Below are 56,673 nucleotides of genomic sequence, written 5' to 3'. Positions count from 1 at the left end.
GGGCCGGCTGCATCGGGTTGTCGCAGGCGAATGCCGCCATTGCCGACAACCGTACGTTGCTGCGCGCCCTGCAATACGCGGGCACCTTCGGGCTGACCGTGTGGCTGCGCGCGCAGGATGCCACGCTGGCGGCAGGCGGCGTGGCCGCGAGCGGTGCTGTGGCTTCGCGCCTCGGACTGGCGGGCATTCCGGTGGCGGCGGAGACCATCGCGCTGCACACCATTCTCGAACTCGTGCGCGTGACGGGCACGCGCGTGCACCTTTGCCGTCTGTCGTCTGCGGCAGGGCTTGCGCTCGTGAGAGCGGCCAAGACGGAAGGATTGCCGGTGACGTGTGACGTCGCCGCGCATCATCTCCATCTCACGGACATGGACATTGGGTACTTTGACGCCCAGTACCGGCTCGATCCCCCGTTGCGCTCTCAACGCGATCGTGAAGCGATGCGCGACGCCGCGCGTGACGGTACGATTGACGCCATCTGCTCGGACCACACGCCGCTCGCACCCGATGCGCGTCTCGTGCCCTTCGCCGAAGCACAGCCGGGGGCGACGGGGCTCGAATTGCTGCTGTCGCTCGTGCTGAAGTGGGCCGGCGAGTCGCGCGTGCCGCTGGTCGACGCGCTCGCACGTGTAACGCACGCGCCAGGCCAGCGTCTGGCGGCAGTCGCACCGGGCGCCGGCCGTTTGTCACCCGGTCATCCGGCAGATGTTTGCGTGTTTGCGCCGTCGGCGCACTGGACCGTGGCCGCGCAGCATCTGCGCAGCGCCGGTCACAACACCCCGTTTCTGGGATACGAGTTACCGGGCCAGGTACGGCTCACGCTGGTCGGTGGCCGCGTGGCGTACGAAGCCCCTGCCGTCTAGGATGCGATTGCCGTGCTGTTGATCAAAAAACTTCGTCTGGGCCTGCATCTCGCGCGCGGTATGTTGACCGCAGCGACGCTTTTTCCCTTCCTCTCGCAACCGCAGAAGAATCGCCGCATTCGCGCGTGGTCGCAGAAGTTGCTGAAGTTGTGCGGCATGCGTCTCGAAGTCGAACAGCATGCGCCGGTGCCCGAGGGCGGCGTGATGCTGCTGTGCAATCACGTGTCGTGGATCGACATCTTCGCGCTCAATGCGTGGCAGCCGGTACGCTTCGTGGCCAAGGCCGAGATCCGGCATTGGCCGCTGGTGGGCTGGTTGTGCGTGCAGACGCGCACGATCTTCCTGCAACGCGAACGCCGTGCCGACGCGCGTCGCATCATGCACTACCTGTCGGATTGCCTGCGTGACGGCGACGTCATCACTGTCTTCCCGGAAGGCACGACCACGGACGGACGCAGCCTGTTGCCGTTTCACGCCAATCTGCTGCAAGCGCCGGTGTCCACGGGCAAGCCGGTGCAGCCGCTGTGCCTGTTTTACGCCGACGCCGCTAGCGGACGCCACACGATGGCCCCCGCGTATATCGGGGAGATGAGCCTGATCGAGTCCATCGACATGATTCTGCGGGCGCCGCCCATGACGGTGCGTCTGTCGGTGGGCGAGCCACAGCATCCGCAGGAGGGCCAACATCGCCGCGAGTTCACACTGGGCGCGCAGCAAGCCGTGGGTGAGGCGTTGCAGGGGTTCTTGCCCGAAGCGGTGTTGCCGGAGAACGGCTTGGTCGGCTCGCGGTCCCCGGCGGTGGGGGACGAAGCGGACGACACCGCGCAGGCGGTTCAGGTCTGAGTCAGCGGTTCGTCGGATCACCGACGCCTTGCTACGCGATTAGACGCGATTCGACGCAACACGAAAAAACGGCGCCTGCATGGCGCCGTATTCGTTGACTGGATGATATTCACCGGGCGTAACGTCCGGCGGCGGGAAAAATCGGAAAGCCCCGCAAGCGCCAGCGATCACTCGCCTTTGCGCTTCGTTCCTTTTTCCGATTTGTCGGCTCTCTCCGCCTTCGCGACCTTCTCCAGTTTCTCCAGCTTGCGCGCCGCTTTCCCGAACTTATCCAGCTTCTCGGCCTTGGCGGCTTTGAGCGCGTCTTCGGCCTTATCGGCGGTCTTCATCTTGCTGCGCTTCTTGCTGTCGGCCGAGCCGAGCGGATCGCGAATCTGCGGGCAGTCGATCTGAATCAGTTCGCGTCCGGCGGGCGAATCGGCGAGTTTCACCGCGGTCAGCTCGCCGCCCCAGACGCAGCCGGTATCGAGCCCGAGCACGTTATCGCGCATCACCAGGCCGAGCGCCGACCAGTGGCCGAAAACCATCGTGACGTTCGCCGTGCGACGCCCCGGTGCGTCGAACCACGGCTTCAGTGCCTCGGTGGCCGCATCGGCCCCTTCCTTGATCTTGAAGTCGATGCGCCCGTCCGCCGTGCAAAAGCGCATGCGGGTGAGGGCATTGATTGTGAGACGCCGGCGGTCTTCGTCGCCCAGCCCTTCATGCCATTGATCGGGCTGATTGCCGAACATGCGCGAGAGGAACGTCTTCCAGTCCGGACCACGCAGTTGCGTCTGCACATCGCGCGCGAGCGAGACGACTTGTTCGGCGTCCCACTGCGGCAGCACACCGGCGTGCACCATCAGATGGCCGTGCGCGTAGTGCGCCAGCGGCTGACGGCGCACCCAGTCGATGAGGGCGTCCCGGTCGGGGGCGTTGAGAATGTCGTCGAGGGTGTCGCTGCCGTGTGCCTGACGCACGCCTGCGGCCACGGCCAGCAGATGCAGATCGTGATTGCCGAGCACGGCGGTGACACGATCGCCCAGCGCAATCACGTGACGCAGGGTATCGAGCGAGCGCGGGCCGCGGTTGATGAGATCGCCGGCAAGCCAGAGATCCGAGTCCTGCGGCAGGTGCTCGAGTAGTTGTTCAAACGACGTTTGGCAACCCTGAAGGTCGCCGATGGCATAGATGTCACGCATCGCGTTGGTGGCGCTGTCTTGTCTTGTTGTCCCGATCAGGGGGATTCCATGTGCCGCGGCCGCGCACCTTCGGTGCGTCGCCCCCCGTGGTCGTTCATTTTTTGTAGATCAGCCAGCGCGGCGCCTTGAAGCGAACGATGCGCAGATACAGCCACACGTACGTCACCATGAAGGCGACGCAGCACAGTGCCAGCACCACGCTATGCCGCCAGAAAACCGTTGCCGGGATCACTGCCAGCAAGCATAGCAGCCAAAGGTACGGAGAGGTCAAAGAATTGCGTTGCGTGAGCGCGCTGGCCGTGCGTGCGCCTGCGGCCCAGCGCATCAACCGCTTGTAGACCAGCATGTGCAGGTGCACGCCATCGGGAATGCCGGGCGATATGCCGCGCACGAAGCGCTTGCGATAGATCGAGAAGCAGACCTCGAAGGCGGGGTAGATCACCATCAGCGCGGGATACCACGGCGAGACCTGGGGGTTGCGCATAACCAGCAACACGGCGATCTCGGCGAGCATGAAGCCCAGGAAATAGGCGCCACCGTCCCCGAGGAAAATCAGCCCGCCGGGGAAATTGAAGATGAAGAAGCCCAGGATCGCGCCGACCATGATCATCGACGTGGTGAGCACGATCGGGTCCTGCACCTGAAAGCCGACATACCCGAGCGAGGCGAACATGATCATCGCGACCATTGCCGCGAGGCCGTTGAAGCCGTCGATGATGTTGACGGCATTGGCCATGCCGGCCACGCACAGCACCGTGAGCGGCACCGACACGGCGGCAATGAACAGCATGCGGTCGGCCACGCCGATATCGATGCGCGTGATATGGATGCCGAGCACCAGCCACGCCAGCAGCGCGGCGAACATGGTGCACACGAGCCGGATCGTTGGCGAGACCTTCTTGGTCAGGTCTTCGATGAAGCCCGCCAGGAACGCGGGCAGCCCGCAGGCCACCAGCAGCACAATGTCGCGCGAGACTTTGGGGTACGACAGACTCAGCGCGGTCGCCGAGACGAGCAGGCCCGCGAGAATGCCTACGCCGCCGATGCGCGGCACCGGGCGCACGTGAAACTTCTGCACCCCGGCGACATCGCTATCGCCGGAGAAGCGGGCGTGAACATGTGCGTAGCGGACGATCAACAGCGTCGTGACGAACGACACTACGAGGGCGATGGCAAGACTTAGCATGATGCGGGAAGGGATCCGAGAATCCGAAAATACGCTGCAATGACGACATGTTCGTCGAATTCGCGCGCCACTTTAGCACGCCCGGCGTCGCCCATCGCGGCGAGGGTGGACGCGGGCGTGCGTGCCACATCGCGCATGCAGGCAGTCAGCGCGGCGGCGTCGCGCGCGGGCACGAGATGCCCGGTGACGCCATCGTCAATCACGTCGCGGCATCCCGGCACGTCGCTCGCGATCACGGGGCGGCCCATCGCGCTGGCTTCGAGCAGCGTGCGCGAGAGCCCCTCACGGTAGGACGGCAGCACCACGCAATGCGCATTGGCGATGACTGGCCGCACGTCGCCGGTCGTGCCGAGATACTCGATCACGCCTTCGCGTTGCCATGCTTCGACCTCGCCGCGCGTGATGGCCGTCGGATTCTCGACGTCCGCCGCGCCGAGGATCTGGAACGTGACGTGCGGCATTTCCGCGCGCAGGGTGCGCGCCGCGTCCACATATTCCAGCACGCCCTTATCGCGCAGCAAACGGGCGATGAGCAGGAAGCGCATGGGAACGGGCGCCGCGTCGCGCGCGGTATCCGACACCGGCCACGGGGCCTTGGCGAAATGCGCGAGATCGACGCCTTCGCCCGGCAGCAGACGGGTTTTACCCATCGCCACGAGGCCGCCTTCGACAAAGGCGCGGTGATCTTCCACGTTCAGGAACCAGTTCTCGAGCGTATGACGGAACGCCACGCGATAGAGCTGCCGCGCCAGACGCGTTGTCAGCGACTCGCGAATGAAGACGTAGCCCAGCCCGGTGGTCATCGACACGGCGGGAATGCGGGCGAAGCGCGCGGCAATGGCGCCGTAGATGTTCGGCTTGATCGTGTAGTGGAAGATCACGGCCGGCCGGACTTGCCGGTAGAGGCGATAGAGCCGCCACATCAGCCCGAGATCCTGGAGCGGGTTCTGGCCCTTGGCCGACATCGGCACGCGGTGCACGACACAGCCCATCTCGGCGAGCTGGATGGCGAAGGCGTCGTCGGGCGCAGCCACGTGTACCGGATGGCCGGCCGCCAGCAGCGCGGCAATCGGGCCGCGCCGGAAGTTGTAGATCGACCAGAAAGTGTTCGAGCAGAGCAGGACCGGGGATGTCATTGACGGTGTCGTGGGCAAATCAGGCGCCTGCGCGGGAGGTTTCGCGCAAGCGGGTGTACGTCTCGAGCCAGCGGGTCACGATGGCGTCCAGGGAGTAGTGTTCGACGATACGCGCACGATTGGCCGCGCCCGTTGTCTGGCGCGCGTCCGGCGAGGCGCGCAGGTGACGGATCAGTGCGTCGCCGAGCGCGGGCGCGTCGCCCACCGGCACCAGCGTGTTGCGCGGGTCGTTGCCGAGCAGTTCGCGCACGCCGCCGCAGTCGGTCGACACGATGGGCAGGCCACAGGCCATCGCCTCGCCGATCACCAGCGGCAAGCCTTCCCAGGCGGACGACATGGCATAGACGTCGGCCGCGCACATCCACTGGGCGACATCGTGACGACGCCCGAGCAACGTGACGGCCGGAGCGAGCCCGCGGGCGTCGATGTGCGCCTGCAACGAAGCGCGCAACGGCCCCTCGCCCGCGATGAACAGCCGCGCGTCGGGCATGGCTTTCAGCACGCGTGCGAAGGCGTCGATCAGCGTCGGGTAGTCCTTCGCTTCGACCATGCGGCCGGCGGCGAAGACGATGGGGGCGGTGGGCGTCGCTTCGGAGGATGCACCGCTCACCTGCGCCGTATCCCGCAGCGTCGCGCGCCATTGCGAGCGGACTTGCGCGTCGGGATGATAGCGCGCGGTGTCGATGCCGTTGGGCATGCTCACAAGGCGTGCGGCAGGTGCGGCGCGTTGCGCGATGAAGGCAGCGACGGCGTCGTTGCTGACATTGGTCGTCAGATCCGTCCACCGGTCGGTCAGCCGGTAGGCCAGCATGAGTGCCCGGCCGCCTTCGTTGCGGCTGTGCGCACTCGTCACCAGCACCGGCATTGGCGCAACCCATCGCGCCACGCGAGCCATCAGATTGGCGTGAACCATGTGGGCGTGCACGATATCGGGCCGCCACTCGCGAAAATACGCCGCCAGCTTCGCCAGCGCACCTATCAGCGATCCCGGCGACTTGCTCGCCTTCAATTCGACGAGCGTGAGTTGCGACGATTTCGGCAGGGCAATCGCACAAGTGCCCGTCAGCGAAATCAGCGCAACCTCGTGACCGCGCGCGAGAAAGCCCTGAGCGAGCGCGGCCACCTGTGTCTCCGCACCGCCGAGTTGCAGACCGGTGACGAACAGCGCAATTCTCATCGCGACGCCTGCTTCGACAGCGTGGCGACCGTCTGCAGCGCTTCCCAGCGGGCCGCAATGGCGTCTGCCCCGAAGTGCTGTGCATGCGCGTAACCGGCCAGCCCAAGCTTGCGACGCAGCGCGGCGTCGCCGATCAGCCGCGACAACGCAGCGGCCAATGCCGCGATATCGCCGTCTTCCACTACGAGACTGTCGACTTCATGGTGCAGCAATGCGCGCGGTCCTGCGTCGGCGGCATAGGCCACGATGGGCACCGCATAGGCCTTCGCTTCGATCAGCACGAGCCCGAAGCTCTCGCGTCGCGAGGGCAGGCAGTAGATCGATGCCCGCGCATAGTGCTGCGCAATGTCGGACACCGCAGGCAGCACCTTCACCGTGTCGCCAACGCCAGCGTTACGCGCCTGCGCGAGCAGGCCGTCGCGCAACGGGCCGTCGCCAACGATAGTCACCTGCCATCCCGGCGTGTCGCGGGCGATGCGCGCCCACGCGTCGATCAGCCGGTCGAAGCCTTTTTCCGGGACGAGACGCCCGACCGCGAGAATGCTGCGTTCGTCGCCATGTTCCGGCGGCGCATCGGGAATCGCGATGCCGAGCGGATTGGGCAGCGTAACGACTTGCGCGCGGGCGCGCGGGTAATGCGTCTGCCATGCATGACGGTCCGACTCGGTCAGCACGACGAGGGCGTCGTACCGATGGGCCGCGAGCGTTCGTGCCCAGCGGCGCGCAGATCGGCCGAGGTCGCTGGCATAGGTGCTGTGTTCCCAGGCGATACGCTGCAATCGCAGACCGAGCGTGGCGGGCACGACATAGAGGGCGAGCATCGGGTCCACATCGATCATCGTCTCGATGCGGTGTTCGCGCACGTAACGCCGTACCTGCCGCACGATCGACAGATAGTGATGTTTGAACGCGACGCGTTCGGCGAATATCGCGTGATGTTTGACACCCGGCGCCAGTGCGAAGACGGGGCGATGGCCCCACAACGACAGCACATGGACACGATGCCCGCGTGCGGCGAGCGCGTTGGCGAGCGTTGCGGTGGCGCGTTCCGCACCGGCAAACACCGCCAGTGTCCCGGTGAACAGGCAGATGGTGCGAGCGTTGCCGGTGTTGCCGGCGTGGTGTGAATCGGTAGCGGTCATTGCATCAGTCCCGTCGAAGCAGCCAGACGCCGAGCACCAGCGCCGCGGCATAGCCCGCGCCGTAACCCAGCGCCCCGGCGAGCGCGCCGATCTGCGGCGCCAGCCCGCGCACGATGACAAAAGCCACCACGGCCGCGCAGAGCCATTTGGCAATGACCCAGCGTCCGGCGCCGCGCCGAATGAGCGTAAGGTTCAGGCCGGCGTCGGCGAACACGAGAATTCCCATGAGTGCCGACACACGCAGAATCTGCGCCGACTCCGCGAATCCGGCGCCATAAATCAGATGCACGATCCAGGGCGCGAGCAACGCAATCGGAATCGCCATGCTCGCGCCTGCGGCCACCATTAACCACACGGCCCGCACGGTGTTGCGCCGCGCCGCGGCGTTGTCGGTCGTCTGGAAAATCAGTTGGGGCGCGAGCGAGTTCGCGATGATCGGCGCGACGAGCACGAAGTTCTCCGTGATTTGCATCGCCGCCGCGTAAGCACCCAGTTCCGCAAGCGGAATGATCGGCTTGAGCACGAGCTGGTCGATGCGCTTGAAGAGAATCATCAGCATCAGGCCGCCCCAGAACGTCGAGCCGCTCGCGAGCAGATCGAGCAGCAGGGCGCGACGCCAGGCCACGGGCGTGCTGGGCGAATGTCGGAAGTAATAGCGCACGAGCAGCGCGGCCGCCACGATGGCTTCGATGGCGTAGACGATAGCGAACGCGGTCACATCTGCGTGCGTGGCGAACAATAGCGCCACGAGCGCGAGCTTCACGCCCAGCCCGCAAAGATTGGCGCTCACGCTCGGCCGGTTGAACGTGCGGGCTTGCAGCCACGCGATCACAATGCCCGACGGCTCTCGGAACCACAGTGCCACACCGAGCCAGAGCGCCACGGCAACCAGATCGGACTCCGCAAAGCAGAGGATATAGACGGTGAGGATCGCGTAGGCGAGGGCGGCGGCGGCCAGCCGAAGCGCGAAGGCGTGCGCGATGATCGTGCGTTGCTCGGCTTCGGGTTTGCCGACCAGACGCGGCACCACCACTTCGCTGCCGCACAACAGCGTGAGAGAGGCGGCGAGAAAGACGAGCGATTGCGCGTACTGAAACAGGCCGAACTCTGCGGCGCCGAGACTGCGGGCGAGAAAGCCGGAGACCGCGATGCCGCCGGCGATTTGCGCGCCGCGCTCGGTCAGCATCCAGAGGATGTTGCGAATGATGGTCCGGTAGGGCATGTGGCGCTCGCGCGTCTCACTCGTTCTCAAAATAAGCAAAACCGGCCTTGCGAGGCCGGTGCTGGGGGATGTTACGCGCTCGTCGGGTCGCGTGACTACGGTTAGCAGGTTGAGTGTAGGCGCTGACTGACAAGGCTTGCGGGAAATGCCGCAGTGCGGCGAAGTCCCGTATAATTTTAGCGTAATGCAGCCGTTCCCGGCCGGGCCTCGCGCCTTTGCGCCGGGATTTTACGTTTGTGGTGTAGCCGGCCTTTCGCGACTGCCGACCCGAGGCGACGTCCGGTGCGCATCGGATGGCGGCAGTCCACCGGTCAGGCTTACCCGCAACGGATGCTAATTTCCCCCCTCGTTTCCGAGAGACGCTTTCCCATGACGCAAACCACGCAAGTTTCGCCTGCGATTTTCAAGGCATACGACATTCGCGGCATCGTCGGCAAGACCCTCGATGCCAACGTCGCGCATCTGATCGGACGCGCATTTGGCACGGCACTGCGTCGCGAGGGCGGCAATGCCGTCGTCGTCGGCCGTGACGGCCGCCTGTCCGGCCCCGAACTGGTCGGCGCACTCGCCGACGGCCTGCGCGCCGCCGGTGTCGACGTGGTCGATATCGGCGTCGTCGTCACGCCGATGGTGTACTTCGCGACGAACGTCACTTTGCACGGCCGCGTGGTCGACTCCGGCATCATGGTCACGGGCAGCCACAACCCGCCCGACTACAACGGTTTCAAGATGGTACTGCGCGGCCGGGCGATCTACGGCGACGCGATTCAGGGTCTCGCCAAACTGATCGAGGCGCAGGATTTCGAGACGGGGCAGGGCACTTACACCGCCGATGAGATCGACGAGTCGTATCGCTCGCGCATCGTGAACGACGTGCATCTGGCGCGTCCGATGAAGATCGCCGTTGACTGTGGCAACGGCGTGGCGGGGGCTTACGCGCCTGCGCTGTTCCACGCACTCGGCTGCGACGTCCTCGAGCTGTTCTGCGAGGTCGACGGCACGTTCCCGAATCATCACCCGGACCCGGCCCATCCCGAGAACCTCCAGGATCTGATCCGCACGCTGCAAACGACCGATGCCGAAATCGGTCTGGCGTTCGACGGCGACGGCGACCGTCTCGGTGTGGTCACCAAGGACGGTCAGATTATCTATCCGGATCGTCAGTTGATGCTCTTCGCCGCCGAGGTGCTGAGCCGCAATCCGGGCGAGAAGATCATCTACGACGTGAAGTGCACACGCAATCTCGCGAGCTGGGTGCGCAAGCACGGTGGCGAGCCGCTCATGTGGAAGACGGGCCACTCGCTGGTCAAGGCCAAGCTCAAGGAAACCGGCGCACCGTTGGCTGGCGAGATGAGCGGCCACGTGTTCTTCAAGGACCGCTGGTACGGTTTCGACGACGGCTTGTACACGGGCGCGCGTCTGCTCGAAATCCTCTCGAAGTCGGCCGATCCTAGCGCTGTACTGCGCGCGTTGCCCAATTCGATCTCGACGCCGGAGTTGCAGATTCCGCTGGCCGAGGGCGAGAACTTCGCGCTGATCGACAAGCTGCGTGAGACCGCCAAATTCGACGGCGCGCAGGAGATCGTCAAGATCGACGGCGTGCGGGTCGAATACGCCGACGGTTTCGGGCTGGCACGTTCGTCGAACACCACGCCGGTCGTCGTGCTGCGCTTCGAGGCCGATAGCGAGGCCGCCATCCAGCGCATTCAGGACGACTTCCGCCGCGCGATTCTGGCCGTCAAGCCCGACGCCAGGCTGCCGTTCTGAGGCGCGACGGGCCGCCTGACCGACGTTGGAATGAAGTTGGCGTGATGTCGACGTGACGTTGTAAGGCGGTCGTTGCCCTCGCAACAGGATCAAACATGATCGGCGGGCCGGGTCGGGGTAAAATCGCGGTTTTGCTCACGAGGCCCGGCCGAACCGCCGGGGCGTTCGGTTGCAGGTTCTGATCGTCAAAGTCTCGTCGCTCGGCGACGTCGTCCATAACATGCCCGTGGTGCAGGACATCCTGCGCCAGTACCCCGACGCCCAGATCGACTGGGTCGTGGAAGAGGGATTCGTCGACCTCGTCAAACTCGTGCGCGGTGTGCGCCGGGTCATTCCCTTTGCCCTGCGCCGCTGGCGCAAGAAGCCGCTCGCGGCACGCACCTGGCAGGAAATCGGCACGTTTCGCCGTGCTCTGCGCGAAACCCCCTACGATTACGTGATCGACACGCAAGGTCTGGTCAAGACCGGCTGGATCTCGCGCACCGCACGCGGCGCGGTGTGGGGGCTGGGCAACCGGACCGAGGGCGCCAGCTACGAATGGCCGGTGCGCTACCTGTATCAGCACATGGTGCGCATCGAGCCGCACACGCACGTGGTTACGCGCTCGCGTTTGCTCGTCGCGCAGGCGATGGGCTTCAAGGTGCCGGGCCAGATCGATTTCGGCATCGCCACCGAGCGTGCCGATCACAGCCAGTGCCCTGATCGTCCGTATGCCGTGTTCGTGCACGCGACTTCGCGAGACGACAAGACCTGGCCGGAAGACAACTGGATTGCGTTGGGGCGCGATCTGGCGTTGCAGGGCTTGCTGATCGTGTTGCCGTGGGGCAGTGCTGCCGAGCACGAGGTATCGCTGCGACTGGCGGCGGCGTTGGGTGATGCGGCCTGGGTGCCGCCGAAGATGAATCTGTCGCAGGTGGTTGGCCTCATCGATCGCGGCGCGATCACCGTGGGTGTGGATACCGGTTTGGTACATATTGCCGCTGCGCTGAATCGCCCCACCATCGAGCTATACAATTTCAGCACTGCGTGGCGCACCGGGGGATTCTGGTCGCCGCACATCGTCAATCTCGGCGACGCCGAACACAAGCCGACGCTCGCACAAGTGCGCGACGCCGTGCGTGAGCTCGCACCGTCGCTCCAGCCGGTGCCAAGCAGCGCCGCTGCGCCTGGGGGGGACCGAATCGCATGAATGCATTGAACGAAGCGAACGAAGCAAACGAAGCGAACGCGGCAAGCGAAAGCAGTCAGATCGTCACCGTCGCGTCGGGCGACTGGCAGGGGGGGCAACTCCCGGTGTCGCGCGAGACGCTGGTGGCCGACGTCGAAGCCGGCAAGGTGCTGTACTTCCCGCATCTGGCCTTTGTCCTCGACGCCGCCGAGCAAGGCCTGCTCGACCCGAAGATCGCCGATCCGAGGCGCAAGAACATCAGCCTCGATCCGAAGACCGGCGTGCTCGTTGGCGTGGCCGCCGACGACGCCACACAGCGCGCCGTTCATGCGCTGGTCAAGCGCTACTACACGCAGGCGTGCAGTCTGATCGACGGTCTGATGCCGGAGTATCGCGGCAAGCTGCGCGCCGCGCCTACGAGCTTGCGTCTGCACCAGGTCGAGACACGCCAGACCTCGTGGCGCAAGGACGACAGCCGCCTGCACGTCGATGCCTTCCCGTCGCGCCCGAATTACGGCGAGCGCATCTTGCGCGTGTTCACCAACATCAATCCGGCGGGCCAGCCGCGCGTGTGGCGCGTGGGCGAACCGTTCGAGGACGTGGCCAAACGCTTCCTGCCCAAAGTGCCTGCGCAGTGGCCGGGTTCCGCGTGGTTGCAAAACGCGGTGGGCATCACCAAGCGCCCGCGCAGCGGCTACGACCACATCATGCTGCACCTGCACGACGGCATGAAAGCCGACATGGGCTATCAGCACGACGCCGATCAGCAGACCATGCCGTTCCCGCCGGGCAGCGTGTGGATCTGCTTCTCGGATCAGACGTCGCACGCGGTGATGTCGGGGCAGTTCATGATGGAGCAGACCTTCTTCCTGCCGGCCGACGCGATGGTGCACCCCGAGTGCTCGCCGCTGGCGGTGTTGCAACGCCTGACGCATCGCGCGCTGATCTGAATGTTGCTGCGTCTCGTCTATCGCGCCCTTTGGTGGATCGTGGCACCGCTGGCGGTGATTCGTCTGTGGTGGCGCGGGCGCTTCGAGCCCGGCTATCGCCGTCACATCGGTGAGCGTTTCGGGTTTTACGGCAAGCCGCCCTACACCGGCCGTCCGCTGATCTGGGTGCATGCGGTCTCCGTCGGGGAGACGCGCGCCGCGCAGCCGCTCGTCGACGCGTTGCTCGAACGTTATCCGTCGCACGGCATTGTGCTCACACACATGACACCGACCGGGCGCGCCACCGGCGAAACCGTCTTTGGCGATCGCGTGCTGCGATGCTATCTGCCGTACGACATGGGCGGCCCCATCCGCCGCTTTCTGAAGCATTGGCGCCCGAGTGTGGGCGTGGTAATGGAGACGGAAGTCTGGCCGAATCTCATCTTCACGTGCCGCGATAGCGGCGTGCCGCTGGTGCTGACGAATGCGCGAATGTCGGCGCGCTCGTTCCGTCGCGCGGCCCGCTTCGGCGACGCCACCAAGCCGGTCTTCGGTGGGTTCAGCCGTGTGCTGGCGCAAAGCGATGCCGATGCCGAGCGTCTGCGCATGCTGGGTGCGAGCGACGTCGACGTGATGGGCAACCTCAAATTCGACATGACGCCGCCGCCCGCGCTGCTCGCGCTGGGCGCACGTTGGCGCGAGCGCTTCGGTGATCGCAAGGTGTGGCTCGCGGCGAGCACGCGCGACGGCGAGGAAGCGCTGGTGTTGCAGGCGCGCGCCATGCTCGCGGCGGCCTCCGACGTGGGACGCCGTTCGTTGCTGGTGCTCGTGCCGCGTCATCCGCAACGCTTCGACGAAGTGGCGGCGATGCTCGACAGGGTGCGTCTGAACTATGTGCGTCGCAGTGCATGGCCGGACGGCGACACGCCGTTGCCTGCCGATGTCGACGTGGTGCTCGGCGATTCGATGGGCGAGATGGCCGCGTATTTCTCTGCGGCCGAAGTGGCGTTCATCGGCGGCAGTTTGCTGCCGTTAGGCGGTCAGAACCTGATCGAAGCCTGCGCGGCGGGCACCCCCGTTGTGTTCGGTCCGCACATGTTCAACTTCACGCAAGCCAGTGAAAACGCGCTCGCGGCGGGCGCGGCGCGCCGGGTGAGCGATGCGGGCGAGCTCGCCACGGCGTTGGCCGATTTGCTGATCAACGACGACCGCCGGCTGGCGATGCGCACCGCGGCGCTCCTGTTCGCGAAGCAGCATCAGGGCGCGACGGCTCGCACCGTCACCGCCCTGGGACGCTGGCTGGATAGTGGTGGTTCCGGCGCCGGCGCTGGCTTCGTCGCCTCTCAGGAATGATCCGGCAGAACGTCTGACGCCTGCGTCGCCGGAAGCAAAAAGCCTCGCATGCCCGTATGTCGATACGGTTATGCGAGGCTTTTTGTTTTGATGTGTGGGCGTTGTCAGCGTCGCAGCGGCGCAGTCGTTCCCGGACGAACACCGCGCTCGGGCAGCCCGGCGCCCGCGTTGGCGGGGGCGGCTTCGCGAGCGCCCGCCATGGCGGCGGAGGCATTCGGATTCTCGGTAAGCAGCGCGTTGAGCAACTGCAAATCCGTATCGACGAGCGTGGCGGCGCTGGCCTTCAGTTGAAGGCTGGAGAGCAGCGTGCTGTAGCGGGCCTTGGCGAGATCGCGTCGTGTGGTGAAGAGCTTGTCTTCGGCGTTGAGCACATCGGCGTTGATGCGAATGCCGACCTGATAGCCGCGTTTGTTCGAGGCGACCGACGACTGCGCCGATTGCTCCGCAGCTTCGAGCGCCTTGACCTGCGCCAGCCCGCTCGATACCCCGAGATACGACGTACGCGCGCCGAGCACGGCGAGGCGTCGGGCGTCGTCCAGATCGCTCTGCGCCTTGTCTTCGAGCGCGAGCGTCTGACGCAGCTTGCTTTGCACCGAACCGCCCGAGAAGATCGGAATGCTGATCTGAATGCCGATCTGCCCCGCAGAACTCGGCCCCGAACCGGGGCTCGACGGACTCGACATCGCCGACGTCAACAAACTGTTGGCGTTGCCGACATTCGAGTGCGCCCCGGCGGCCACCAGATCCACCGACGGCATATAGCCCGACTTCGCCTTCGACGTTTCGCGTCGGGCGATCTCCAGCGTGAGCGACTGCAATTGCACGCCGTAATTGGATTGCTCGGCTTGCGCGATCCAGTCCGCCACGTTGTTCGGCTCGGGCGACGGCAGCGTCGATCCCGCGCGCAGCGTGGCGAGCGAGCCGACCGGGTGGCCGACAATGCGTGCGAAGGCCGCGCGACGCACGTCGAGTGTGTTCTGGGCGGCGATTTCCTGTGCGGTGGCCTGATCGAAGCTGGCTTGCGCTTCGTTGGTGTCGACGATGGTGGCGTTACCGACTTCGAAATTCCGCTTGGCAGACGCCAATTGTTCAGCGATGGCCTGCTTGTGCGTGCCCGCGAGCGCGAGATCGTCCTGCGCGGCGAGCACGTCGAAATAGGCGGTCGCCACGCGCAGGATCAGATCCTGCTGCGCCTGCGCAAACGAGGCTTCGGCGGCAGACACCGTCAGCTTGCCCTGCTGATACGACTGCCAGCTATCCCAGTGGAAGATGGGCTGCGTGAGCGCGAGGCTGTAGCCGCTGCTGCCGAACGTGTTCGACACGCTGCCCGAGCCGTAGTGCGTGTTGACGGACCCCCAGCGCGCAGTGACTTGCGGCAGGAGCGCGGCGCGGGCTTGCGGCAGGGCTTCGATGTTGGCGAGATAGGCCGAGCGAGCGCTGGCGATCAGGGCGTCGCGGTTCTGGGCTTCGCTGTAGAGCGCAAGCAGGTCGGTCGCGCTGGCGGGGATGGCGTAAGCCATGAGGGCTGCGAGCGTCGTCGCCATGACGAGCGCGCTCGCAGAGAGGGTGCGCAAGGCAGGCGCACGCCTGGCCGCGCGCGATTGCGCGGCAAACCTCGGGGGGCGCACGGCCCTGGCTCAGTAAGTCGGCATCGACGGATCGACCTGGCGAGCCCAGGCATCGATTCCGCCGTCCAGATTGAACAGCTGGGTAAAGCCTTGTTGTTCCAGAAACATTGCGGCGCGGGCGCTGCGCATGCCGTGATGGCAGATGCACACGATGGGCGCGTCGGCGTCGAGTTCGGTCAGACGGGCGGGCACGTCGCCGAGCGGCACGTTCTTGCTCTGGGCGATGTGGCAGGTCTGCACTTCCCAGTCCTCACGCACGTCGAGGAGCGTGGGTCGGCTGCGGTCCCCATCCGTCAGCCACTGGGCCAATTGCGCCGGTGTAATGTTTTGCATGATGTTCTACGTGTGTCGAATCGGTGGCGTCCTGTCCTCGTGTTTCCGCCCATTCGTCCCCAAACGAAAGGGTGCGGGACCGGTCCGCTCGCGGCATCCGGGGCGCGCTGTCCGCTACCGAACGGCGCGTCTCCCGGTCGCCGGGCTCAGAACTTGAAGCTCGACGGTTGCGGCGCGACCAGATAGGCCACTTGCGTCTCGAACAGGTTTTCGCGGCGGTATTCGGTCTCGGACACGCGCGTGATAAGCATGGCTTCCATGACCGGGCTGCCGCCCACGAAAGCTGCCAGACGGCCACCGACCTTCAACTGGTTCAGAAACGCCTGCGGCAGTTCGGCCAGCGCTCCCGAGATGGCGATCACGTCGTACGGTGCGGCGGCGCTCCAGCCTTGCGCGCCGTCGGCGTTGACGACTTCCACGTTGGTCACGCCGTTGGCGCGCAGCGTCTGCTGGGCGCTCTGGGCGAGGTTGGCGTCGAATTCGATGGTGGTGACGTGGTGGGCGTTATAGGCCAGCAGTGCGGCCATGTAGCCCGAACCCGTGCCGATTTCGAGCACGTTCTCGTTCTTCTTCGGCGCGAGGGCTTGCAGAATGCGCGCTTCGACGCGCGGCACCATCATGTGCTGGCTGTCGTTGGCGATTGCAGCACCCGAGAGCGGGAGTTCGACGTCGGTGAAAGCGATGTCGCGCAATGCCGCCGGCACGAAATCTTCACGCTTGACGATTTCCAGCAGCTTGAGCACGTCCTGATCGAGCACGTCCCAGGGACGGATCTGCTGCTCGATCATGTTAAAGCGGGCCTGTTCGTAATTCATTTCGATTACTCGTGGGTAGTAGGCAAACACAACCCGGCATTTTACCAGTTCCGGGCAGCAGCCATGATGACGCGTGAACTTTTGCCGAAAAACGGCATGACGCTCGTCGGACGAGGGGCGTCAATGGTTGTCGACGGCTGGCCGGCGCACGCTCACTGCCGCGAGCGCACCGGCAGCCGTCATGCGGCTTTCTCGGACGCTGGCGCGTCGGTCGTCTGCGCGACGCACTGCAAATAGGCGCCGCACATCGTCGCCATCTGTTCGGCGATCTGACTGGCGAGCGTCTCGTAGCAGGCGCCGGCGGGGGCGCGGTTTTCCAGAATCGCCTTGATCGGTCCCGTCATCGAGTTCAGGAAGACGAAAGCCACCGTCTCGGGATCGTCGAAGCGCGCGTTTTGCGCCGTCTTCAGCATACCGACGACGGCCCCGTGCATACGCGCGCCGGCCTTCGCAAACACTTCACGTCCGTCGAGATCCTCGGAGAGCCGGTACAGCGCCTGCGCCTCTTCGATATCCGTCATCTTCGCACCGACATAGGCCTTCGCCAGCTCGCGCGCCATCACGTCCAGCGGCCGGGCGTGCGAGGCGAGGCACGTCTGCTCCACCGTCCCCACGATCCGGTCGACGTGCCGCTCAAGCACGGCATAGAGCAGCACCTGCTTGTTCTGGAAGTACTGATACAGCGTGCCGACCGACACGCCCGCGCGCTCCGCCACGCGCGTGGTGGTCAACTGACGTCCGCCATCGAGCAGCAAAACCTGAAGCGCGGCTTCGAAAATGGCATCGATGGTGACCCGCGAACGCGCCTGCTGCGGCGTTTTACGGGGCGTTGCGGGAGGTGGGCCGTCCGGTTTCATATGCGAATAGGAAATCTGAAGGATTCTTCATAAACTCGATGCTAACAAATTTGCGTGCGGTCGGGCGCAGAACAACAAGTAACTCGACGGGAGCAGTGATGAAACGGGACGCTATCGAGAGTGCGGTACGCGAGGACGCCGAACGCCATCTGGGAAAAGTGGCGCTGGTAACTGGCGCGACCCGGGGAATCGGACAGGAAGTCGCGCGCGAGCTGGCCGAGGCGGGCATGACGGTACTCGTGGGCGCACGCGACGAAGCCAGGGGCGACGAAGTCGTCGCGCCGTTGCGCAAGGCGGGTTTTCAGGCGGAGACGCTGGTGATCGACCTGCTGCGCACGGAAACATTGCACGCGGCGGCATATCGCATCGGTCGCTACCACGGACGCCTCGACGTGCTGGTGAACAACGCCGGCGTGACCGATGCGCGTGACGACTCCCCGGAGAAGGCCTCTATCGAAGCCGTCGAACGGGTGTTCCAGACCAACTTCTTTGGCACCTTGCGCGTAACACAAGCGATGTTGCCGTGGCTGTCGCGCTCGGAGCGCGCGCGTATCGTCAACGTGTCGAGCGGCCTTGGCTCGCTCGCGCATAACAGCGATCCGGCGTGGGAGCATGCGGCGTTCCGGCAGATCGGTTTCAACGCGTCGAAGGCGGCGCTGAACATGTTGACGGTGCAGCTCTCGCACACCTTGCGTGAGACGTCGATCACGGTGAACTCGGTCGATCCGGGCGCCCCCGGCGATCTGGCGGCCGACGCCAGCGGCAAGCGCGCCCGTCAGGGGCTGGCCGATGGCACGCGCAGCGTGGTGATGCTCGCGCTGGGTGAGCGCGGACCGGTGACGGGCGGCTTCTTCGACATCGCGGGCAGCCTGCCCTGGTAAGTCGCCGCTGGTTGATCCCCCCGTTCTTCCGGCTTCGTTGCTCATAAAAGGGGGACCTTCGGCCGTCCAGAGCGATACGCGCGGTAAAATGTGCGGCCTGAAACGGCGTCGTCCTGAGCGGACGGCGTCACTCACCCGCATTTTCCCGTTCCGTCATGAACTGCCGACCCCGCTGCGCGGCTTGCTGCATCGCGCCTTCCATCTCGACGCCCATTCCCGGAATGCCGAACGGCAAGCCGGCGAACACGCGTTGCGTGCAGCTCGACGACGACGACCGTTGCCGGATCTTCGGCAGCCCGCTGCGTCCGGCCGTCTGCGGTTCGTTGCAGCCGTCGGCCGAAATGTGTGGCAAGGATCGCGCGCAGGCGATTGCGTGGCTGTCCGACCTGGAAGCGATGACGGCGCCTGCGCTGGCTTGACGCCGCCCGAAGGGGCGCGGGCGACCCAATGGGCAGGCGTAGAGCCGTGTCGCATGCGAGTGCTATAGTCGCGCGTGTCGGGCGTCAGGCGCCCTGAAGCGGAACGTGACATGCCGGATAGTGCTCATTCAGATCGGAACATTCGTCAGCAGTGCGATGCGCTTGCGTTGCAAGCCCTCCCGCCCTTGCCGGAATCCTCGCGCGCGAGCGCACCGGTGTCGCGCCGCCGCTGGCTGGCGATGACCGGTGCGGTGGCGCTCGCTGCCGGGCTGGCAGCGTGTGCGGGCTTGCCGTTCGGCAACGATTACACCTTCTCCGAAAGTCAGTTGCAGCGTGCGCTCGAACGCAAGTTTCCGTTCGACCGTCGCGTGCTGGCCGTGCTCGACGTCAATCTCTCGCATCCGCGTCTGACCTTGCTGCCGGAGCGCAATCGTCTGGCGGTGTCTGTCGACGCGACCGTGACGCATCCGCTCGGCGGCGCACCGCTTACGGGCACGCTCGCCATCGACAGCGCACTCGCGTACGACCCGGCTACGATGTCGGTCGTGCTGCGCGACCCGGAGGTGGAGACCTTCACCGTCAACGGTCTGCCTGAGCGCTGGTCGCGCCAGTTGAACGCGGCGGGCGCGTTGATTGCAACGCAGTTGCTGCAAGGCGCGCCGATCTACACGTTCAAGCCCGAGCAACTCAACATCGGCGGCGTGGCGCGCCAGCCGGGCGCGATTACCGTGCTCTCGCATGGGGTGAACGTCAAACTCGACCCGCGCTGATTTCGATTTCCACCATCCACGACTTCTCAGGAACTCACTGCATGGACTTGTTGCTGGCGCTCAAAGCCGTCATTCTCGGTGTGGTTGAAGGGCTGACCGAATTCCTCCCGATCTCCTCCACCGGCCACCTGATTCTGGTCGGTAGCCTGCTCGACTTCAACGACGACAAGGGCAAGGTCTTCGATATTGTGATTCAGTTCGGCGCGATTCTCGCCGTGTGCTGGGAGTTTCGCGCGAAGATTGCGCAGGTCGTGTCGGGCCTCGGCAGCGACCCGAAGGCGCGTCGTTTCGCAGTGAACGTCATCATCGCGTGCGTGCCTGCCGTCGTGCTGGGGTTGCTGTTCGGCAAGCACATCAAGGCTGCGCTTTTCAACCCGGTCGTGGTGGCCACGGCGTTCATCGTCGGTGGCGTGATCATCCTGCTTGTGGAGCGTCACAACCGTCGCAATGTTGAGGCGGGCAAGTTGCCGCGGGTGAATTCGCTTGACGACCTCTCGCCCGTCGACGCCCTGAAAGTCGGCTTCGCCCAATGCCTCGCGCTGGTGCCGGGCACGTCGCGCTCGGGGGCAACGATCATCGGCGGCATGATGTTCGGACTGGAGCGCCGGGTGGCGACCGAGTTCTCGTTCTTCCTCGCGATCCCGATCCTGTTCGGCGCTACGGTGTACGAACTCTACAAGTCGCGCTCCATGCTGGAAGTCGAAGACTTCGGCCTGTTCGGCATCGGCTTCGTTTTCGCTTTCATCAGCGCCTTCATCTGCGTGCGCTGGCTGCTGCGCTACATCGCGTCGCACGACTTCACGGTATTTGCCTGGTACCGGATCGCGTTCGGTCTGGTGGTGCTGGCCTCGGGGTACAGCGGGCTGGTCGTCTGGGCGGATTGAGCACCGGCGCGCGGGCGTGTCGGGCGCAGAACGAAAAAAGGGCACCGCGAGGTGCCCTTCTTGCTATGTGACGATCTCGCTCAGCCGCGCTTTCGGAAGACGAGATCCCACACGCCATGCCCGAGGCGCAGGCCGCGGTTCTCGAACTTCGTGACGGGACGATACTCCGGACGCGGCGCGTAACCGTCGGCCGTGTTTTCGAGCGACGCTTCTCCGCCCAGCACTTCGAGCATCTGCTCGGCATATTCCTGCCAGTCCGTCGCGCAGTGCAGATAGCCGCCCGGCTTCAGGCGCGACGCGAGCAGCGCCACGAACGGCGGTTGCAGCAGGCGGCGCTTGTGATGGCGCTTCTTGTGCCACGGATCGGGGAAGAAGACGTGTACGCCGTCGAGCGAGCCTTCCGGGAGCATGTGCTCGACGACTTCCACGGCGTCGTGCTGGATGATGCGCACGTTCGCAAGCGGGGTGGTGCCGATGAGCTTGAGCAACGCGCCCACGCCCGGTTCGTGCACTTCCACGCCGAGGAAATCGTCCGCCGGACGCACTTTCGCGATGTGCGCAGTGCCGTCACCCATGCCGAAGCCGATTTCCAGAATTCGCGGCGCATCGGCGCGCGCGAAGGCTGCGGGCCAGTCGAGCGGTTCGGGGGCGTATGGCACGAGAAATTGCGGGCCGAGTTCGTCGAACGCGCGTTTCTGGGCTTCCGAGCTGCGCCCGGCGCGACGCACGAAACTGCGGATGCGGCGCGGGTGTGCCACCCCGTCCGGGCCGATGTCGTTGTCATCGCTGCCGTCGTCTTGCGAGGCGTTGGATTGCGACGCGTCGAGATCGGCGTCGTCGTTGGCCGGGTAAGCGTCGTCAGCCGGCGGGTGTCCGTGGTTCGTCATGGAAGCAAAAAGCCGTCTGGGACGACGGCTTGTCGAGGAGTGCTGCGGCAGGCGGTGCGGACAGCGCCCAACACGATGATTTTTCAAAGGATTTTCCCGCGCCGTGGCGCCGGGAACGGGCTCGATTATCCACCGGAACCCCCTTCACTGGCAAGTTGACGCCTGGTTGCACCCGTTACCATTGGGCGGGCGCGCGAACGTCAGCGGGCTTTGGCGCGCGAGGGCTTGGCGCTCGCCGCCACACGTGCGGCGCTTTTATTGCCGAACACGCCCGTCGTCTCCATGTCTTCGAGCCACGAGAGCGCGTCGGCATGGCGCAGGAAATGGCGCAGATAGTCGGGACACACGTCGTGCATGAGCGAGAGTGCGCGATGCACGAGATGGCTGGAATTGAGCGGCCCGGCGTTTTCCGGCACCTGCGCGAGCGATTGGCGCAGATTGCCGTCGGTGCTCAGTTTCGACCACGTCTCGCGGAAGTATTCGAGGACATCGAGGTCTTCGAAGGCGTCGTCTGTCGCGATGACCGTCGGTGTGATCGTGACCGGAGCCAGAACGGGGGGCGAGACGATGCGCTTCGGCGGCGCGCTCGATGCCACGCCCGTCTGCGAAGGCTCGCTGCTGGGCTTTGCGGGGCGCGTGGGTGCGCTGGACCTGACGGCGCGTGACGGGAGCGACGGCGCAGGGCGCTCGCCTGTGCCGATCCGTTGCGTGATGTCGGCGGTCAAGGCGGCGAGCGCTGACAAAGCGGGCTGCGACGGCGCGTCGGGCGAAACATCGAGCGAAACATCGGCCGAAGGATCGGACACCACTTCAGCGCTGCCGAGCGACGTCGAGAAATCGTCGACAAGCGCTTTCAGACGTGCGTCGAGCACGCGGCGCACGTCGCCCTGGTAGGTGCGGGCGCGCTGAGCAAGGGCTTCGATGCGATGAAAGCGTGCCGGGTCGCGCTTGTCCGCGCCCTGGGCTCGCCATGCCGCAATCCGTTCGGACACTGCATCGACGCTCGCAACGTCTTCGACGACAACGGTCAAATCGTGCGTGTCCACCGCGACCGAATCCTCTGCGGTACTCGCCGCGCCTTCGGCATCTTCGATGTCCTGGACGTCGAGATTGGCGTTCATTGCGTTACGCCTTCGGCTTGCCAGCGTTGCTGGCGCTGCTGCGCGGCATCGGCGCGATTTCCACGCGACGGTTCTTCGCGCGGCCGGTTTCGTCGGCGTTCGACGTGACGGGCTGTTCCGAGCCGAACGCGGCTGAGAAGATCGATGACGGCGGCACGCCAGCGGCGATCAATTCGCGCGTGACGGTCAGCGCGCGCTGCGCCGACAACTCCCAGTTATCCGCGAATCGACGGTTCGTCTCGCGCACTTGCTGGTCGTCGGTGAAACCGCTGACCATGAGAATCTCGTCGCTCGCACGCAGATAGGCGGCGAGCGGTCCGGCCAGACTGCGCAGCACCTCGCGCCCTTGCGGTTGCAACTGGTCCGAGTTCAGCGCGAAGAGCACGTTGCCGCTGATGCCGATACGGCCGTTCACCAGCGTGACGCGTCCGCCCGCGAGCGGCCCGGCGAGTGCTTTCTCCAGCGTCTCGCGGCGCTGCGTCTCCACCTGTCGCTCCTTCACTTCGCGCTCCAGCTTGGCCGACAGCTCGATCTGCACGCCGATCACGCCGAGCATGATGAGCACGAAGGCGCCGAGCATCACCGACATCAGATCGCCGAAGACGGCCCACGTCGGCGCAGCGGCGCCTACGTCGCCGCCGTCCGCGATATCCGCGTCGAATTCGTCCCTCATGCTGCCACGCTACCCGGTTGCGAGCGCGTTTGCGCCAGATCCTGAAGGTTTTCGAGGATCTGTTTTTGCGACATCACGCTCAACTCCACCACTTCGCGAGCCTGCGCGACGTAATAGCCGAGCTGTTCGTCGCTGCGCGCCATCGACTTGTCGAGGGCGGCTTCGATCCGTTGCAGATGGTCGAGCAATTGCGTGTTCGATTCGCCGAACGACTGCACGGCGGCCCCGAAGGCGTCGCCGAGGCTGGCGATTTCCACCGCGCTGCCAGTGACTTGCGCGGAGGCTTCCGTGAGCTTCTCCGTTTGCGCGGCAATGGCGTCGCCCAGATTCGCGCCTGCGCGCTCCAGCAGTTGGGCAGACGTCGTCACCAGTTCGTCGACCGCGGCGCGCTGTTCGTTGCCGGCATGCTTGACGGTATCGAGCAGCGTGCCCAGCGTATCGAGCAGTCGCGAGCGCTCTTCGAGCATCGCGTTGTCGCGGACCATGCTGTCCGAGAGCTTCTGACGCAGTTCGCCGATGATCTCCGCCGCGGCCTTCGGGGCTTCCGAAGCGGTCTGCACCAGACGCGAGATTTCCGCGATGGTGTCGCTCGCGTTGGCTCGGGTCTGCTCGGACATCTCCAGCGCCGTGCGGGCGAGCGTGTCGCAGATCGTCTGCTGCTGGCTCGCCGTTTGCGCACCGACCTGTTGCCATTCCGAGCGCAGCGTGGCGAGCGTGCCTTCGAGCGTTTCGGTCCAGACGGACAGGCGTTGCGTTTCGCGCTCGGCCGTGGCGTCGTGATGCGCGTGGTTGGCAGCGCTGAGCGCTTGCAGTAACGAGGCGCTGTGTTCGGTGAAGGCGTCGGTCGTCGCCGCGACGAGTTGCTGATTGCCGTCGGCCAGACGTTCGCTGGTGCGGGTGTGGGTTTCGATGGCGTCGCGCCAAGCCTGCGCGACATTGGCGGACGTCGAATCCATTTGCGCCGAGACGCTGTGCAGCAACTGCGACGCACGCGTCTCGAACGTGTCGGCGAAGCGGGTCAGGGCGCTGGCGAGATCGCGGGCGAGGGCGTCGTTGGCGGACTGCTGCGCCGTGATGGCCTGCTTCCACTCGCCGGAAACGACCGCGGCTGTCTCCGACACGCTGTGCATTGCCCCTTCGGTGCGCTGCCCGACACCGTCGATCAGATGCGCGGAGCGTTGCTCGAAGGTGTCCGTGAAGCGGGTCAGTGCGGCGGCGAGTTCGGTGTTCAGCGAGGCGTTGGCCTGTTGTTGCAGCGCGATCGATTGGTCCCACGCCTGCGCCACGCGCTCGTGGGCACCGCTCACGTTGCCGCTCGCGGCGTCGAGCTTGGCGGCCACGTCGCCCAGCAGCGCGCTGGAACGTGCCTCGAACGTTTGCGCAAAGCGCTCCAGCGCAGCGCCGAGGTCTTGCGTGAGGGCGTCGTGCGAGCGCTGCTGCTGCGCGAGCGCTTGCTCCCAGGCTTGCGCGACGGTCGTCTGTGCCGTGGCGATGCTGCCGGTCGCATGGTCGAGTCGCGTGGTGACATCCGCGAGCAACCCGGCCGAGCGGGTCTCGAAAGACTGTGCGAATTGCGCGAGCGTCGCGCCGAGATCCTTGGCGAGGGCGTCGTTGGTTTGTTGCTGTGCGGCGAGCGACGTTTCCCACGTCTGCGCGACACCGGCGTGGGCGGTGCTGACGTGACCCGTCGCCGTTTCGAGGCGGGCGGCGACATCGTCGACGAGCTTGGCAGCGCGCGTCTCGAAGGTCTGCGCGAACTGTGCGAGCGTGGTGCCGAAGTCCTTGGCGAGGGCGTCGCTGGTCTGTTGCTGTGCCGCGAGCGACGTCTCCCAGGTCTGCGCAACGTCTGCATGGGCGGTGCTTACCTGCGCCGTGGTGGTCTCAAGGCGAGTGGCGACATCGTCGACGAGCTTCGCAGAGCGCGTCTCGAACGTCTGCGTGAACTCGCCCAGGGCGGCACGTAGATCGGTTGCGAGCGATTCATTGGCGCGCAACTGAGCGTCGAGCGAATCCTTCCAGACGTTCGCCACGCGGGCCGTCGTCGCTTCGAAGCGATCGGACAGGCCGTCCATGCGGTCTTGCATCGAGGCGGAAACGGTTTGGTGCCACGTCGCGGATTCGCGCGCGAGGCTGGCCATCGTCGCTTCCACTTCCGGACGGATCGCCGCACCCGCCGCGCTCGCCGTGGTGGCGACGCTGTCCTTCAGGTACTGCTGCATCGCGTGGGTGAGCTGTGCGTAGGAGGCGTTGGTTCTGGTGTGCAGGGCGTCCTGATTCGCCACGAGGCGCTCGCCAAGTGTCTGACTCTGTCGCTCCATCGCGGTCATCATCTCTTGCAGCCGCTCAACGAGCGCAGGCATGACGTTCGCCTGTTGTGCGAGGAGTTGCAGCGTGGTTTCGCGCTGATGTTGTTGCGAAAAGCCGCGAAGCGTGGTGACGATGCGGGCGTCCAGGGACTGCACGACCTGCGCGCGTTCCTTGCGTGCGAGCGCGGCGAGCAGGCCGAGCATGGCCGAGGTGGCGACACCGGCGACCGACGTCCCGAAAGCGAAGCCCAGTCCCTTGACCGGCGAGGCGAGCGAGGCGCGGATGGCTTGCAGGTCGGTCGCGCCTTCGAGCGCGATGCCGGTGCCGCGCAGCGTGGCGGCCATGCCGAGGAACGTGCCGAGCATGCCGAGCAGCACCAGCAAGCCGACGAGGTACGGCGTGAGTGCGGGGCCGGGCAGGCCGACGCGCTCGCCTTCGACGCGCAGACGCACCGCGGTGCGCAGTCCGGCCGGTAGCGTATCGAGCCATGTGGGCAGCGAGGCGGGTGGCGCGGTGAGGCTGGCGACGGCGCCCGCGAGCGCGTTCGTCGATTGATGGAAGCGCTTGAGTTCGAGCGCGCCAATGAGATAGACCGCCGCGATCAGCAGGGCGACGGCGAGCGCGAGGGTATTGGTATCGGCATAGCCGATGGCGATCCAGCCGACGACGGCCAGCCCTGCGACAAAGGCAACGAGATCAACGAGGTAACGGGTCATGTTGTCCGGGTTCACTAACGTTTTCGCCGATGCGAACCGAGGCGAGGGCGGCGATCAGCCCTTCGATCGGTTCGAGGCGTATATCCAGTTCTGCGAGCAAAACGCTCTGCATATCCCGGTGGAAGGTGTCGAGCCATGTGCCGGCGGGCGCGAGCGGCGGCGCACCTGGCACGCGCGGGGCGGCCATCGCTGCCTGTTCCGTATCGCGCAGCCGGACGAAGTGCCCTTCGAGCAGATTCGGCACGCTCGCGAGCAGTGTGCGCTCACGTGCGCCCATCACCCGCTCCATGACGGCGTCGACGCTGGCGAGTCGTGCGGCGTCCGGCGATTGGGTCGCCAGTTGGGCACGAAGGCGCGTGCGCAGGGCGCCGATCGCCGTATCCATCGTCTGCTGCGACGTCGCGTAGCGTTGCCGATACGCCGGGAACTCCGCGAACGACGCCGCCCGCTGCCGCTCGGCGGCGCTCAGCGCGCGAATCTGCCCGCCGGGCGCGGCTGCCAGACCGCAATCGCGGGCGATGGCCGCGGCGAGGTCGATGCGTACCCGTGCGAGCTCGCTCGCCGGATCCTGCGCAGCCGGACGCGCGCCGGGCGCGGCCGCCGGCGGGTTGGCTTTGAGCGCCGACGATAGCGCGATGGCGTCGGTCCAGCCCAGCCACTGGCTCATGCGGTCCGAGAGCGACGGCGCGGCCTCGGGGGGCGCGAACGTGCTCAGGCGGGCCAGCGAGCGTATGAGTGTTGGGGCGCTGATAACGGGACGCCGGGACACTTGCACCATTCCACTGGGGGGTCAAAAACCCAGCAGTTTACACTGCGCGCGCCTCCCGGCCCCGACTGACCGGTCCGGCGGGGGCTTGACGGGCGTCAAGCAGGCGCTGGGCGGGCGTCCCGAGGCGGGGACGGCGACACGTCACGGCCGTACCGGAATCGCGGGACGAGCGTGAGGCAGTCGTGTGACGGTGTCGTGGCCGCCGTCATTGCGGGCTCGAACGCCGACTGTGATTTATCTCAGTTTTCAGGTCCGGGCCCGAGGGTTATCTTTGGCACAACTCGCGACAAACGCGAAACAAGTGAAGCAAACCAAGCAAACAACTGGAGGTGTGAAATGGCTGCAATCGGTCCCGTCTGCGACATGTTGGTAATGGTAGGTACGTGGGCAAGCCGGGCTGCCCCGGTCGCCAAGTTCTTTGCCGACATGGCCGCGCTGTTCTGAAATACCCGCGACAAGCGAAATCGAACCGAACCCCTGGAGGTGTGAAATGGCTGCAATCGCTCCTATCGGCGACGCGCTGGTAACGGCGGGTACCTGGGCAAGCTGGGCTGCGCCGATCGCCAAGTGCTTTGCCGACATGGCGGCGCTGTTCTGAAATACCCGCGACAAGCGAAATTGAACCGAACCCCTGGAGGTGTGAAATGGCTGCAATCGGTCCCGTCTGCGACATGTTGGTAATGGTAGGTACATGGGCAAGCCGGGCTGCGCCGGTCGCCAAGTTCTTTGCCGACGTAGCTGCACTGTTCTGAAATCACTCGCGACAAGCGAAATCGGATCAAACGGATATAAGAGGTGTGCGATGGCCTGGATGACGACTCTCTTTCATGGCGCGATGCTCGACGGTGCAGTGGCATATCACCGGGCCAAGCCGGTGGTCCAGTTCTTCAACGACGTGATTCGTCTTTTCGCCTGACGTCTCCTGACGCGCGATAGACGACATTGAATCAAGCCTGAATCAAGCCTGAATCAAGCAACGACCGGAGGCGTGAAATGCGTCGGGGGACTGTTCTTTGACAGCGTGATGAAGGGAGGTGCGTGGGCCAGCCATGCTGCTGAGCCTGTCGTCAGGTTTTTCTCCGACGTGGCTGGCCTTTGCATGTGAGACGGCTCAGGAGGTTGAGCAGGCGGTCTCGGGGGCTTTTGCGAGACCCGAACGAAGATAAGGCAACAGACTGGCGAGGCCGAGCGCGGCCATCGCGGCGCCGATCCACAGCGGGGCACGCATGCTGTAGCCCGCGTCGATGGCGGCACCACCGGCCCATGTGCCGAACGCGAGACCGGCGGTAATCACCGAGGTATGCATCGTATTGACGAGCGGCCCGGGGGCTGCGGTGCGCATCACACGAGCCACCATCGCCGGATTGAGCGACACGCCCGTTAGCCCGATGGCGGCGAACGCGGCGATACCCACCGGCGTCAGGTCGGCCCAAAGCGCAAAGCTGATCAACGCGAGAGCGAGCACTGACAAACCGGCGGCCAGCACTGTGAGGGTGTGGCGGTCGGCGAGGCGTCCGATGACGGCGTTACCGATGATGTTGGCGATGCCGTACATCGCGAGCAGATTCGGAATCGCGGCGGCCGAAATTCCGGCGACATTCAAAAAGATCGGCGAGAAATAGCTGAACGCGGCGAACGTCGCGCCGATGATCAACCCGCTCGTCGCGAACGCGGCCCACAGCGGACGATTCAGCAGCGAGCGGAATTCGGCAGCGAGGCTGACGACTTCGCCGTTCTGCTTCTCGCTTGCGGGCGCCCACAGCGCGACGGCAACCGTACATAGCGCGGCGAGCACGGCAACGAGCCAGAAGCTGGCGCGCCAGCCGTAGTGCTGCTCGATGAAGGCCGTGAGCGGCACACCGACCACAGGCGAGAACATCAAGCCGCCGAGGACGAAGGAAGCGGCGCGTCCGCGGACTGACGGCGCAACGAGATCGGCACAGAGCGTCAGTGCGACCCCGAACGTTGCCGAGCTGGCCACGCCCATGATGATCCGCGCGACGGCCATCATTTCATAGCGGGTCGACATGGCGGCGAGCACGCCGCCTGCGACGTTAATCGTCAGCAACCAGATGAGGGCGCGCTTGTGCGGCGTACGCAGCGCGAGCAGCAGGGCGGTGAGGACCGGGCCGCCGATGGTCATGCCTAGGGCGTAGAGCGAGATCAGATTGCCGATGTCGCCGATACCGACGTTCATCGCGTGGGCGAGCGCGGGCATCATGCCGGCGACCATGAATTCCGCCGTGGTCATTGCAAAGACGGTGAGTCCTAACAGGTAGACGACAGGTGGCATTGCGGATTTTTGCGTCATATTTTTAACGATCATTCCATATTCGCGGGCGAGGGGGGGGCGAGGGTTGGGGTGAGAGTATTTGGTGTTCGAGGGATGTGCTGTGCGCGGGTGTGTGTTGCGCGTTTGGTGTGTTTGGTGCGTGTTGTGTCGGTTATGCGTTAGATCTGATCGAGCGTGCCTTGCATGATGTCTTCGAGGAAGGCACGGTCGCAGACGGTGCGTCCGAGGGCGCGCAGGCCGTAGTAGCTGGACAGGAACGTGCGGGCGACGATCACGGGTGAGCGTTCGGCGCTGAGTTCGCCGTTGTGCTGCCCGACGGCGATCAGATGCACGAGCACCTGTTCGATGCGCGTGAAGTAAGCCTGACTGATCTGACGGACCTTTTCGTCCTTGGCGCCGCGTTCGAGCGCTGCGAAAAGGGACATACAGCCGCGCTGCTTCTCGGGATCGAGGTCTTCGTCGATACCCCATTGCATGAGCGCGCGCAGCCGATCCTTGACAGGACCGGGCGCGTTGAGAATGTCGGCTTGCTTCTGAAGCCCGAGCGTCTGATAGCGCTCTAGGGCTTCGTGATAGAGGTTGAGTTTGCTGCCGAAGGCGTTGTAGAGACTGCCGCGCCCGAGCCCGGTACATTCGACGAGCGCCTGGGCGGACGTGCCTTCGTAGCCATGCGTCCAGAAGACGTCCATCGCGGCGTCGATGACGGCTGCGTCGTCGAATTCTCTGGGTCTACCGCTCATGATGGGCCTCGTATATCCGGAGGAATGGAAATAGCGGACGCACACGACGCACCGCTCCGATGGCGTGACTATAGGTTATTTTTGACTGGACGTTCAAATAACCGGATGTCGGTTGTGGATTTGGGGCTGTGGCGCGCGACGCGCAGCGAGGCGGGAAGACATACGCAGATGCGGAAAACAAAAAAGCCGTCACAAGGACGGCTTTCTCGAAAATTCTGGAGCGGGCGATGGGAATCGAACCCACGGCTCTAGCTTGGGAAGCTAGGGTATTACCATTATACGACGCCCGCGAAGACCGTCATTCTAAGCGGGGTTGGGGGTTTTTGGCAATCCGGGAATCAGGTGACTGGGGTGAAAAGTGTATCCACTCGGGAAGAGAGTGCCGGTGTTCCACTAATGACTCCCTCGCGCGAGCGCCTCCAAATGGCGGTCTGTCAACGGGATGAGGCTGCTGCATTTTGCAGAAGGTCTACAAAGCGAAGAAGCGCCGGATTGCTGTCTTCCGACCGATACACGAATGAGACCGGATGGCTCATGGTGAGTTCGGGATGATCAACGAGAACGACGTCCCGCGGGCACGTGTGGGCCGAGACGTCGGAAACTATTGAGTAACCCATTCCAGCCGCTACCAATCCCAGGATAGTCAATACATCGCTACCAATTTGGACCTTCTTTGGAGAGAGGCCGGCCTGTCGGCATTGGTAGGTGAGGAAATCGTCATAAGCTGGCGCAATTTCTCGCGGAAACCAAATGCACGGTTCGCTTTGCAGTTCGGCGAGCGCTTTCGGAACCGATTTGGCCAATCGACTGCCCCGCTGCAAAGCGAGCTTTAGGTGACATTCGAAGAGCCGAACCTCGCGTATTCCATCGATCTCCGTCTTATCCTGCGGCAAGTACTTCCATGTGAGAAATCCGCCATCTAGTTCCGACGCCACGATTCTCGTGATCTGTCGAGTGGAAAGCGTTGGCTCAAGCATAACGGCAACTTTCGGCGCGTCGGCTGAGAATGACCTTAGCGACGCCAGTATTTTTGGATGCCAACTATAGTTGGGCGCAATTCCAATTCTCAAGGCCCCTTCCATACCGACGGAAATTCGCGAGACACGCTCCTTGGCGGCCCTCAGATCCGTTAGCAAGGCCCGGCAATCGATGGCGAATTGGGATCCAGCGGTGGTAAGTGTGACGCCTCTCGCACCGCGCTCAAAGAGTACCGCCCCCAACTCTTCTTCTAGATCTTTCATCTGCCGACTTAACGCCGGCTGAGCGACATGCAGTCGCCTAGCGGCCTCCGCAACACTGCCGTAGTCGGCAACCGCCAAGAAGTATCGCAAGTGACGTAGCTCGATCATGCGCGATCCTATACCCATGAGGTATAGGCAGTATCAGAAATTGGTATTTTTTATTATACCTGCGGCGACCTACACTCCAGCGACAACATATAAACAACAGAAGGAGACGCCATGCAAGACACTATTCTTTCCGAAGTTGCGGCAGACCCAAGTGTGACCGCCCAACGTCGCACAGTCGTCGCTGCAACCATCGGCAACGTGCTCGAAATCTACGATTTCCTAGCATTCGCCATCTTCGCTGTCCCAATATCGAAGACGTTCTTTCCTGCAGGCGACGAGTACGTCGCACTCATGCTGACTTTCCTGACCTTCGCGGCAGGCTTCATCATTCGGCCGTTGGGTGCACTTATCCTCGGCCGCTACGCGGACAGTGTCGGGCGCAAGCGCGCGTTAAGTCTCACGTTGTTTCTTATGGCGCTCGGTACCCTTGTGCCGGCCGTATGCCCTTCATACCAAGCCATTGGACTGGTTGCCCCCGTCATCCTTGTCTTGGGTCGCCTGGTTCAGGGATTTTCCGCGGGTGGGGAAATTGGCAGCAATGTGGCCATGCTCATCGAAAACGCCTCCAGTTCGAATCGCGCCCTCTACAGTTCTTTTCAACAGGTGGCGCAAGGCGGCGGTGTGCTGGTGGCGGGCGTGATCGGGCTCGGGCTGACCCAATACTTCGGGGAACAGCAAATCCTGGACGGATATTGGCGCCTTGCGTTTCTTGCCGGGTTGCTGATCGGGCCCGTTGGCTGGTACGTTCGCCGTAGGATTCCTGAAACTCCCGAGTTTGCCAGGGCCGCAGCACTTGGACACGTACACACATCCTTCCTTTCAGGCTTGCGCGCACACATTGGACGCATTGCGGTGGGCATCGCGCTTATGGTCTTTTGGACTGTCACCGCACAAGTATCAAACTACTTCACGACCTATGCTGTACGGGAACTCCACCTGCCGCTCGTTGCGACCTATATCGGACAGATTGCAAGTGGCATGACGTTGATCGTCGTGTGCCCTCTGGTCGGCTCCGCCGCGGACAGGATCGGGCCGTTCAAGCCAATGGCGTGGGGCTCGGCGCTGGCTGGATTGCTGGCTTACCCGCTGTTCTGGGGGCTCGCTTCATACCCGAGTTTGGCGATGCTGGTCGTCGTGCAAACACTGATCTCGATCTTTCTTGGACTGTACGCGGCATGCGCACCGCTTGTCCTGGCTGACATCTTCCCAACCCACTACCGAGCAACGGGTGTCGGTACTTCCTATGCCCTAGGCGTCTCAATCTTCGGGGGACTCACCCCGCTTGTCGTGACGAGTCTGATTCATCTTAGCGGTGACAAGCTCGTTATTGGACTTTACCTCTGCGCTGCTGCGCTGGTCAGCCTCGCGCTCATTGCCGTCCTTGCGAGAAGCAAGCGCACTTAGGCGCTACAGCCCAGTCCCGAAGCAGCTTCTCGACAATACAGCAGCGCGTCAACGTGAACTGATGCGCTGTATGACACCTCAATTTGAAAAGCATGAAACCGAAACAACACGACCATTTGGAAATCATTAGAATTCGGCGCCATCTGCACGCTCATCCTGAGCTTCGGTTCGAAGAAGAAAAGACATCGGCGTTCGTGGCGAATATCCTTCGAGAATACGGGATCGAGGTTGAAGAGCGAGTCGGTGGTTACGGAGTCGTCGGCACGCTAAGTAAGGGCAACTCCGATAAAGCCATCGCACTTCGCGCCGACATGGACGCGTTGCCTATGCGGGAGTTGAACACTTTTCCACATGCGTCCCGGCACCTCGGAAAGATGCATGCATGTGGTCACGATGGTCACACAGCGATGCTGCTAGGTGCAGCCATGACGCTCAGCCGGGACATCGATTTCGATGGAACCGTACATTTTGTGTTCCAGCCTGCTGAAGAAGGCGGCGCCGGCGCCAGGCGAATGATCGAGGACGGGCTCTTCGATCGATTCAAAATAGACGCGATATTCGGCATTCACAATTGGCCAGGAATTCCAGTCGGCACGTTTGGCGTGCGGCCCGGCGCGCTCATGGCGTCGAGCAACACGTTCAATGTGACGATAACTGGCAAAGGAGCACACGGCGCTCAGCCCCATCGAAGTGTCGATCCAGTGGTCGCCGCGATACATATCGCGCAAGCATGGCAAACGATTCTTACGCGCAACGTGAATCCCAACAATGCGGCGGTCCTCTCGGTGACACAGATGCACTCGGGTACGACGGACAACATCATTCCGGAGGTCGCAACGCTGTCGGGGACCGTTCGTACTTTTGACGCGGAAACGTTGGATCTCATTGAGAGTCGAATGTCGGCCATCACGCAAAGCGCCGCGATAGCGTTCGGCGTAGAGACCAATTTTCAGTTCGAACGCCTGTACCCCGCTCTTGTGAACCACGAAAATGACACGCTTCTGGCCACCGAGGCGATGCAGGCTGTGGTCGGTCTCGAAGGATTGAATGCAAACGTTGAGCGCGAGTTCGCTTCTGAAGACTTTTCTTTCTTCCTTCAGCACAAGCCGGGGTGTTATGCGTTTCTTGGCAATGGCGTCTTGGCGACCGACAACGGTTGCGATGTTCATACCTCGCACCAGCTTCATAATCCACTGTACGACTTCAATGATGACGTAATTCCAACCGGGGTGGCGTATTGGGTGGCTCTGGTAGAAAAGCTTCTCAGCCTTTAAGTCTGCGACGATCAGGAATACAACGATGAGCGCTGAACGTTCTCGTTTCTCGCGCGGTTCTCAATTCAGAGTCTGTCAAAGGTCTTCCTGCTCGCTCTTGGCTGCAAGACCTGGGGGGACGACGTCTGGAGTCGCGTCGGTCAGCTGCCAAGTACTAATCCCTTCAATTCGCTCATAGAGCTCGAGCTGGAGCGAGGGATCCATGGCGCTCTTTATCCGTAGCGAGTTCTTTCAGAAATCTACCATGCTCAAACGGTGCCGTGACTGGCAGATTTGGCTGGCAAAACACGTTGCCGCTCATCTCTTTTTCGTCATGCTAAGATCCGCGCCGTAACGGGAAAAACCAAATTCAAAATCAAAGAAAACAATAGGGGCAATGCGTCTGGAAAGAGGGGTAGGGCGGGGTAGCGATTCGGCACCACGCTCGAACTCGGTTCTCGGTCGGTGACCGTTCGAACGCAGTGCGCCGCATGACGCCGTCATTTAAGATATGCGAGGTGTAAAAATGCTGGGGGCTTTCAGGGGGACTCACCGTTTGGGGCGGGCGATCACGGTCGCAACCTGCTGCTTGCTGCTGGGTGTTTATCCGGGCATTGTTACCGCGCAGATACTCAAGTATGACAACGAGAACGAAGTCCTGATGGCCGGCACGGTTTCGCCAACGTCTTTGCAAAGCGTCCTTGAGCGCCTTATCGAAAAATGCTCGGCTTACGGTGACAACGTTCGTGTTTCCGGTGAAGCGGCGTTAAGCAACTGGCAGACTCGCCACAGTGCTTATCTTGAAGAGAACCGGAAAATTCGCGCATTGGTGGAGCAAAGTCTTCGCCAAAATCCCAAGGCGAGTGAAATGTTCCATGACCTTTTGTACGTTCAGACGCCGGTCGTTCTGGATAAGCAGTACGAGTCGTTTGCGGCACCCATCGACATGATGAAGACGGTGCCGGCCAAGGCCAGTATCTGTAATAGCTATATTCAGGCCATCGACGAGAAGAGGTTTGATCTGAAGAACAACGATCCGACCCTGGCGGCATATCTCGACAAGCGGATTCAGGCACGTAATCGCGCAAAGTAATTCGCTGCCGAACGCCTGTTGATCGTATTCGTGTACCCCCGGCATGCCGCCCTAATTCGCTCGGCCGACATGCCATCGTCTCGTGTCGTGGCTCAGTTCCGGAAACGTGACCATCGGAAACTGACCGTCGCACGAGGGGCATCGGGATTTCCGGAGCGCACCCGTCTCATTCCGCCATCGACCGCAACGCTATTTGATCGCTCCAAAACTGCGAGCGCCATTCCCTGCCGTCGCCTGCATGTAATGGCATTGCCCGTTGAGCTTACTGCCGTCGTAGCGCAGCTTTTCCGGATAGCCGTTATTGGCCGATTTGCACGCAATGAATTCGACGGGGTTGGAATTGTTCGGGGCGTTGACCACCGTGAACGACGACGCGCCGACAATCACATTGGCCGATGAACTTGAGCGGTAATTCGTGCAGGCATTCGATGTGACGTCGTAGCCGATCGGCGCCTGATTGCTGATGCTGGTAAAGCAATAAATCATCGACACTTCAAAACCGCAGCTATTGTTGATCTGCATCGAATACTTGCCCTTGCGGGTGAAGTTCAGGCAGTTATTGACCATCGGCTGAGTGCTCGCGCTGTTGGTGCCGCTGGCAGCACTGTTGCTGGCAACCGTATTTGGCGCGCTGTAAGCCTGCGGTGCGCTGCTGCCGCTGCTACCCACAGAACTATTCATGGCAGTGGCCATCGCCTGAAACTGTGCCGCATTCTTGCCACCGGCCGCGGCCAAGCCCTGCGCGATTGCGCCAAGCACCGCGCCGAATCCGGAACCGCTGCTCGTCTGACTCGACGCCGGCGGCGGTTCATACCGCAGCGCAATGCGTTTCCCATCGACAAACTTGGCGATCGCTTCACCGCTGGCGTCGGTCAGGTTGCCGTTGATGAAATTCCCGGCCCGTTGATCGCCTTCATAACGATTGCCGTTGGCAAACGTGTAAATGCCGTACCCAGTGCGCGCGCCATTCACAAAGTCGCCGGTATAACGGTCGCCATCGCTCCACGAATAGCTGCCTTTGCCGGTGCGTTTGTCATCCTCGAACGGCCCCTGGTAATGATCGCCATTCGCCCAGAAATACTCGCCCGTGCCACTGCGTTTGCCCGCTCGCATGGTGCCGACGAAGCGTTGTACGTAGCTGCCATCGTCGAACCACGTCAGCGTTCCCGGGCCGTCGACATATCCACTGACGCAAGCGCCGTCCCAGGTCACCGTATCGGTCCCCGTCGGGGCCGGGTTCCACACTTGGCACCCTTGCGTCGTGGGAGACCAGGCCGCAGGCAGCGCCGGTTTGCGCGGTGCCGAAGCACAAGCGGCCAGCGTGGTCAGGCTGCCCAGAAGAACAAGCTTCGTGAAATTCAGCACAATTTTCATGGCTTCCCCGCCGTCGGAATTTGTCTTTTATCGACTTGATGCCGGCATCGCCCCCGGATCCACCGTATCGCGATGATGGAAGGGGGGAGTGCGCGCACCTTGATGCGTCATGTCGCAGCCGAATCTTACTCAGCGAGGGGGCGAAATTTCATCGTTCAAATTGATGATGGAAATCGCTGCGGATTTTTGACATCTCCCTGCAGTCCGGGTGAAGGCGCGGGAGTTCAGGCCTGCAATCCGCTGGCACGGCGGAAGGTCATGCCACGGGGGATGGGGCGGCGGACGCCAGATCAAGGTCCGTTCGCTGGCGTATGGGAGGACGCTCATTGATGATCACGTTTTCCGTCTGGACGCGGCCGTCAGCAACGGTCGGTCAGCGGCGGAATAAACCCGGATTCAGGCATCGGTGGCGGGGTCGGACGCTACCGACGGTGTCTCTCAATACAACCCCGCCACCGTATTTTTCTGCAGATCCCGGTCGTAAGTCTCGGCGTCGAAATGGCCACCGCTCAGGCGACGGTGCATGGCGCCCGTACTGGGCAGGCAGTCTCGCGCGATCTGCGTCGCCTGATCCCACAGACGGGAACGGACGATTGCCTTGGCGCAATGGAAATACACGCGGTCGATAGACACCACGATCACCGTGCGCGGCAGCTTGCTATCGACGTCGAAGCGCGAGAGGAGATCCGGATCTACTGAAATGCGGGCGCGTCCGTTAACGCGCAACGTCTCCCCGATACCCGGAATCAGAAATAGAAGCGATACGCGCGGATCGGCAATGATGTTGCGCAGATTATCGATCCGGTTATTGCCCGGCCTATCGGGCACGGCCAGCGTCCGCTCGTCCAGAATCTGGACGAAACCCGCAGGGTCGCCTTTTGGAGAGCAGTCGGTCCCCTCGTCGCTCACGGAAGCCAGCACCACGAACGGACACGCCTTCACGAAGGCCTGATAGTCCTCGTTGAGATACGTCAGCTCTTTCCATACTGCGCGCTCACCCGGTTTGCCGTAAATCGCTTCGAGTTGTTCCATGCTGCTCACATCATGGCTCATACCACGCTCCTACAGATCCCGATGCCCGTCGGCATCGTTCAAGCATCAATCATGCATCAATCCGACGAACGGTTACAGCTGAGCGTGCGGCGAATGCCCGGCAACGCCTCTTCCAACCGTCCTTCACCGCTGCCGGGGCTCCCCCAACGCCTTCACCGCCGTACTCGCGCGATCGGGTGGTGGAGGCTATCCGCGAGTATGGGATCGATCCGCAGAAGCAAAACCCGTCGACGGTCCGACGAGGGAGGGTAGCAGGGCGAACGAAGCGCGGCGCGAACGATGCGCCGCGCTTCAGTAAGTAGCTTAGTCGGCGCCTCAATTGCCGCTCTTGCGATACAGCGCCAATCCGCCCGCGAGCGAGAACATGACGACGGCGCAGACGCGGTTCAGTTGCTTCAGGCCACGGGCCGTCATCAATCGCGCGGCCTGTACGCCGCCGGTTGCATAAAGCGTCATCACCAGAATATCGACGGAGGCCGACACCACCGCCAGCACGGCGTACTGGGGCGCGAGCGGCATCGATGTATCGACGAACTGCGGCAGAAACGCCGAGAAGAACAGCAGAATCTTCGGATTGGTCAGCGCGACGCCGAAGCTGCGCAGAAAAACGCGTGTGGCGCTCAGATCCGACTTGATGCGGACTTGGCTCAAGTCTTGCGGATGGCTGCGCCACAACTGGATCGCCAGCCAGACGAGATAGGCCACACCCACCCATTTGACCGTCGCGAAGAGCGTCGCCGACGCCATCAGCAACGCCCCGAGTCCTGCGCCCACCGCAGCCACGACCAGCAAGTCGGACAATGCTGCGCCGCACATCCCCACGAGCACCACGCGCCAGTTCCCCGAAATGCCGTTCGCAAGCGCGAGCAATGTGGTGGGGCCGGGAATCAGGCCACCGATCAGCGCGGCGGTGGCGTAAATGGCGAGCGTGGAGAGTTGCATGACGAGAGACCGGTAACAGAGCGGAAGCGCCAGTCTTGCAGATCCCGTTACCGGCAGCAAGCGGGCCGGGCCGCCGCGTCGCACGCCAATACCCCGTCAGACGATATGCGCCGCGAACCCCGTCTGCCCTGTGGCGACTTCGTCTTTGAGCGTGAGCGCCGGGATGTCGTACTCGCCATAGTTCTGGCGACGATAGGCAATCGGCGCTGTGGTGGCGAGCTTATCGAGACGTTCACCGAGCTCGCGCGTGATCTTCGCGAATCGCCCGGCGTCCACGTTGGACCCCGTGCGGTAGGCGACGAACGGCGGCAGCACATCGAAGCCGGGGTAAAACAGCATGCCGTGCTGAATAGGAAAAAGCACATCGTCGATCGGGCCGTTGATGCCGCGAGGGGCGTAGTGCGAATCCCAGCCGCCGGTCGTCACGACCAGCATCGCGCGTTTTCCCGACATGGCGCCTTCTCCATAACGATCGCCCCAATGCGTGTCCGAATGCTCACCCACACCGTAAGCGAAGCCATACGCGTACACGCGATCGAACCAGCCTTTCATGATCGCGGGCATCGAGAACCACCACAGCGGGAACTGGAAAATCACCGTGTCGGCCCAGCGCAGCTTCTCCTGCTCGCGTGCAATGTCGGCGCTTTGCGTGCCGGCGAGGAACGCCTGCTTCGAATCGAGCGACGCGTGAAACGGCTCGCTCGCGTTGCGCTGGGGCGCGTCGTGTTCATCGATGGGGGCTTTCCACTGCATCGCATACAAATCCGACATCTGCACGTGATGGCCGGCCGCCTCCAGATGCTGCACGGTGAAGTCGCGCAGCGCACCGTTGAGTGAGCGCGGTTGCGGGTGGGCATAGACGATCAGGACATTCATTTTCAAGCTCCGTTGCCATTCGGCACATTCGGTTCATTCGGGGGAGGGAACGAATGCAGCTTAGTGGCGCACAAGGTATATTGGAAATGAATTCCCGATATGGTAGGTATAACGATGGTTAATTTGCGACGTATCGATCTGAATCTGCTCGTGACGCTGGACGTCCTGCTGGCCGAGCAGAACGTCACGCGCGCAGCCGAGCGTCTGCATATTTCCCAACCGGCGGTAAGCGTGCATTTGGCGAAGTTGCGCGACCTGCTGGGCGACCCGCTGTTGCTGCCCGGCCCGCGCGGTATGCGTCCGACGACGCGCGCCGAGTCGCTGCGGGAGCCGCTGCGCGAAGCGCTCGAGTCGCTCGCACGCGCCGTCGCCCCCGCCGCGCCGTTCGATCCGAAGGCCGCCGATCTGACGTGGCGCCTCGCCGCGACCGATTACACCGAGTCGACCATCGTGCTGCCGTTGCTCCAGCGACTGCGCGTGGAGGCCTCGCAAACGCGTCTGGCCGTGTTCGATCTGACGCCGTCGCGGCTTGTGCGTCAGGCCGAGCAGGGGATCGTCGACGTCATCTTCCATACCACGGAGAACGCGCCGGAGGGCTTGCGTCGCCGGGCGCTGTTCACCGAGCGATATGTGTTGGTGGGACGGCGGGGGCATCCGAAGCTCAAGCGGCGTCCCACGCTCAAACAGTTCTGCGAGCTCGAGCACGCCATCGTCTCGCAGGACGGCGGCGGTTTTCACGCCAGTACCGACGACGTCCTCGCGCAGTTGGGCATGTCGCGGCGCGTGGTCTTCTCCGTCCCGCATTTCCTGTTTCTGCGCTCGGCACTCGCCGGCACCGATCTGGTGGCGATGGCCCCCGAACGGCTCGTGCGCGACGATCCGGCGTTACAGACGATGCTGCCGCCCGTCGATCTGCCCGGCTTCGAAATCTCGATGTACTGGCACGAGCGCGTGCATCGCGATCCGGCGCATCAATGGCTGCGGGAGGCCATTGCGAGCGTGGTGTAACGCGGATGGAAAAGAATCGCTATATCGAGGGAGCCGGTTTTGCGCGCGTGTTCGGCCGGCGCATCGACGATACCTTCAGCGAGGGCGAATGAGCGTGCGGCGCTCGTAAGCGCGCGATCCCATCTCCGCCAGACGGCTGATCGTGCGCGACAGATCGCGCCAGTCGCTCAGCGCGGCGAGTGCGGGAATGAGCGGCACATCGGACGCAATCAGCAGTGTGCGCTGCCGGTCATAGCAAATGTCGACGAGCCACAGAAATCGTTGCAGCGCATCCGGACGGCGCAATTGCTCGACGTGAAGGGCGTCGACGATCAGCGTCTGCCACTGTTCCGCCACCCCGAGGTAGTCCAGATGCGAGCGATGCGCGACGCACAGCGCGTTGAAGTCCGCCCACAGCACACGCTCGCCCGCGCTGCGCACCGCAAGGGCACGACCGGCCACCGTGACCTCGGCCGGCCCGCCAGCCGGTCGTCCCTCAAGCTCGGCGTAACGGGCGGTCAGCACGTCAGCGGCTTCTTCCAGCGGCGAAATCCAGCGCGGTATCGACGCCGCCTCGCCGCCCATCCGGTAATCGGTGGCGCCGTCGAAATGCACGATGGCAAAGCGCTGCAGGATCACGGCGATGGTCGGCTCGAAGCGCTCGTGAAACTCGGGATCGGGCAGCAACTGCGCAGGCGCATAGTTCGACGTCAACACCAGCCGCACGCCGCGCGCGAGGGCGATGTCGAGAAAGCGGCCGATGAGGAAGGCGTCGGCAATATCGTGGACGTGGAACTCGTCGAAGCACAGCAGTTCGACGCCGTCGAGCCAGCGATTCGCCACCGCTGCGAGCCGGTCGTCGCACTTCGGCTCGCGCACGAGCTGGCGGTGAGTGTCGCGCAGGAATTCGTGGAAGTGCACGCGACGCTTCTCGCATACGGCGATTGCGAAGGCGGTGTCGACGACGAGGCTCTTGCCGCGTCCGGGGTGGCCGTAGCAGTACACGCCGTCGTGCGCCACGCCGGCGCCCGATTCGCCCGATTCGCCCGGTCTTGCGAGACGGGTCAGGGCATCGATGGCGTCGCGTTGACGAAGATCGGGATGGATGTGGCGCTCGGCCAGCGCTTGCGTCACGCGCTGCGCGTCGATCATGAAAGAAGCACTCCGGATAACTGAAGCCGACGCGTCGCGCCAGCCAACGAGCGCCACTATACCGGCGCCGCGAGATCCGGGCCAATACGGAATTCCGTGTGCGGCGATCGCATTTCGGCATCGCGCCGGTGCATGTCGATGGAGGCGCGGAGGGTACGCAGATTGCTGCTAGAATTGCTGCAAGGCCGATGCTGCCTGCCGCTCGCACCCGCTTGCCGGGCACGGTGAAAGCATTGCAGCAGTCGCATGTCCGTCCCGTTCTTCAGGCGGCGCGCATCAGCAACGCGAGCACTGATCGAATGCGTCGCCACTGAACGCTATCAAGGATGGCAAACATGCGAACCTATCTCGACGCCAAAATCATGGCCAAGTCCCTGCGCGAGCGTCTTTCGCGCGAGGGTATCGACATCTCCCACGCTCAGGCCCTCGAATCCGTTGCCGCGCAATTCGGCTTTGCGGATTGGAACGTGCTCGCCGCCAAAATCGCCTCGACGGCGAGCGACGGCATTGTCTTCGATACCGTTGCGCCGATTCACCGCATCTTCGACGAGGCGAAGGCGCGCGAGTTTTATGTGGACTTTCTCGGCTTCACGCTCGACTGGGAGCACCGCTTTGCCGACGGCCTGCCGCTCTACTGCCAGGTGTCGCGCGCCGGCATGACGCTGCATCTGTCCGGTCACTTCGGCGACGCGAGCCCGGGCGCCACGACGTTCGTGTTCATGCACGGCATCGAGGCGTATCGGCAAGCGCTGTCGAGCAAGCGTTATCCCAATATGAACCCGGGCATCGAAGCACTCGACTGGGGCAAACAGATGACGGTGACGGACCCGTTCAACAATCGTATTCGCTTCTGCGAATCGAACGGCTGAGGGCGCTCAGGCACAAGCAGGCGTGGGCGCTCCTGGCGGGGCATCGCAATGGCCGCCGCGATGCGTCGGTGCGGCACTGGGACAGCGTGCGCGCAGCGTTGACGAATGCGCTAACGTATGTGTTTCGCGTCAATCTGCATCCCGTCAGAGGAGATCCGGCATGTCCCATGCTTTCGATCCCGAGCGCTATTTCCAGCGTATCGGGTACACCGGCCCGCGTGAAGCCACGCTCGAAGTGCTTCGCGCGGTACATGCGCTTCATCCGCGGGTGATTCCGTTCGAAAACCTCGACCCGATTCGCGGTCGGCCGGTCCAGGTCGACCTGCCGTCGGTCGCGGAAAAACTGGTCGACGGCGGGCGTGGCGGTTACTGCTTCGAGCAAAACACGCTGTTCGCGAACGCCCTCATGCACTTGGGCTTCGACGTCACGCCGCTGATCGGACGCATTGTCTGGGGCCGGACGTTCGAGACGGAATCGCCGCTCACGCACATGCTGTTGCGCGTCGACGTGGACGGTGAGTCGTGGCTGGCCGACGTCGGTTTCGGCTCGGTCACACTCGCGACGCCATTGCGTCTGAACCTGTCCGACGAACAGGCAACGCCGTACGAAGTTTTTCAACTGGCGCCCGTGCCCACATTGGAAGACGACGCCGTTAGCGAATATCGGCTGAGCGTGAAATCGGGGGAGAACTGGCTGCCCATGTATCGCTTTACGCGTCGGCCTGCCGAGTGGATCGATTACAAGGTCGGTAACTGGTACACGTCGAGCGCACCCGAGTCGATCTTCTGCAATCATTTGATGGCGTGCCGGGTATTGCCGCAGGGGCGTATCGCGTTGCTCGATACCAAGCTGATCGAGCGCGGGCCGAAGGGCGATGTGACCGAACAAACGCAGATCACTTCGGCGCCCCAGTTGGCCGAGGTGCTCGACGGGCGCTTCGGACTCAATCTGGCGGGCGTCGACGCGAGCGAGTTGTTCGATCGCGCCTGCGCCGGTGCCGCGAAGACGGAAGGCTGAGCGCGCCTCATGTTCCTTGGCTCAGTAGCTCGGTGCCCCCCGCGTTTTCACGACCCGCGATAGTCATCAATGTGCCGACATCGTTCCCGGCCACAGACGGACGGTGAGCGCACCCAGCGCGGCCAGTGTGGCCAGTCCCGCGACGCCCGTCCATCCCCAGTGGGCGAGCGCCTGAGCCCCGAGCGCCGCGCCGATCGACATGCCGATGAACACGCCGACGAATAGCACGGCGTTCAAACGGCTACGCGCGGCGGGCTCGATCCCGTACACGATTGTCTGGTGCGAGATCAGCGCCACCTGAACCCCCAGATCGAAACCGATCGCGCCCAGGCCGATCAGCCACAGTTGTGCGTGGGCGCTGAGCATCGGCGCGAACAGCATGGCCGCGAACGAGACGGCGACCATGGCCGCGCCCAGGCGCGTCACGATCTGGGGCCCTTTGCGATCCGCGATACGACCGGCAATCGGTGCGCCCAGCGCGCCCGCCGCCCCTGCCAGGCCGAAGGCCCCAGCCGCCGCTGCGCCCAAATGGAACGGGGCGTCGTGAAGCATCACGGCCAGCGTCGACCAGAAGGCGCTGAAGCCGACCGACAGCAAGCCTTGCGCCACCGCCGCCCGGCGCAGCGCCGGATGACGCCGCCACAGTCCCGCCACCGAGCCGATCAACTGACGATAGGTCATCTGCGTTGTCGGATGGAACGACGGCAGACTGCGCCACGCCACCACGCCAAAGCCCGCCACACTGATGGCCGCAACGACATACATCGCGCGCCAGCCGAAGTTCTGCGCGACAAAGCCGGATACCACCCGCGAGAGCAGAATGCCCATCAGCAGACCGGTCATCACGGTGCCGACGACGCGTCCCCGAATCGACTCGGGGGCGAGCGTTGCCGCGGCGGGCACGATGTCCTGCGCCATCGTGGCCGTGAGGCCGATCGCAAGACTGGCGACAAGCAGTGTGCCGATGCCCGGCGCAACCGCGGCCAACAGCAACGCGAGCGAGAGAATCGCGCCCTTGATCAGCACGATACGACGGCGGTCGAAGCGGTCGCCGAGCGGTACCAGCAGCAAAATGCCCAGCGCGTAGCCGAGCTGGGTGAGCGTGGGCACCCAGCCCACGGTCGTGTTGGCGGCATGGATGTCGTCGGTCATGATGCCGAGCATCGGCTGGGCGTAATACAGCGAGGCGACCGTCAGACCGGTGCCGGTCGCGAGCAGCAGGATGAGCCGGGCCGACAACTCCGGCGGCTGCCGCGCGGCGGACTGACTCGCGTCGGCATTATTGGAAATCTGAGCGCTACGCATGGGGGGCTCCAGCGGAAAGTGATGGGGCGTAGTGTCCCGCTTGGTGCGGTGCAGCGGTAGACCTATAATCCGTAGAACCTTTATACGTGCGACGTATGACACAGCCCCTTCATCCTCCGCGAACAACGGCCAACGGCTCGTCCGCCCGGGCCCATGGCGCTGACCGCGTCGAGCTCATGCAAACCTTCGTGCGTATTGTCGAGGCCGGCAGTCTGTCGGCCGCTGCGGCGTTGCTCGGCACCACGCAACCGACCGTCAGTCGACGTCTGCAAATGCTGGAGCGTTCGCTGGGCTTGCGTTTGCTCCAGCGCTCCACGCATCGGATGAAGCTCACCGAAGACGGCGAGCGTTGTTTCGCGCGGGCCAAGGATCTGATGACGAGCTGGGAAGCGTTCGAGGCCGATCTGCGCGGCACGGGCGACGAGCCCGAAGGCACCTTGCGGGTGCACGTGCCGCATGCGTTTGGGCAGGAGATGATGATCGGGCCGCTGGCCGACTTTCTCGAGCGCTATCCCCGCATGAAGGTGCACTGGTTCCTGCAGGACCGCGAACCGGACTTCATCGCGCAAGGCATCGACTGTGCGATCCACGTGGGCGAGTTGCAAGATCCGGCGAACGTGGCGATTTCGCTCACCGAGGTGCCGCGAATCGTCGTGGCATCGCCCGACTTGTTGCGCGGACGCCCGATCCCGATGCATCCCTCGGAACTGACGGCGTTTCCGTGGCTGGCGCTCACGATGTTCTACCGCACGGACATCACGCTGACGCATCCGCATACGCAGGAGAGCGTGCCCATCACATTCGATCCGCGCATGAGGACGGACAATCTGTTTGCATTGCGCAGTGCGGCATTACGGGGCCTGGGGGTCGCCGTCAGCTCGGCATGGCTGGTGGCCGAGGACATCTCGCAAGGGCGCCTGATTCAGTTGGTGCCGCAATGGTGTGCGACCGCGTTGCCCATGTATCTCATCTACCCGTATGCGAAGTATTACCCGACGCGCCTGCAGCGCTTCATCGAGGCCATGCGTACCGTCGTTCCCGCCGTGATCGACGCGGAGCAGCGCAAGATTCGCTGACTTGGCTGATGCGCTGATGCGTCACTTGAGCTGCAATTGTCCCGCCTTGCCTTGCAGCAGAGCGTCGTTACGCTGAGCGGCGTCGCGCAGATAGTCCCACAGCACCGTAATGCGTTTGAGCGTGCGCAATTCCTCGTGGCAGTAAATCCAGAAGCTGCGCGTGACGGCCACGTCGTCGACCAGCAGCGGCACCAGCCGCGGGTCCTGTGCCGCCATGAAGCAGGGCAGGATCGCCAGCGCCTCGCCCTGCAAGGCCGCCTGATATTGCGCGATGACACTCGTGCTGCGCAGCACGACATGGCAGCCGGGCACAACGTCCTCCAGATACCGCAACTCGTTGCTGAACGAGAGTTCGTCCACATAGCTGATGAAACGACGCCCGGCGAGATCGGCGAACGTCGTCACGTCGCCATAGTGCGCGAGGTAGCCCGGCGTCGCATACAACTGCAAGCGGTAGTCGCACAGCTTGCTGCACACATACGGGCCACGTTGCGGGCGCTCGATGGTGATCGCCAGATCGGCCTCGCGCTTGGACAGACTCACGAAACGCGGTACGGGCAGCACGTCGAAATCGATGGCGGGGTATTCGCGTTGAAAGTGTGAGAGCACGGGCGCAACGAAGTAGGTGCCGAACGCTTCGGTCGAGCCAATGCGCACGTGGCCCGAGAGCGTCTGCCCGAGGCCGGCCACCTGTTCGCAAGCCGATTGCAGCGCCGTCTCCATCTGCTCGGCATACACGAGGAGTTGCTGTCCCTCGGGCGTGAGCGCGAAGCCCGCATTGCGCGACTTGTCGAACAGCAGCGTGCCGAGCGACTGCTCCAGTGTGCGCACGCGTCGCGAGACCGTCGTGTGATCGACGCCCAGCCGCTGCGCCGCCGCACTCACCCGCTGCGTGCGTGCCACCTCCAGAAAGTATCGAAGGTCGTCCCAGTCGGGGCGGGGCTCCGCGCCCGAGGGGCCAGACATGCCTGTGGGCCGTGATGTCGCGGTGCGAGCCATCGTGCCGTCTCCTTTGTGTATTTCTGCACAAAGTAGATGCAGCGATGCGCTATGTAAAGCAAATTCGCACAAATACAATTTATGAGCGCCGCGCATAGACGTGGGCGACGAAAGCATAAGAGATCGATAAAGACCTGAAGGAGACAAAGCGATGAAGATCAAGCCGTGGCTGCTCGCGCTGGGACTCGGCGCGGGCTTGGGAGTGTCGTCGGCGGGTGCGATGGCGCAATTGCCGGATCGTCCGGTGAAGGTGGGCGTGCTCACCGATATGTCGGGGACGTACTCGGCGATGGGGGGCGCGGGATCGGTCGTCGCGGCGCAAATGGCCATCGACGACTGTCTGGCCGCCGAATGCAAGGGCATGAAGATCGAACTGGTCTCGGCCGACAATCAGAACAAGGCCGACGTGGCGGCCAACAAGGCCCGCGAATGGTTCGATCGCGATAACGTCGATGCGATTGCCGATCTGACGAACTCGGCCGCGGCGCTCGCCGTGCAGAAGCTCGCGATGGACAAACAGCGAGTGGTGCTGTTTTCGGGGCCGGCGACAACGCGTCTGACGAACGAAGACTGCTCGCCCACGGGCTTTCACTGGATGTTCGACACCTATTCGCAATCGGCCGCCACCGCGCGCGCCGTGGTCGGCGACGGCGGCAAATCCTGGTACTTCATCACCGTCGACTATGCCTTCGGGCACTCGCTGGAAAAAGACGCCGCCGATATCGTGAAGACGCTCGGCGGCACGGTCGTGGGCCAGTCGCGGCATCCGCTCAACGCGTCCGACTATGCGTCGTTCCTGTTGCAGGCGCAAAGCTCGAAGGCGCAGGTCGTGGCGCTTGCCAATGGCGGGCAGGACACCGTCAACGTGCTCAAGCAGGCGCGCGAATTCGGCATCGTACAGCGCGGACAGAAGCTCGCGGCGCTGCTGGTGTTTCTGTCGGATGTTCACGCCCTCGGTCTGAACACGGCGCAAGGCCTGATGTTTACCGACGGCTTCTATTGGGACTACGACGACGCCTCGCGCACCTGGTCCGACCGCTTCCAGAAAAAGTACAAGAACCTGAAGCCGACGATGGTGCAGGCGGGCGTGTATTCGAGCGTGCTGCATTACCTGCGTTCGGTAGCGGCCGCCAAGAGCGTGGAGGCGAAGGTCGTTGCGCAAAAAATGCGTGAATTGCCGATTCGCGATCCGATCATGCACAACGCATCGATTCGCCCGGACGGACGCGTGATTCACGACATGTATCTGTTTCGCGTGAAGTCGCCCGCCGAGTCGAAAGGCCCGTGGGATTACTACACTAAAGTTGCCACCGTCCCCGCGACGGAAGCCTTCCAGCCGCTGTCGAAATCGACGTGTTCGCTTGTGAAGACGAGCACGGCAGCGAAGTAACGGCTGAGTTTTTTTCGTCCTTCTTTCCCGGAATCCCGCATTCGTTTCGATCTGGAGAGCGTGTCATGTCCCTACCTACCATTGCGCTGCTCATCGACGGCAAGCGTGTTGAATCGAAGACGTCGCAGTGGCGCGACGTTGTGAACCCGGCCACGCAGGAGGTCGTCGCCCGTGTGCCGTTTGCGACGACCGAAGAGCTCGACGCCGCCGTGGCGTCCGCCAAGGCCGCCTACAAGTCCTGGCGCAATACCTCGCAAGCGAACCGCATGCGCGTGATGCTGCGCTTTCAGCAACTGCTGCGCGATCATACGGGCGAGCTTGCCGAACTGATCACGCGAGAACACGGCAAGACGTTGCCCGACGCAGAGGGCGAAGTCGGACGCGGTCTCGAAGTCGTCGAACATGCGTGTTCGATCGCCTCGCTCCAGTTGGGCGAGTATGCGCAAAACGCCGCGGGCGGCGTCGACGTCTACACCCTGATCGAGCCGCTCGGTGTGTGTGCGGGCATCACGGCCTTCAACTTCCCGGTGATGCTGCCGTGCTTCATGTTCCCGCTCGCGGTGGCGACAGGGAACACATTCGTGCTCAAGCCTTCGGAGCAGGACCCGAGCGCGTCGCTGCGTCTCGCGGAACTGGCCCTCGAAGCCGGTCTGCCTCCGGGGGTGCTCAACGTCGTGCACGGTGGCCCGGACATTGCCAACGCCATTTGCGATCACCCGGATATCAAGGCGGTGTCTTTCATCGGCTCGACGCATGTCGGCACGCACATCTATCGTCGCGCCTCGGAAGCGGGCAAGCGTTGTCAGGCGATGATGGGCGCGAAGAACCACTGCGTGATCCTGCCGGACGCCGACCGCGAACAGGCCATGAACCATCTGCTCGGCGCAGCGTTCGGCGCGGCGGGGCAGCGCTGCATGGCCACCTCGGTGGCGGTGCTCGTGGGCGAGGCCCGCGAGTGGGTGCCGGAGCTGGTCGAGCGTGCGCGCGCACTCAAGGTCGGTCCGGGCACGGATCGCAAGGCCGACCTCGGTCCGGTCGTCTCGAAGCAGGCGCGCGCGCGCATCGAGAAGCTGATCGGCGCCGGCGTGGAGGAGGGCGCGAAGCTGGTGCTTGACGGTCGCGGTCATGCGGTCAAGGAAGCGCCGGACGGCAACTTCGTCGGCCCGACGATCTTCGACGGCGTGACGGCCGGGATGTCGATTTACCGCGACGAGATTTTCGGCCCGGTGCTGTGCGTGGCCGGTGTCGATACGCTCGACGAGGCGATTGCGTTCGTCAACGCAAACCCCAACGGCAACGGCGTGGCACTGTTCACGCAGGACGGCGGGGCGGCGCGTCAGTTCCAGAACGAGATCGACGTCGGTCAGGTGGGCATCAACCTGCCGATCCCGGTGCCGGTCGCATGGTTCAGCTTCACCGGCTCGCGGGGGTCGAAGCTCGGCGATCTGGGCCCGAACGGCAAGCAGGCCGTTCTGTTCTGGACGCAGACCAAGACCGTGACCGCACGCTGGCAAGCCCGTGGCACCGGCCCGGCGGGCGTGAACACCACGATCACGCTGAAGTAACGCGCGGCTTCCTACGGATTTCGGAGACAGACGATGGCTACGGAAACTCAACAAGGGGCGTTACGCGTCGCGTTCATCGGCCTGGGCAACATGGGCGGGCCGATGGCGGCGAATCTGGTGAAGGCCGGGCATGCGGTGCGCGGTTTCGATTTGTCCGGCCCGGCGGTGGAGCGTCTTGCCGTGGCAGGCGGTAAAGCGGCGACGTCGATTGCCGACGCGGTGCGCGACGCGCAGGTGGTCATCACCATGTTGCCCGCCGGTGAGCATGTGCTCGCGGCCTACGACGGCCCCGAGGGCGTGCTCGCGAACGCCGCACCGCACGCCGTGCTGATCGACAGCAGCACGGTGCCGCCGGAGATTCCCCGGCAGTTGGCGAAGCTCGCGCGTCCGGGCACGCTGCTGCTCGACGCGCCGGTCTCGGGCGGTACGGCAGGCGCGGCGGCGGGCACGCTCACGTTCATGGTCGGGGGCGACGCGACGCTCGTCGAGCGCATGCGGCCGTTGCTCGGCAATATGGGACGCGCGATTCACCACGGCGGCCCGCTCGGTGCCGGGCAAACGCTCAAGCTGTGCAACAACATGCTGCTGGGCATTCTGATGGCGGGCACGAGCGAGGCGTTGCGCCTGGGCATCGCCAACGGGCTCGACCCGAAGGTGCTCTCGGCGGTGATGCAGCAAAGCTCCGGGCGCAACTGGACGCTGGAGGTCTACAACCCGTGTCCCGGCGTGATGGAGAATGCGGCGTCCTCGCGCGGCTACACCGGCGGCTTCGCCACGGATCTGATGGCCAAGGACCTGCGTCTCGCGCATGGGGCCGCCGAGTCGAGCGACGTGGCGACGCCGCTCGGGGATCTCGCGCGGCGCATCTTCGAAGTGCATCGGGCGAACGGCCATGGCGCGCTCGATTTCTCGAGCATCTTCCAGGACCCGGTCACGCTGGTGCAGGCGTTGGAGGTGAAGTAAGCCTTCGGCGCTCAGGAACGGCAAAATGCCCGTCGACTCGGTGTCCGACGGGCGTTTGTTTTGATGCTCTAAAAGTGCCGGGACGTGTCAGCCAGCAATCATGTGATGCAACTGATCGAGTTCCTGATTGAGCGCGCGTTGCTCGTCGGCCGACAGGCCGCCACCGTGCTGGGCCGCCATGTCGTGGGCCTCTTGCGCAATGGCATCGAGGCGGCGATGCAGGTCATAACCACGCGGGGGCGGGTAGTAGCCCTGGTTCACGTGATTGTCGATATCGCGCGACTCGTTGCCGATGCGACGATCGATCTGCTCGCGACGCTGCACGGCCACCGTGTGCGGGTCCGGTTCGACGACGACACGCGTTGACGGTGCCTGGCGGGGCGGCTCGACCACGCAGCCCGACAGACTGCCGACGACGCCGGCAAGTCCGGCGAGCAGCGCAATCGCGGCCAGTCCGCGAGCCTTGCCGGGCGCACCGGCGGGTGAAATGCGAGAGATGTGGTTCGGTGCGTTCATGATCGTTATTGGCCTTATGTACGCCAAGACGGCGTATAAGCATTCTTACGAACCGGCCGCACAGTGAACAGCGATGTTGCAATCGGTTGCAACCATTTCAATGCTGTCAATATCGGCGTATCATCGCGCCCCAACGGCTACCCCCACAGCCAGTTTCCGAGCGCTTGCGAGCGCCTTTGTCGCCATGATCGTTCGTCCCAATCTGCATTGGCTGCGCATGCTTTTCGTCGTGCGTGGCTCGATCCTGCCCAAGATCGCCCCGCAGCTCATTTTCACCACGATCATTTCGATAGCCGTCACGGTGGCGCACGGGCGTGTTTTCGAGTGGAAGATTCCGCTCACGTTCATCCCGTTCTCGCTGATCGGCATTACGCTCGCGATCTTTCTCGGCTTTCGCAATACCACCAGCTACGCCCGCTACTGGGAAGCGCGCATGCTTTGGGGCAGCGTGCTCAACGAGACTCGCGCGCTGGCGCGTCAGTCGATGACGCTCATCTCCGATACCTCGGATTCGCCGCGCTTCGTCGCTTATCTCGTCGCCTTCGTGCACGGTATGCGCCATCAACTGCGCGGTACCGACCCGCGTGCCGATTTCATGCGGTTACTCGATAAGGAAGACGTGGCTTGCCTCAAGCGCAAGCAGTTCAAGCCGATCATGATCCTGCTCATGGCGGGCGAATGGTTGCGTGAGCGTCGCCTGCGCGGCGAGATCGAGGCGCCGCTCGCGCAGCTCATGGAGATGCATCTGGACCGTCTCGGCGAAGCCATCGGCGGCTGCGAGCGCATCGCCACCACGCCGATTCCGTTCACATACGGCGTGATCCTGCACCGGGTGACGTATCTCTACAGCCTGCTCCTGCCGTTCGGGCTGATCGACTCCATCGGCCCGATGACGCCGGTGATCGTCGCCTTTCTTTCGTACACGTTCTTCGCGCTGGAGGCCGTGAGCGCCGAAATCGAAGAGCCGTTCGGGCTGGAGCCGAATGATCTGGCGCTCGACGCCATGTCCGAGACCATCGAGCAATCGCTGCGCGAAGTCCTCCATCGCCATCACACGGCGCACCTGCGCTCGCGCGAGCACCACATCATCACCTGAGATTCTTGATACTAAAGTCCTTGCTTTAGTTTTTTGTGCGTCTATACTCAAGCACATGCTTGACCATGACATCGCCCTCGATCTGACTTTCCAGGCACTGGCCGACGCCTCTCGCCGCGCGATGCTCGCGCGGCTGGCGCAGGGGCCGGCGTCGGTGAGTGCGCTCGCGCAGCCGCTGGCGATGTCGTTGCAGGCGGTCATGCAGCACCTGGCTGTGCTGGAGAGCGCGGGGCTGGTGCGAACGGAAAAGGCCGGGCGTGTACGTACGTGCCGGATCGAACCCCAGGCGCTGAGCCTTGCAGAGCGATGGATCAACCAGCGCCGTCACGAGTGGGAGGGCCATCTCGACCGATTGGGCGAGTATCTGGCCAGCCTGCCGCCCGAAGGAGCCCTTCATGACGACAGCAAGTGAAGCAAAGTCTGCGGCGCAGCCGCGTCCGTTAGCCGTTGAGCGGACTTACCCGACGACACGCGAGACCATATTTCGTGCCTGGACGACGGCGGATGCCGTCAAGCGCTGGTTTTGTCCGGTCGGTTACACGATTCCCGAAGCACAGATCGATGCCCGTGAGGGCGGCGCTTTCGATTTGCGCATGCAGTCGCCCGAAGGCGAATCGCACTGGATTCGCGGACGGTTCGTCGAGGTCGATGCGCCGAACCGTCTCGTCATCGACATGAAGGTGACCGATGCGAAGGGGCATGCGCTCTTTGGCGCGTTCACGACGGCGAATTTCACCGATGTTTCGCATGGCACGCGACTGGATGTCGAGCAACGTTACAGCGTGCTCGATCCCGCGTTCGCGTGGATGCCCGAGGGCGCAGGTCAGGGCTGGGCGCAAACGCTCGACAAACTCGGGCGCGAAGTCATGCGCGAGGTGGAGGCGCCCACGCAGCGCAACGTCGTGCATTCGACGTTTCGTATCGAGCGTCAGTACCCCGCATCGCCCGCACGCGTGTTCCGTGCGTTCACCGAACGTGAGGCAAAGGACCGGTGGTTCGCGCGCGGCGACGGTCTCACGCTGATCGAGCGATCGATGGACGTGCGCCCCGGTGGACGTGAGCGTGCGAAGGGACGATGGCAGAGCGGCATGGTGTCGACCTTCGACGCGCTGTACTACGACATCGTGCCGGACACGCGTCTCGTCTACGTGTACGAAATGCATCTGGATGCGCGCAAGATTTCGGTGTCGCTCGCGACCATCGATCTTCAAGCGCGGGACGGTGGCACCCATCTCGTGATGACGGAGCAGGGCGCTTTTCTGGACGGTTACGACGACGCAGGCTCCCGCGAACGCGGCACGAATTTCCTGCTCGACGCTTTGGCGGCTTCGCTGACCGACTGAGCGTTCCCGCCGACGTTTCTATTGCGTGTTGCGACGCCGCTGCGTGCCGGTTTTCCGAGCTGCCGCGGCGTTTCTCATTTTGGATTGCACCGATTTGGTGCGTTCATTCTCATCGAAAGACGCAATAGTCCGTCGACAAATATCGCGTTTTTCATTGCGATGGCGAGTTCTAGACTTGCTTCCATCGACGGCGCAATTCAAAACAAAGTCGTCGCAACTAGACAGGAGTTAGGAAAATGAACCGCAAGAACATCGCAATCGCCCTTATCGCCGCTGTGGCTTCCCTTGGTGCAGTCGCCAGCAACGCTGCCGAAAACGGCAACAACTACCCGGAAGTCGCCTCGCAAGGTCAGCCGCTCACGCGTGCTGCCGTGCTCGCTGACCTGGCGCAAGCCCGTGCAAACGGTCTGATCCCGCAAGGCGACGCCGACTATCCTGTGTATGTGGCTTCGGGCGCTGCCAAGACCCGCGCCGAGGTGAAGACGGAACTGGCGCAAGCGCGCTCTGAAGGCCTGTTGGCTCAGAACGACGTGGACTATCCGGTCGTCGCCTCGCAGGGCCCGAGCGTGTCGCGTGCCGACGTCAAGCAGGAACTCGCCCGCGCCCGTGCCGCTGGTCAACTCGACGAGTTCCAAGGCAGCTGATCGCTAGCTGGCTGAGACGCCGTCGCAGTCAAGTCAAAAGCCGTCCCGAGTGTGAAGCTCGGGACGGCTTTTTCGTGCTTGTGATTCATTTGCCGTAAGACGCTGTTGCGAAACTAATTTCAGCATGGCTTTCTATTGTTCTCCGCCTCGGTCTTTGCACTCGTGGACACGGTAGCCCATCGCCGCCGCTCGTCGTTGGCAACGGCGTTGAGCAAATTACCGAGAACTACACTGGCCGCACCGCCTACTGCGCCTGCACCACATTGGCTGCCGGCCGCCGCTGCGCCAACTGTGAAAAATAATATTTGAAGTGCATCATTGTTTTTTAATTTCTATTAATGCGAGCTAGCTATTCCTCTTCGATGCGCTGTATCAGAAGCGTGTCATTCAATGAAACGAGAATCGGTAGTTTTCGTTGCTTGTCGCTGATGCTTCCAATCTTGCACTCATCTTCTCCGTCCCAGAACCACCAATTGGAGACCGTGCCAGTATCGCTGTGGCTATAGGTTGCAGCTTATTTTGTTGGTGACGCTGGCGAGGAATGTTTATTGATTTTTTCGTCTATTATTTATGGTTTCTTTAATTTTTGAAAAGATCCAAACTCCAGATCCCGTCGGAATTCCGCAGGAAATTCCTGCTTTTAATGAAAATATTGCGTCCTCTGTGCTAATATTTATGTTGCCTGTTTTTGGGATGAGTAATAATGAAACTGCGATGCTCGTGGCTGCCGCCATGAGAGTGAATAGAGTGGAATAAATCAAAACTAAAAAAAATAACATCTTGATTGTCGATTTTTGTGGTTTCATTGTTTATTGTTTTCAATAGTTAGATTTTTTTCTATTCGATTGGTTGTAACTTCAGTTGTAAATGCGCCACCGATTGCTCCGGTGATTTCTGCTGTGAGAGAGTTTTCAATTAACGGAGCGAGGTTGTTTGATATAACTTTGCCAGCGCTCGTGCCAACAACGCTACCAACACCAGCAGAAATTGATGCCTTGAATGGACTATCTCCTTTGATAATCGCACCGAGTGCAGCGCCACCAGCACTTGTAGAGACGGTAGCCACAATGCCTCGCCCTTGAGTCGCGGCTCCGGTCGCGACGGCAATAAGCACATCGATAGTGCTCATTTCCTTTTCTCCATTGAGCGCCAATTGAACGAGCGCGTTTGCAGTTCCCCCAATCGCTCCCCCCGCCGCAATGCTGGCTAACGGCGCGGTAGTCCCTGTAGCGATGGAGGGAGCAGCGGCCATAAGAATTGCCCAACTTTTCAGAAGTGCCGTCGCAGGCTGAGCGGCGTCGGTGCCCAATCCTCGCAACAGATCAGACTGAGCCTGCTGAATGCCCTCGTCGGACGCCCCATGCTTTGCCATGAATTCGCCTAGGGACGCCGACGCAGCCCCGGCCCTCACAATTCCCCGCGGAAGCTGGAACTGGTTGTTCTCCAACTCCACGCGTGCGGCGATGCTTGCAGCCGTCGCATCACCACCGGTCCCCGCCGTAATGCCTGCGACCACGGATTCAATCAAGTTCATCCGGGCTTCCTTCTCGTGCTGCGGGAGGTTTTCGTTACGGGTGTTGGCAACGGCGTTAAGCAAGTTACCGAGAACTACACTGGCCGCCCCGCCTACTGCGCCTGCACCACATTGGCTGCCGACCGCCGCTGCGCCAGCGCAGCCCACGACGCCATGCAACGCTGTGCGAGCGGCCTCGCTTTTGAGTTCGTCCGCGATCTCCTTGACCTTTTCTACCGCGAGCGTTTGCAAGTAAGCCACGGCGGCGCGCTGAAGAAATTCGCCCGTGCCCGCCGTCACATTTCCACCGGCCGCGGCTGTGATCACGGTGACGATCTGGCGGTATCGTCCACCGGGTGCCCACTTGGCGGCATCGTCAAGTTGCCGGTCCAACTCAGCGAGCTTCGCCGGATCGGTCTCGTTCTTTCGTGCCTCCTTAAGCGCCTCGTACTCCTTAGCCCGATTGCCCACAAAGGTGCCGACCTCGCGCTGCAGCGTCTGCATGATCTCGAAGCTGGTTTCGATTTGCGCTTTGTCGAAGTTGTTGACGAGTGCGTTACTCCCGTCTTTGTCCGAGGAGACGTCCCGGTTGACGGCGGCAACCGCTTCATCCGCGGTTTGACCGGTTCGTCCGAGTTGGCTCGCCTCGTCGGTAATCTCGATTACTCCGGCGCTGATGCCGCTGCGCGTCGTGCTCGAAGCGCTGTCCCCGGCCGCCACCACAACCGGTGGCGCCACACTCACCGGTCCCGTCTTCGGCAGCTCGCTGCCAGGCGTGGCGTTCGCGCCGGTCTTTGCATCCCCCTTTTGATCCGTGCCCACCTTGGCATTGT

Annotated in this window: 51 protein-coding genes, 1 tRNA gene and 2 pseudogenes (1 of these 54 only partly in view); 26 read left to right on the top strand and 28 right to left on the bottom strand. The window is 63.3% G+C overall.

Annotation, left to right across the window (positions count from 1 at the left end; genetic code table 11):
• Positions 1 to 863: the 3' portion of a dihydroorotase gene (locus ACIPHM_RS18120; RefSeq protein ID WP_400331024.1), read on the top strand. Its footprint begins 406 nt before the window's first position; only the last 863 of its 1,269 coding nucleotides appear in the window; its start codon lies beyond the left edge, outside the window; it ends in the stop codon at positions 861 to 863.
• A gap of 12 nt (positions 864 to 875) precedes the next feature.
• Entirely contained in the window at positions 876 to 1,706 is an 831-nt protein-coding gene (locus ACIPHM_RS18115) for a lysophospholipid acyltransferase family protein (RefSeq protein WP_400331021.1), read from the top strand.
• A 167-nt stretch (positions 1,707 to 1,873) separates the two neighbouring features.
• Here ACIPHM_RS18115 and ACIPHM_RS18110 read toward each other — a convergent pair whose 3' ends face one another.
• From ACIPHM_RS18110 to ACIPHM_RS18085, 6 genes are all read right to left on the bottom strand, one after another.
• Positions 1,874 to 2,887, bottom strand: a complete 1,014-nt coding sequence (locus ACIPHM_RS18110) for a symmetrical bis(5'-nucleosyl)-tetraphosphatase (protein ID WP_400331018.1) — start codon at positions 2,885 to 2,887, stop codon at positions 1,874 to 1,876.
• Between the two features lie 94 nt (positions 2,888 to 2,981).
• The gene (locus ACIPHM_RS18105; protein ID WP_400331015.1) at positions 2,982 to 4,073 is read right to left on the bottom strand and encodes a glycosyltransferase; all 1,092 of its coding nucleotides are present in this window, start codon (positions 4,071 to 4,073) and stop codon (positions 2,982 to 2,984) included.
• A complete protein-coding gene (locus ACIPHM_RS18100; RefSeq protein WP_400331012.1) occupies positions 4,067 to 5,209 on the bottom strand; it encodes a glycosyltransferase family 4 protein in 1,143 nt (380 codons plus the stop codon). Before ACIPHM_RS18100 ends, ACIPHM_RS18105 begins: the two co-directional genes overlap by 7 nt.
• 19 nt (positions 5,210 to 5,228) lie before the next feature.
• Entirely contained in the window at positions 5,229 to 6,386 is a 1,158-nt protein-coding gene (locus ACIPHM_RS18095; RefSeq protein WP_400331009.1) for a glycosyltransferase, read from the bottom strand.
• Positions 6,383 to 7,528, bottom strand: a complete 1,146-nt coding sequence (locus ACIPHM_RS18090) for a glycosyltransferase family 4 protein (protein ID WP_400331006.1) — start codon at positions 7,526 to 7,528, stop codon at positions 6,383 to 6,385. Before ACIPHM_RS18090 ends, ACIPHM_RS18095 begins: the two co-directional genes overlap by 4 nt.
• Before the next feature lie 4 nt (positions 7,529 to 7,532).
• Positions 7,533 to 8,750, bottom strand: a complete 1,218-nt coding sequence (locus ACIPHM_RS18085; protein WP_400331003.1) for an oligosaccharide flippase family protein — start codon at positions 8,748 to 8,750, stop codon at positions 7,533 to 7,535.
• Between the two features lie 369 nt (positions 8,751 to 9,119).
• Between ACIPHM_RS18085 and ACIPHM_RS18080 the strand changes: the two genes are divergently transcribed.
• From ACIPHM_RS18080 to waaA, 4 genes are all read left to right on the top strand, one after another.
• On the top strand, positions 9,120 to 10,517 hold the full coding sequence (locus tag ACIPHM_RS18080) for a phosphomannomutase/phosphoglucomutase (protein ID WP_400331000.1): 1,398 nt from the start codon (positions 9,120 to 9,122) through the stop codon (positions 10,515 to 10,517).
• A gap of 220 nt (positions 10,518 to 10,737) precedes the next feature.
• On the top strand, positions 10,738 to 11,706 hold the full coding sequence (gene waaC / locus ACIPHM_RS18075; protein ID WP_400331475.1) for a lipopolysaccharide heptosyltransferase I: 969 nt from the start codon (positions 10,738 to 10,740) through the stop codon (positions 11,704 to 11,706).
• Positions 11,703 to 12,635 (top strand): Kdo hydroxylase family protein, encoded by a 933-nt coding sequence (locus tag ACIPHM_RS18070; RefSeq protein ID WP_400330998.1) that lies wholly within the window; start codon positions 11,703 to 11,705, stop codon positions 12,633 to 12,635. The genes waaC and ACIPHM_RS18070 overlap by 4 nt, the downstream gene beginning before the upstream one ends.
• Before the next feature lie 3 nt (positions 12,636 to 12,638).
• Entirely contained in the window at positions 12,639 to 13,967 is a 1,329-nt protein-coding gene (gene waaA, locus ACIPHM_RS18065; RefSeq protein ID WP_400331472.1) for a lipid IV(A) 3-deoxy-D-manno-octulosonic acid transferase, read from the top strand.
• Positions 13,968 to 14,071: 104 nt separating this feature from the next.
• Here waaA and ACIPHM_RS18060 read toward each other — a convergent pair whose 3' ends face one another.
• The 4 genes from ACIPHM_RS18060 to ACIPHM_RS18045 form a co-directional block, all read right to left on the bottom strand.
• Positions 14,072 to 15,541, bottom strand: coding sequence for a TolC family outer membrane protein (locus ACIPHM_RS18060; protein ID WP_400330995.1), 1,470 nt, complete (start codon positions 15,539 to 15,541; stop codon positions 14,072 to 14,074).
• Between the two features lie 63 nt (positions 15,542 to 15,604).
• Positions 15,605 to 15,928 (bottom strand): rhodanese-like domain-containing protein, encoded by a 324-nt coding sequence (locus ACIPHM_RS18055; RefSeq protein ID WP_400330992.1) that lies wholly within the window; start codon positions 15,926 to 15,928, stop codon positions 15,605 to 15,607.
• A 146-nt stretch (positions 15,929 to 16,074) separates the two neighbouring features.
• A complete protein-coding gene (locus tag ACIPHM_RS18050) occupies positions 16,075 to 16,743 on the bottom strand; it encodes a protein-L-isoaspartate O-methyltransferase (RefSeq protein WP_400330990.1) in 669 nt (222 codons plus the stop codon).
• Between the two features lie 179 nt (positions 16,744 to 16,922).
• Positions 16,923 to 17,600: a TetR/AcrR family transcriptional regulator gene (locus ACIPHM_RS18045; protein ID WP_400330987.1), complete on the bottom strand. Its 678-nt coding sequence runs from the start codon at positions 17,598 to 17,600 to the stop codon at positions 16,923 to 16,925.
• Between the two features lie 98 nt (positions 17,601 to 17,698).
• On the opposite strand from ACIPHM_RS18045, the gene ACIPHM_RS18040 reads away from it, so the two are divergent.
• The 4 genes from ACIPHM_RS18040 (at position 17,699) to ACIPHM_RS18025 (ending at position 20,554) form a co-directional block, all read left to right on the top strand.
• On the top strand, positions 17,699 to 18,481 hold the full coding sequence (locus ACIPHM_RS18040) for an SDR family NAD(P)-dependent oxidoreductase (protein WP_400330984.1): 783 nt from the start codon (positions 17,699 to 17,701) through the stop codon (positions 18,479 to 18,481).
• A gap of 155 nt (positions 18,482 to 18,636) precedes the next feature.
• Complete coding sequence (locus ACIPHM_RS18035) at positions 18,637 to 18,900, top strand: YkgJ family cysteine cluster protein (protein ID WP_400330982.1); 264 nt, start codon at positions 18,637 to 18,639, stop codon at positions 18,898 to 18,900.
• 110 nt (positions 18,901 to 19,010) lie between these two features.
• Complete coding sequence (locus tag ACIPHM_RS18030; RefSeq protein WP_400330979.1) at positions 19,011 to 19,670, top strand: DUF1439 domain-containing protein; 660 nt, start codon at positions 19,011 to 19,013, stop codon at positions 19,668 to 19,670.
• Between the two features lie 41 nt (positions 19,671 to 19,711).
• The gene (locus ACIPHM_RS18025; protein ID WP_400330977.1) at positions 19,712 to 20,554 is read left to right on the top strand and encodes an undecaprenyl-diphosphate phosphatase; all 843 of its coding nucleotides are present in this window, start codon (positions 19,712 to 19,714) and stop codon (positions 20,552 to 20,554) included.
• An 80-nt stretch (positions 20,555 to 20,634) separates the two neighbouring features.
• On the opposite strand, the gene trmB is transcribed toward ACIPHM_RS18025, so the two are convergent.
• The 9 genes from trmB to ACIPHM_RS17980 all read right to left on the bottom strand — a co-directional run bounded on the left by trmB (position 20,635) and on the right by ACIPHM_RS17980 (position 31,409).
• Positions 20,635 to 21,441, bottom strand: a complete 807-nt coding sequence (trmB, locus tag ACIPHM_RS18020; protein WP_400330974.1) for a tRNA (guanosine(46)-N7)-methyltransferase TrmB — start codon at positions 21,439 to 21,441, stop codon at positions 20,635 to 20,637.
• Between the two features lie 200 nt (positions 21,442 to 21,641).
• A complete protein-coding gene (locus tag ACIPHM_RS18015; RefSeq protein WP_400330972.1) occupies positions 21,642 to 22,562 on the bottom strand; it encodes a DUF2894 domain-containing protein in 921 nt (306 codons plus the stop codon).
• Positions 22,563 to 22,566: 4 nt separating this feature from the next.
• Positions 22,567 to 23,235, bottom strand: coding sequence for an OmpA family protein (locus ACIPHM_RS18010; protein WP_400330970.1), 669 nt, complete (start codon positions 23,233 to 23,235; stop codon positions 22,567 to 22,569).
• Positions 23,232 to 26,258, bottom strand: a complete 3,027-nt coding sequence (locus ACIPHM_RS18005) for a DUF802 domain-containing protein (RefSeq protein WP_400330968.1) — start codon at positions 26,256 to 26,258, stop codon at positions 23,232 to 23,234. Before ACIPHM_RS18005 ends, ACIPHM_RS18010 begins: the two co-directional genes overlap by 4 nt.
• Positions 26,239 to 27,036 carry a DUF3348 domain-containing protein gene (locus ACIPHM_RS18000; protein WP_400330966.1) on the bottom strand — a complete coding sequence of 266 codons (798 nt, stop codon included), beginning with the start codon at positions 27,034 to 27,036 and terminating at the stop codon, positions 26,239 to 26,241. Before ACIPHM_RS18000 ends, ACIPHM_RS18005 begins: the two co-directional genes overlap by 20 nt.
• Positions 27,037 to 28,138: 1,102 nt before the next feature.
• Positions 28,139 to 29,338: an MFS transporter gene (locus tag ACIPHM_RS17995; RefSeq protein WP_400330964.1), complete on the bottom strand. Its 1,200-nt coding sequence runs from the start codon at positions 29,336 to 29,338 to the stop codon at positions 28,139 to 28,141.
• A gap of 140 nt (positions 29,339 to 29,478) precedes the next feature.
• A complete protein-coding gene (locus tag ACIPHM_RS17990) occupies positions 29,479 to 30,060 on the bottom strand; it encodes a TetR/AcrR family transcriptional regulator (RefSeq protein WP_400330962.1) in 582 nt (193 codons plus the stop codon).
• A gap of 216 nt (positions 30,061 to 30,276) precedes the next feature.
• A tRNA-Gly gene (locus ACIPHM_RS17985) sits at positions 30,277 to 30,350 on the bottom strand.
• A 144-nt stretch (positions 30,351 to 30,494) separates the two neighbouring features.
• Positions 30,495 to 31,409: a LysR family transcriptional regulator gene (locus tag ACIPHM_RS17980; RefSeq protein WP_400330959.1), complete on the bottom strand. Its 915-nt coding sequence runs from the start codon at positions 31,407 to 31,409 to the stop codon at positions 30,495 to 30,497.
• Between the two features lie 111 nt (positions 31,410 to 31,520).
• Here ACIPHM_RS17980 and ACIPHM_RS17975 point away from each other — a divergent pair, with 111 nt between their 5' ends.
• From ACIPHM_RS17975 to ACIPHM_RS17960, 4 genes are all read left to right on the top strand, one after another.
• Positions 31,521 to 32,813 (top strand): MFS transporter, encoded by a 1,293-nt coding sequence (locus ACIPHM_RS17975; protein WP_400330957.1) that lies wholly within the window; start codon positions 31,521 to 31,523, stop codon positions 32,811 to 32,813.
• Between the two features lie 83 nt (positions 32,814 to 32,896).
• Entirely contained in the window at positions 32,897 to 34,087 is a 1,191-nt protein-coding gene (locus tag ACIPHM_RS17970; protein ID WP_400330954.1) for a M20 aminoacylase family protein, read from the top strand.
• A 63-nt stretch (positions 34,088 to 34,150) separates the two neighbouring features.
• On the top strand, positions 34,151 to 34,309 hold the full coding sequence (locus tag ACIPHM_RS17965; protein WP_400331470.1) for a glutaminase: 159 nt from the start codon (positions 34,151 to 34,153) through the stop codon (positions 34,307 to 34,309).
• 283 nt (positions 34,310 to 34,592) lie between these two features.
• Positions 34,593 to 35,159 carry a hypothetical protein gene (locus tag ACIPHM_RS17960; RefSeq protein WP_400330951.1) on the top strand — a complete coding sequence of 189 codons (567 nt, stop codon included), beginning with the start codon at positions 34,593 to 34,595 and terminating at the stop codon, positions 35,157 to 35,159.
• A 189-nt stretch (positions 35,160 to 35,348) separates the two neighbouring features.
• Here the strand turns inward: ACIPHM_RS17960 and ACIPHM_RS17955 are convergent, their stop codons facing one another.
• The 4 genes from ACIPHM_RS17955 to ACIPHM_RS17940 all read right to left on the bottom strand — a co-directional run bounded on the left by ACIPHM_RS17955 (position 35,349) and on the right by ACIPHM_RS17940 (position 39,404).
• Positions 35,349 to 36,533, bottom strand: coding sequence for a hypothetical protein (locus tag ACIPHM_RS17955; protein WP_400330948.1), 1,185 nt, complete (start codon positions 36,531 to 36,533; stop codon positions 35,349 to 35,351).
• 438 nt (positions 36,534 to 36,971) lie between these two features.
• Positions 36,972 to 37,586: a pyridoxamine 5'-phosphate oxidase family protein gene (locus tag ACIPHM_RS17950; protein ID WP_400330945.1), complete on the bottom strand. Its 615-nt coding sequence runs from the start codon at positions 37,584 to 37,586 to the stop codon at positions 36,972 to 36,974.
• Positions 37,587 to 37,901: 315 nt separating this feature from the next.
• On the bottom strand, positions 37,902 to 38,528 hold the full coding sequence (locus ACIPHM_RS17945; protein ID WP_400330943.1) for a LysE family translocator: 627 nt from the start codon (positions 38,526 to 38,528) through the stop codon (positions 37,902 to 37,904).
• 96 nt (positions 38,529 to 38,624) lie between these two features.
• Entirely contained in the window at positions 38,625 to 39,404 is a 780-nt protein-coding gene (locus ACIPHM_RS17940; RefSeq protein ID WP_400330941.1) for an NAD(P)H-dependent oxidoreductase, read from the bottom strand.
• A gap of 114 nt (positions 39,405 to 39,518) precedes the next feature.
• On the opposite strand from ACIPHM_RS17940, the gene ACIPHM_RS17935 reads away from it, so the two are divergent.
• Positions 39,519 to 40,412, top strand: coding sequence for a LysR family transcriptional regulator (locus tag ACIPHM_RS17935; protein WP_400330938.1), 894 nt, complete (start codon positions 39,519 to 39,521; stop codon positions 40,410 to 40,412).
• Between the two features lie 75 nt (positions 40,413 to 40,487).
• Here ACIPHM_RS17935 and zapE read toward each other — a convergent pair whose 3' ends face one another.
• Complete coding sequence (gene zapE / locus ACIPHM_RS17930) at positions 40,488 to 41,543, bottom strand: cell division protein ZapE (protein ID WP_400330935.1); 1,056 nt, start codon at positions 41,541 to 41,543, stop codon at positions 40,488 to 40,490.
• A 326-nt stretch (positions 41,544 to 41,869) separates the two neighbouring features.
• On the opposite strand from zapE, the pseudogene ACIPHM_RS17925 reads away from it, so the two are divergent.
• From ACIPHM_RS17925 to ACIPHM_RS17915, 3 genes and pseudogenes are all read left to right on the top strand, one after another.
• Positions 41,870 to 41,980, top strand: a pseudogene (locus ACIPHM_RS17925) (glyoxalase superfamily protein); the annotation flags it as partial.
• A 69-nt stretch (positions 41,981 to 42,049) separates the two neighbouring features.
• Positions 42,050 to 42,412, top strand: coding sequence for a glyoxalase superfamily protein (locus tag ACIPHM_RS17920; RefSeq protein ID WP_400331468.1), 363 nt, complete (start codon positions 42,050 to 42,052; stop codon positions 42,410 to 42,412).
• A gap of 160 nt (positions 42,413 to 42,572) precedes the next feature.
• A complete protein-coding gene (locus ACIPHM_RS17915; protein WP_400330932.1) occupies positions 42,573 to 43,430 on the top strand; it encodes an arylamine N-acetyltransferase in 858 nt (285 codons plus the stop codon).
• A 66-nt stretch (positions 43,431 to 43,496) separates the two neighbouring features.
• Here ACIPHM_RS17915 and ACIPHM_RS17910 read toward each other — a convergent pair whose 3' ends face one another.
• Positions 43,497 to 44,735 (bottom strand): MFS transporter, encoded by a 1,239-nt coding sequence (locus tag ACIPHM_RS17910; protein WP_400330929.1) that lies wholly within the window; start codon positions 44,733 to 44,735, stop codon positions 43,497 to 43,499.
• A gap of 176 nt (positions 44,736 to 44,911) precedes the next feature.
• On the opposite strand from ACIPHM_RS17910, the gene ACIPHM_RS17905 reads away from it, so the two are divergent.
• Positions 44,912 to 45,811, top strand: a complete 900-nt coding sequence (locus tag ACIPHM_RS17905) for a LysR family transcriptional regulator (RefSeq protein WP_400330926.1) — start codon at positions 44,912 to 44,914, stop codon at positions 45,809 to 45,811.
• A gap of 21 nt (positions 45,812 to 45,832) precedes the next feature.
• Here the strand turns inward: ACIPHM_RS17905 and ACIPHM_RS17900 are convergent, their stop codons facing one another.
• Complete coding sequence (locus ACIPHM_RS17900; protein ID WP_400330924.1) at positions 45,833 to 46,777, bottom strand: LysR family transcriptional regulator; 945 nt, start codon at positions 46,775 to 46,777, stop codon at positions 45,833 to 45,835.
• Between the two features lie 253 nt (positions 46,778 to 47,030).
• Between ACIPHM_RS17900 and ACIPHM_RS17895 the strand changes: the two genes are divergently transcribed.
• The 3 genes from ACIPHM_RS17895 to mmsB all read left to right on the top strand — a co-directional run bounded on the left by ACIPHM_RS17895 (position 47,031) and on the right by mmsB (position 50,728).
• Positions 47,031 to 48,200, top strand: coding sequence for an ABC transporter substrate-binding protein (locus ACIPHM_RS17895; RefSeq protein ID WP_400331465.1), 1,170 nt, complete (start codon positions 47,031 to 47,033; stop codon positions 48,198 to 48,200).
• Between the two features lie 65 nt (positions 48,201 to 48,265).
• Complete coding sequence (locus ACIPHM_RS17890; RefSeq protein ID WP_400330921.1) at positions 48,266 to 49,765, top strand: CoA-acylating methylmalonate-semialdehyde dehydrogenase; 1,500 nt, start codon at positions 48,266 to 48,268, stop codon at positions 49,763 to 49,765.
• A 33-nt stretch (positions 49,766 to 49,798) separates the two neighbouring features.
• Entirely contained in the window at positions 49,799 to 50,728 is a 930-nt protein-coding gene (gene mmsB, locus ACIPHM_RS17885; protein ID WP_400330919.1) for a 3-hydroxyisobutyrate dehydrogenase, read from the top strand.
• 87 nt (positions 50,729 to 50,815) lie between these two features.
• Here mmsB and ACIPHM_RS17880 read toward each other — a convergent pair whose 3' ends face one another.
• The gene (locus tag ACIPHM_RS17880; protein ID WP_400330917.1) at positions 50,816 to 51,244 is read right to left on the bottom strand and encodes a hypothetical protein; all 429 of its coding nucleotides are present in this window, start codon (positions 51,242 to 51,244) and stop codon (positions 50,816 to 50,818) included.
• A 184-nt stretch (positions 51,245 to 51,428) separates the two neighbouring features.
• Between ACIPHM_RS17880 and ACIPHM_RS17875 the strand changes: the two genes are divergently transcribed.
• From ACIPHM_RS17875 to ACIPHM_RS17860, 4 genes are all read left to right on the top strand, one after another.
• The gene (locus tag ACIPHM_RS17875) at positions 51,429 to 52,340 is read left to right on the top strand and encodes a bestrophin family protein (RefSeq protein ID WP_400330914.1); all 912 of its coding nucleotides are present in this window, start codon (positions 51,429 to 51,431) and stop codon (positions 52,338 to 52,340) included.
• A 55-nt stretch (positions 52,341 to 52,395) separates the two neighbouring features.
• Positions 52,396 to 52,752 (top strand): ArsR/SmtB family transcription factor, encoded by a 357-nt coding sequence (locus ACIPHM_RS17870; protein ID WP_400330911.1) that lies wholly within the window; start codon positions 52,396 to 52,398, stop codon positions 52,750 to 52,752.
• Positions 52,736 to 53,683, top strand: coding sequence for an SRPBCC family protein (locus ACIPHM_RS17865; protein WP_400330908.1), 948 nt, complete (start codon positions 52,736 to 52,738; stop codon positions 53,681 to 53,683). The genes ACIPHM_RS17870 and ACIPHM_RS17865 overlap by 17 nt, the downstream gene beginning before the upstream one ends.
• Before the next feature lie 236 nt (positions 53,684 to 53,919).
• Positions 53,920 to 54,327, top strand: coding sequence for a DUF4148 domain-containing protein (locus tag ACIPHM_RS17860; protein WP_400330905.1), 408 nt, complete (start codon positions 53,920 to 53,922; stop codon positions 54,325 to 54,327).
• A gap of 802 nt (positions 54,328 to 55,129) precedes the next feature.
• On the opposite strand, the pseudogene ACIPHM_RS17855 reads toward ACIPHM_RS17860, so the two are convergent.
• Positions 55,130 to 56,673, bottom strand: a pseudogene (locus ACIPHM_RS17855) (hypothetical protein); the annotation flags it as partial.

Origin of the sequence: Pandoraea sp. NPDC087047, assembly GCF_044745225.1 — a bacterium.
Lineage (GTDB): Bacteria > Pseudomonadota > Gammaproteobacteria > Burkholderiales > Burkholderiaceae > Pandoraea.
This window is presented reverse-complemented; position numbering and strand designations above follow the sequence as displayed.

Bases quoted from the DNA above. Each gene is read 5' to 3' on its own strand.
- ACIPHM_RS18005 (WP_400330968.1), bottom strand. From the start codon at position 26,258: ATGACCCGTTACCTCGTTGATCTCGTTGCCTTTGTCGCAGGGCTGGCC.
- ACIPHM_RS17955 (WP_400330948.1), bottom strand. From the start codon at position 36,533: ATGAAAATTGTGCTGAATTTCACGAAGCTTGTTCTTCTGGGCAGCCTG.
- ACIPHM_RS17945 (WP_400330943.1), bottom strand. From the start codon at position 38,528: ATGCAACTCTCCACGCTCGCCATTTACGCCACCGCCGCGCTGATCGGT.
- ACIPHM_RS18055 (WP_400330992.1), bottom strand. From the start codon at position 15,928: ATGCAAAACATTACACCGGCGCAATTGGCCCAGTGGCTGACGGATGGG.
- ACIPHM_RS17910 (WP_400330929.1), bottom strand. From the start codon at position 44,735: ATGCGTAGCGCTCAGATTTCCAATAATGCCGACGCGAGTCAGTCCGCC.
- trmB (WP_400330974.1), bottom strand. From the start codon at position 21,441: ATGACGAACCACGGACACCCGCCGGCTGACGACGCTTACCCGGCCAAC.
- ACIPHM_RS18070 (WP_400330998.1), top strand. From the start codon at position 11,703: ATGAATGCATTGAACGAAGCGAACGAAGCAAACGAAGCGAACGCGGCA.
- ACIPHM_RS17870 (WP_400330911.1), top strand. From the start codon at position 52,396: ATGCTTGACCATGACATCGCCCTCGATCTGACTTTCCAGGCACTGGCC.
- ACIPHM_RS18030 (WP_400330979.1), top strand. From the start codon at position 19,011: ATGCCGGATAGTGCTCATTCAGATCGGAACATTCGTCAGCAGTGCGAT.
- ACIPHM_RS17905 (WP_400330926.1), top strand. From the start codon at position 44,912: ATGCAAACCTTCGTGCGTATTGTCGAGGCCGGCAGTCTGTCGGCCGCT.
- ACIPHM_RS18045 (WP_400330987.1), bottom strand. From the start codon at position 17,600: ATGAAACCGGACGGCCCACCTCCCGCAACGCCCCGTAAAACGCCGCAG.
- ACIPHM_RS17950 (WP_400330945.1), bottom strand. From the start codon at position 37,586: ATGAGCCATGATGTGAGCAGCATGGAACAACTCGAAGCGATTTACGGC.
- ACIPHM_RS17990 (WP_400330962.1), bottom strand. From the start codon at position 30,060: ATGAGCGGTAGACCCAGAGAATTCGACGACGCAGCCGTCATCGACGCC.
- ACIPHM_RS18085 (WP_400331003.1), bottom strand. From the start codon at position 8,750: ATGCCCTACCGGACCATCATTCGCAACATCCTCTGGATGCTGACCGAG.
- ACIPHM_RS17975 (WP_400330957.1), top strand. From the start codon at position 31,521: ATGCAAGACACTATTCTTTCCGAAGTTGCGGCAGACCCAAGTGTGACC.
- ACIPHM_RS17960 (WP_400330951.1), top strand. From the start codon at position 34,593: ATGCTGGGGGCTTTCAGGGGGACTCACCGTTTGGGGCGGGCGATCACG.
- ACIPHM_RS18080 (WP_400331000.1), top strand. From the start codon at position 9,120: ATGACGCAAACCACGCAAGTTTCGCCTGCGATTTTCAAGGCATACGAC.
- ACIPHM_RS17895 (WP_400331465.1), top strand. From the start codon at position 47,031: ATGGCGCAATTGCCGGATCGTCCGGTGAAGGTGGGCGTGCTCACCGAT.
- ACIPHM_RS17875 (WP_400330914.1), top strand. From the start codon at position 51,429: ATGATCGTTCGTCCCAATCTGCATTGGCTGCGCATGCTTTTCGTCGTG.
- ACIPHM_RS18050 (WP_400330990.1), bottom strand. From the start codon at position 16,743: ATGAATTACGAACAGGCCCGCTTTAACATGATCGAGCAGCAGATCCGT.
- ACIPHM_RS18035 (WP_400330982.1), top strand. From the start codon at position 18,637: ATGAACTGCCGACCCCGCTGCGCGGCTTGCTGCATCGCGCCTTCCATC.
- ACIPHM_RS17980 (WP_400330959.1), bottom strand. From the start codon at position 31,409: ATGATCGAGCTACGTCACTTGCGATACTTCTTGGCGGTTGCCGACTAC.
- ACIPHM_RS18110 (WP_400331018.1), bottom strand. From the start codon at position 2,887: ATGCGTGACATCTATGCCATCGGCGACCTTCAGGGTTGCCAAACGTCG.
- mmsB (WP_400330919.1), top strand. From the start codon at position 49,799: ATGGCTACGGAAACTCAACAAGGGGCGTTACGCGTCGCGTTCATCGGC.
- ACIPHM_RS17900 (WP_400330924.1), bottom strand. From the start codon at position 46,777: ATGTCTGGCCCCTCGGGCGCGGAGCCCCGCCCCGACTGGGACGACCTT.
- ACIPHM_RS18025 (WP_400330977.1), top strand. From the start codon at position 19,712: ATGGACTTGTTGCTGGCGCTCAAAGCCGTCATTCTCGGTGTGGTTGAA.
- ACIPHM_RS18090 (WP_400331006.1), bottom strand. From the start codon at position 7,528: ATGACCGCTACCGATTCACACCACGCCGGCAACACCGGCAACGCTCGC.
- ACIPHM_RS18010 (WP_400330970.1), bottom strand. From the start codon at position 23,235: ATGAGGGACGAATTCGACGCGGATATCGCGGACGGCGGCGACGTAGGC.
- waaC (WP_400331475.1), top strand. From the start codon at position 10,738: ATGCCCGTGGTGCAGGACATCCTGCGCCAGTACCCCGACGCCCAGATC.
- ACIPHM_RS17935 (WP_400330938.1), top strand. From the start codon at position 39,519: ATGGTTAATTTGCGACGTATCGATCTGAATCTGCTCGTGACGCTGGAC.
- ACIPHM_RS17865 (WP_400330908.1), top strand. From the start codon at position 52,736: ATGACGACAGCAAGTGAAGCAAAGTCTGCGGCGCAGCCGCGTCCGTTA.
- ACIPHM_RS18015 (WP_400330972.1), bottom strand. From the start codon at position 22,562: ATGAACGCCAATCTCGACGTCCAGGACATCGAAGATGCCGAAGGCGCG.
- ACIPHM_RS18040 (WP_400330984.1), top strand. From the start codon at position 17,699: ATGAAACGGGACGCTATCGAGAGTGCGGTACGCGAGGACGCCGAACGC.
- ACIPHM_RS18000 (WP_400330966.1), bottom strand. From the start codon at position 27,036: ATGGTGCAAGTGTCCCGGCGTCCCGTTATCAGCGCCCCAACACTCATA.
- ACIPHM_RS17890 (WP_400330921.1), top strand. From the start codon at position 48,266: ATGTCCCTACCTACCATTGCGCTGCTCATCGACGGCAAGCGTGTTGAA.
- ACIPHM_RS17860 (WP_400330905.1), top strand. From the start codon at position 53,920: ATGAACCGCAAGAACATCGCAATCGCCCTTATCGCCGCTGTGGCTTCC.
- ACIPHM_RS18095 (WP_400331009.1), bottom strand. From the start codon at position 6,386: ATGAGAATTGCGCTGTTCGTCACCGGTCTGCAACTCGGCGGTGCGGAG.
- ACIPHM_RS18100 (WP_400331012.1), bottom strand. From the start codon at position 5,209: ATGACATCCCCGGTCCTGCTCTGCTCGAACACTTTCTGGTCGATCTAC.
- ACIPHM_RS17995 (WP_400330964.1), bottom strand. From the start codon at position 29,338: ATGACGCAAAAATCCGCAATGCCACCTGTCGTCTACCTGTTAGGACTC.
- zapE (WP_400330935.1), bottom strand. From the start codon at position 41,543: ATGATCGACGCGCAGCGCGTGACGCAAGCGCTGGCCGAGCGCCACATC.
- ACIPHM_RS17940 (WP_400330941.1), bottom strand. From the start codon at position 39,404: ATGAATGTCCTGATCGTCTATGCCCACCCGCAACCGCGCTCACTCAAC.
- ACIPHM_RS17880 (WP_400330917.1), bottom strand. From the start codon at position 51,244: ATGAACGCACCGAACCACATCTCTCGCATTTCACCCGCCGGTGCGCCC.
- ACIPHM_RS17915 (WP_400330932.1), top strand. From the start codon at position 42,573: ATGTCCCATGCTTTCGATCCCGAGCGCTATTTCCAGCGTATCGGGTAC.
- ACIPHM_RS18105 (WP_400331015.1), bottom strand. From the start codon at position 4,073: ATGCTAAGTCTTGCCATCGCCCTCGTAGTGTCGTTCGTCACGACGCTG.